This window comes from Prosthecobacter sp. SYSU 5D2, from assembly GCF_039655865.1.
Taxonomy (GTDB): Bacteria; Verrucomicrobiota; Verrucomicrobiia; order Verrucomicrobiales; family Verrucomicrobiaceae; genus Prosthecobacter.
Genome location: NZ_JBBYXL010000005.1, coordinates 1 through 57,671, shown reverse-complemented (window position 1 = coordinate 57,671; position 57,671 = coordinate 1). Strand labels below are relative to the sequence as shown.

At 60.2% G+C, this 57,671-nt stretch carries 43 protein-coding genes and 1 pseudogene (1 of these 44 running past the window's edge); 22 read left to right on the top strand and 22 right to left on the bottom strand.

Annotated elements, in window-relative coordinates:
* Positions 1-1,028, top strand: partial view of a Gfo/Idh/MocA family oxidoreductase gene (locus tag WJU23_RS09555; RefSeq protein WP_346332332.1) — the 3' portion only. Its footprint begins 130 nt before the window's first position; only the last 1,028 of its 1,158 coding nucleotides appear in the window; its start codon lies beyond the left edge, outside the window; the stop codon is at positions 1,026-1,028.
* 118 nt (positions 1,029-1,146) lie between these two features.
* Here the strand turns inward: WJU23_RS09555 and WJU23_RS09550 are convergent, their stop codons facing one another.
* A complete protein-coding gene (locus WJU23_RS09550; protein WP_346332331.1) occupies positions 1,147-1,425 on the bottom strand; it encodes a DUF2442 domain-containing protein in 279 nt (92 codons plus the stop codon).
* An 87-nt stretch (positions 1,426-1,512) separates the two neighbouring features.
* The gene (locus WJU23_RS09545) at positions 1,513-2,013 is read right to left on the bottom strand and encodes a DUF3592 domain-containing protein (RefSeq protein ID WP_346332330.1); all 501 of its coding nucleotides are present in this window, start codon (positions 2,011-2,013) and stop codon (positions 1,513-1,515) included.
* A gap of 65 nt (positions 2,014-2,078) precedes the next feature.
* Here WJU23_RS09545 and recJ point away from each other — a divergent pair, with 65 nt between their 5' ends.
* Both recJ and WJU23_RS09535 read left to right on the top strand, forming a co-directional pair.
* Entirely contained in the window at positions 2,079-3,806 is a 1,728-nt protein-coding gene (gene recJ / locus WJU23_RS09540; protein ID WP_346332329.1) for a single-stranded-DNA-specific exonuclease RecJ, read from the top strand.
* Positions 3,807-3,963: 157 nt separating this feature from the next.
* On the top strand, positions 3,964-6,924 hold the full coding sequence (locus WJU23_RS09535) for an ABC transporter substrate-binding protein (RefSeq protein ID WP_346332328.1): 2,961 nt from the start codon (positions 3,964-3,966) through the stop codon (positions 6,922-6,924).
* Between the two features lie 74 nt (positions 6,925-6,998).
* On the opposite strand, the gene WJU23_RS09530 is transcribed toward WJU23_RS09535, so the two are convergent.
* From WJU23_RS09530 to WJU23_RS09495, 8 genes are all read right to left on the bottom strand, one after another.
* Entirely contained in the window at positions 6,999-7,928 is a 930-nt protein-coding gene (locus tag WJU23_RS09530; protein WP_346332327.1) for an aldolase/citrate lyase family protein, read from the bottom strand.
* A gap of 12 nt (positions 7,929-7,940) precedes the next feature.
* Positions 7,941-9,956: a cytochrome c gene (locus WJU23_RS09525; RefSeq protein ID WP_346332326.1), complete on the bottom strand. Its 2,016-nt coding sequence runs from the start codon at positions 9,954-9,956 to the stop codon at positions 7,941-7,943.
* Entirely contained in the window at positions 9,953-10,594 is a 642-nt protein-coding gene (locus WJU23_RS09520) for a hypothetical protein (RefSeq protein WP_346332325.1), read from the bottom strand. Before WJU23_RS09520 ends, WJU23_RS09525 begins: the two co-directional genes overlap by 4 nt.
* 285 nt (positions 10,595-10,879) lie before the next feature.
* Positions 10,880-11,656 carry a hypothetical protein gene (locus tag WJU23_RS09515; protein ID WP_346332324.1) on the bottom strand — a complete coding sequence of 259 codons (777 nt, stop codon included), beginning with the start codon at positions 11,654-11,656 and terminating at the stop codon, positions 10,880-10,882.
* Positions 11,653-12,870, bottom strand: a complete 1,218-nt coding sequence (locus WJU23_RS09510) for an amidase (RefSeq protein WP_346332323.1) — start codon at positions 12,868-12,870, stop codon at positions 11,653-11,655. The genes WJU23_RS09515 and WJU23_RS09510 overlap by 4 nt, the downstream gene beginning before the upstream one ends.
* A 157-nt stretch (positions 12,871-13,027) precedes the next feature.
* Entirely contained in the window at positions 13,028-15,442 is a 2,415-nt protein-coding gene (locus WJU23_RS09505) for a protein kinase (RefSeq protein ID WP_346332322.1), read from the bottom strand.
* A gap of 43 nt (positions 15,443-15,485) precedes the next feature.
* Positions 15,486-16,253 carry a sigma-70 family RNA polymerase sigma factor gene (locus WJU23_RS09500; RefSeq protein WP_346332321.1) on the bottom strand — a complete coding sequence of 256 codons (768 nt, stop codon included), beginning with the start codon at positions 16,251-16,253 and terminating at the stop codon, positions 15,486-15,488.
* Between the two features lie 82 nt (positions 16,254-16,335).
* The gene (locus WJU23_RS09495) at positions 16,336-18,222 is read right to left on the bottom strand and encodes a DNA topoisomerase IV subunit B (RefSeq protein ID WP_346332320.1); all 1,887 of its coding nucleotides are present in this window, start codon (positions 18,220-18,222) and stop codon (positions 16,336-16,338) included.
* Between the two features lie 275 nt (positions 18,223-18,497).
* Here WJU23_RS09495 and WJU23_RS09490 point away from each other — a divergent pair, with 275 nt between their 5' ends.
* Together WJU23_RS09490 and WJU23_RS09485 are read left to right on the top strand one after the other, a co-directional pair.
* Positions 18,498-19,262, top strand: coding sequence for a hypothetical protein (locus tag WJU23_RS09490; RefSeq protein ID WP_346332319.1), 765 nt, complete (start codon positions 18,498-18,500; stop codon positions 19,260-19,262).
* Positions 19,259-21,238, top strand: a complete 1,980-nt coding sequence (locus WJU23_RS09485) for an ATP-binding protein (protein ID WP_346332318.1) — start codon at positions 19,259-19,261, stop codon at positions 21,236-21,238. The genes WJU23_RS09490 and WJU23_RS09485 overlap by 4 nt, the downstream gene beginning before the upstream one ends.
* 197 nt (positions 21,239-21,435) lie before the next feature.
* On the opposite strand, the gene WJU23_RS09480 is transcribed toward WJU23_RS09485, so the two are convergent.
* The 4 genes from WJU23_RS09480 to WJU23_RS09465 all read right to left on the bottom strand — a co-directional run bounded on the left by WJU23_RS09480 (position 21,436) and on the right by WJU23_RS09465 (position 28,966).
* A complete protein-coding gene (locus tag WJU23_RS09480) occupies positions 21,436-23,505 on the bottom strand; it encodes a TonB-dependent receptor plug domain-containing protein (protein WP_346332317.1) in 2,070 nt (689 codons plus the stop codon).
* Between the two features lie 140 nt (positions 23,506-23,645).
* Positions 23,646-24,056 carry a hypothetical protein gene (locus tag WJU23_RS09475; protein WP_346332316.1) on the bottom strand — a complete coding sequence of 137 codons (411 nt, stop codon included), beginning with the start codon at positions 24,054-24,056 and terminating at the stop codon, positions 23,646-23,648.
* A gap of 65 nt (positions 24,057-24,121) precedes the next feature.
* Positions 24,122-27,730 carry an immunoglobulin domain-containing protein gene (locus tag WJU23_RS09470; protein ID WP_346332315.1) on the bottom strand — a complete coding sequence of 1,203 codons (3,609 nt, stop codon included), beginning with the start codon at positions 27,728-27,730 and terminating at the stop codon, positions 24,122-24,124.
* 117 nt (positions 27,731-27,847) lie between these two features.
* Positions 27,848-28,966 carry a GTP-binding protein gene (locus WJU23_RS09465; protein ID WP_346332314.1) on the bottom strand — a complete coding sequence of 373 codons (1,119 nt, stop codon included), beginning with the start codon at positions 28,964-28,966 and terminating at the stop codon, positions 27,848-27,850.
* Between the two features lie 235 nt (positions 28,967-29,201).
* Here WJU23_RS09465 and WJU23_RS09460 point away from each other — a divergent pair, with 235 nt between their 5' ends.
* Positions 29,202-31,415, top strand: a complete 2,214-nt coding sequence (locus tag WJU23_RS09460) for a PSD1 and planctomycete cytochrome C domain-containing protein (protein ID WP_346332313.1) — start codon at positions 29,202-29,204, stop codon at positions 31,413-31,415.
* A gap of 67 nt (positions 31,416-31,482) precedes the next feature.
* Here WJU23_RS09460 and WJU23_RS09455 read toward each other — a convergent pair whose 3' ends face one another.
* Genes WJU23_RS09455 through WJU23_RS09445 form a run of 3 tightly spaced genes read right to left on the bottom strand, consistent with a single transcriptional unit; the run spans position 31,483 to position 36,800 of the window.
* A complete protein-coding gene (locus WJU23_RS09455; RefSeq protein WP_346332312.1) occupies positions 31,483-33,927 on the bottom strand; it encodes a DUF2357 domain-containing protein in 2,445 nt (814 codons plus the stop codon).
* Positions 33,928-33,954: 27 nt separating this feature from the next.
* The gene (locus tag WJU23_RS09450) at positions 33,955-36,546 is read right to left on the bottom strand and encodes a hypothetical protein (protein ID WP_346332311.1); all 2,592 of its coding nucleotides are present in this window, start codon (positions 36,544-36,546) and stop codon (positions 33,955-33,957) included.
* Positions 36,534-36,800, bottom strand: coding sequence for a hypothetical protein (locus WJU23_RS09445; protein ID WP_346332310.1), 267 nt, complete (start codon positions 36,798-36,800; stop codon positions 36,534-36,536). The genes WJU23_RS09450 and WJU23_RS09445 overlap by 13 nt, the downstream gene beginning before the upstream one ends.
* 545 nt (positions 36,801-37,345) lie before the next feature.
* Between WJU23_RS09445 and WJU23_RS09440 the strand changes: the two genes are divergently transcribed.
* Positions 37,346-38,821: a DUF1501 domain-containing protein gene (locus WJU23_RS09440; protein WP_346332309.1), complete on the top strand. Its 1,476-nt coding sequence runs from the start codon at positions 37,346-37,348 to the stop codon at positions 38,819-38,821.
* A gap of 13 nt (positions 38,822-38,834) precedes the next feature.
* Here WJU23_RS09440 and WJU23_RS09435 read toward each other — a convergent pair whose 3' ends face one another.
* From WJU23_RS09435 to WJU23_RS09425, 3 genes are read right to left on the bottom strand one after another with little or no spacing between them, the layout of a single operon-like run.
* Positions 38,835-39,158, bottom strand: a complete 324-nt coding sequence (locus WJU23_RS09435; protein WP_346332308.1) for a metalloregulator ArsR/SmtB family transcription factor — start codon at positions 39,156-39,158, stop codon at positions 38,835-38,837.
* Between the two features lie 44 nt (positions 39,159-39,202).
* Positions 39,203-39,787 (bottom strand): DUF2062 domain-containing protein, encoded by a 585-nt coding sequence (locus WJU23_RS09430; protein ID WP_346332307.1) that lies wholly within the window; start codon positions 39,785-39,787, stop codon positions 39,203-39,205.
* A 14-nt stretch (positions 39,788-39,801) separates the two neighbouring features.
* Complete coding sequence (locus tag WJU23_RS09425; RefSeq protein WP_346332306.1) at positions 39,802-40,602, bottom strand: undecaprenyl-diphosphate phosphatase; 801 nt, start codon at positions 40,600-40,602, stop codon at positions 39,802-39,804.
* 194 nt (positions 40,603-40,796) lie between these two features.
* On the opposite strand from WJU23_RS09425, the gene WJU23_RS09420 reads away from it, so the two are divergent.
* From WJU23_RS09420 to WJU23_RS09390, 7 genes are all read left to right on the top strand, one after another.
* Positions 40,797-41,153, top strand: coding sequence for a hypothetical protein (locus WJU23_RS09420; protein WP_346332305.1), 357 nt, complete (start codon positions 40,797-40,799; stop codon positions 41,151-41,153).
* Positions 41,154-41,189: 36 nt separating this feature from the next.
* A complete protein-coding gene (locus WJU23_RS09415) occupies positions 41,190-41,672 on the top strand; it encodes a hypothetical protein (protein WP_346332304.1) in 483 nt (160 codons plus the stop codon).
* Between the two features lie 89 nt (positions 41,673-41,761).
* Positions 41,762-42,901: a lactonase family protein gene (locus WJU23_RS09410; RefSeq protein WP_346332303.1), complete on the top strand. Its 1,140-nt coding sequence runs from the start codon at positions 41,762-41,764 to the stop codon at positions 42,899-42,901.
* Between the two features lie 6 nt (positions 42,902-42,907).
* Entirely contained in the window at positions 42,908-43,294 is a 387-nt protein-coding gene (locus tag WJU23_RS09405) for a hypothetical protein (RefSeq protein ID WP_346332302.1), read from the top strand.
* Positions 43,295-43,405: 111 nt separating this feature from the next.
* Positions 43,406-44,296, top strand: coding sequence for an AraC family transcriptional regulator (locus WJU23_RS09400; RefSeq protein ID WP_346332301.1), 891 nt, complete (start codon positions 43,406-43,408; stop codon positions 44,294-44,296).
* Between the two features lie 63 nt (positions 44,297-44,359).
* A complete protein-coding gene (locus WJU23_RS09395; RefSeq protein WP_346332300.1) occupies positions 44,360-44,521 on the top strand; it encodes a hypothetical protein in 162 nt (53 codons plus the stop codon).
* Positions 44,522-44,655: 134 nt separating this feature from the next.
* Positions 44,656-45,435: a hypothetical protein gene (locus WJU23_RS09390; protein WP_346332299.1), complete on the top strand. Its 780-nt coding sequence runs from the start codon at positions 44,656-44,658 to the stop codon at positions 45,433-45,435.
* A 32-nt stretch (positions 45,436-45,467) separates the two neighbouring features.
* Here WJU23_RS09390 and WJU23_RS09385 read toward each other — a convergent pair whose 3' ends face one another.
* Together WJU23_RS09385 and WJU23_RS09380 are read right to left on the bottom strand one after the other, a co-directional pair.
* Entirely contained in the window at positions 45,468-46,958 is a 1,491-nt protein-coding gene (locus WJU23_RS09385) for a M81 family metallopeptidase (RefSeq protein WP_346332298.1), read from the bottom strand.
* Positions 46,959-47,192: 234 nt separating this feature from the next.
* Positions 47,193-48,530, bottom strand: a complete 1,338-nt coding sequence (locus tag WJU23_RS09380) for an aspartate aminotransferase family protein (protein WP_346332297.1) — start codon at positions 48,528-48,530, stop codon at positions 47,193-47,195.
* Between the two features lie 179 nt (positions 48,531-48,709).
* Here WJU23_RS09380 and WJU23_RS09375 point away from each other — a divergent pair, with 179 nt between their 5' ends.
* From WJU23_RS09375 to WJU23_RS09340, 8 genes and pseudogenes are all read left to right on the top strand, one after another.
* Positions 48,710-49,606, top strand: coding sequence for an AAA family ATPase (locus WJU23_RS09375; RefSeq protein ID WP_346332607.1), 897 nt, complete (start codon positions 48,710-48,712; stop codon positions 49,604-49,606).
* 5 nt (positions 49,607-49,611) lie between these two features.
* Positions 49,612-52,584 (top strand): transglutaminaseTgpA domain-containing protein, encoded by a 2,973-nt coding sequence (locus WJU23_RS09370; RefSeq protein ID WP_346332606.1) that lies wholly within the window; start codon positions 49,612-49,614, stop codon positions 52,582-52,584.
* A 450-nt stretch (positions 52,585-53,034) separates the two neighbouring features.
* Complete coding sequence (locus WJU23_RS09365; protein ID WP_346332296.1) at positions 53,035-53,709, top strand: response regulator transcription factor; 675 nt, start codon at positions 53,035-53,037, stop codon at positions 53,707-53,709.
* Positions 53,687-55,078, top strand: a complete 1,392-nt coding sequence (locus tag WJU23_RS09360; RefSeq protein WP_346332295.1) for a HAMP domain-containing sensor histidine kinase — start codon at positions 53,687-53,689, stop codon at positions 55,076-55,078. The genes WJU23_RS09365 and WJU23_RS09360 overlap by 23 nt, the downstream gene beginning before the upstream one ends.
* A 52-nt stretch (positions 55,079-55,130) precedes the next feature.
* The gene (locus WJU23_RS09355) at positions 55,131-55,658 is read left to right on the top strand and encodes an RNA polymerase sigma factor (protein ID WP_346332294.1); all 528 of its coding nucleotides are present in this window, start codon (positions 55,131-55,133) and stop codon (positions 55,656-55,658) included.
* Entirely contained in the window at positions 55,648-55,998 is a 351-nt protein-coding gene (locus tag WJU23_RS09350; protein ID WP_346332293.1) for a hypothetical protein, read from the top strand. The genes WJU23_RS09355 and WJU23_RS09350 overlap by 11 nt, the downstream gene beginning before the upstream one ends.
* Positions 55,995-56,828: a Spy/CpxP family protein refolding chaperone gene (locus WJU23_RS09345; RefSeq protein WP_346332292.1), complete on the top strand. Its 834-nt coding sequence runs from the start codon at positions 55,995-55,997 to the stop codon at positions 56,826-56,828. The genes WJU23_RS09350 and WJU23_RS09345 overlap by 4 nt, the downstream gene beginning before the upstream one ends.
* Positions 56,829-57,340: 512 nt before the next feature.
* Positions 57,341-57,671 (top strand): annotated as a pseudogene (locus WJU23_RS09340) (hypothetical protein); the annotation flags it as partial.

Here is a 57,671-nt window from a genome sequence, read left to right as displayed (position 1 = left end):
CTCAGCTGGAGGGCGAGCAGCCTTTCACAGATGTCAGCGCGATGATCAAATCCGGCCACATTGACGCGATCCTGATCTGCACCCCGCACTTCAGCCACACGACCATCGGCATTGAGGCGCTGCAAAACGGCCTTCACGTCCTCGTGGAAAAGCCGATCTCCGTTCATAAGGCCGACTGCGAGCGTCTGATCGCCGCCCACACGGACAAGAGCAAAATTTTTGCCGCCATGTTCAACATGCGCACGAATGCCTGCTTCAAGAAGGTCAAGGACCTCATTGACAGTGGCGAGCTGGGCGAGATCCGCCGCGTGCATTGGGAGGTGACGAACTGGTTCCGCACCAATTACTACTATGCCACCGGCGGCTGGCGCGGCACCTGGAAGGGCGAAGGCGGCGGCGTGCTGATGAACCAGTGCCCGCACAACCTGGACCTTTTCCAGTGGATGTTCGGCGTGCCAAAAACCGTGCGCGGTTTTTGCCAGTTCGGCAGGTTCCATGAGATTGAGGTCGAGGACAACGTGACCGCCGTTTTGCAGTATGAAAACGGCACCACCGCCACTTTCATCACCTCCACCGGCGAAGCTCCTGGCATCAACCGGCTGGAAATCTCCGCCGAGATGGGCCGCCTGACCGTGACCGACGGCAGCAAGATCCACTTCCAGCGCAATCGGGTGCCGATGAGCAAATTCTGCATGGAGGCCGAAGCCGCCTTTGCAATGCCGGAAAGCTGGCACATGGAGATCCCGGTGGCCGACAGCGGCGGCCAGCATGTGGAGATCCTGCAAAACTTCGCCAACGCCATCCTGAAAGGGGAAAAACTGCTCAGCCCCGCCGAGCAGGGCATCCACAGCGTGGAGCTGGCCAATGCCATCCTCCTCAGCACCTGGCAGGACAAGGCCATCGAGCTGCCCATGAGCGCTGCCGACTATGAGCGCATCCTCATTGAAAAGGGTGAAAAGAGCACCTTCGAGAAGACTAAGGTGGTGGCCAAAGCCAGCGCCGACGACTTCGCGAAAAGCTTCCGTTAACGCAGCGCGGACGCCCCCGTCCGCTTTCAGGAAGGTTTCAAAATCCTTCACTTCAAATCTCAGAGCGGTGCCCGCAACGGCACCGCTCTTTTTTATCTGTCAGGCTTTTGGCGGCTCGTCAGTCCATGCCGTGTTCGGCCCAATGGCGGATGCTGAACGGGTCAATGTCATAACCGTTCGGCCAGGTTAACACACCGCGTTGAATGCTGACATCGGCAAAGAAGGCGGGGGATTTGAGTGGTTCAATCATGGAACCGTGTTGGCGGGAAATCCATTCTCCCATGTGCAATTCGGCAATGAGAGCATCCTGAAATTTCACGGCAAGCCGGTGGTCGCCTGTGACGCGGACCTGGCTTACGAAGCAGTTCTTGAGGCTGGGGAGGGCAAGCGTGCTCATAAATGAAATTTAAGGGACTGGAGCGATTTTGGAAGACTGAAGGCCCGTGCGCGAATTAAACGTTGGCTAAAGCTCACCTGAGCATCTTTATACCCCAGTCCGCCTCCGCATCGCATTCCACGCCATCCCCAGACCCCCAAGCACAAACAGCAGGGGAAACCAGATGGAATACAAGGCCGCGCGGCTGTCATGCTTCAGTACGGCCTGGGCTGGCTGGGCGGGGTTCACGTAGCAGGTGGTTTCCTGGCCGATGGGGAATTCCTCAAGCTTCTTGCGGGCCACTTCTTCGTGCTGGCTGGCAGAGTCCACCCGTTTGATCTGGGTGCCGGTCAGCGCCTGGTTTTCAAAGGTGTAAGCATACCGCACGCTGGCCTTGTGAGCCGGGTTGGAGTGCGGGGTGGGCCGCTCGCTGAGGACTTGGGCAGAAATAATCCGGCACGGTGTCGCCGTCCAGCGGCGGGTCTCCTCCGCACGTTGCCAGGAGGTCCACAGCACCCAGGTAAACAGCATGCCGGCCAGGGCTAAAAACAGGCCCATGCCGGCCAGCCAGAGGCGGCCAGGGAGTGAAGAAACAGACGCAGATGACATGAATGGGGGAGGGATGCTTTGACTAGCTTACGCGCGTGCTGCATACAAGGAGGTTGCACATCTAAATGGCTCTTGCGTCTGAAATCCCCCTTCCGAACACCCTGCCCCCGCGCTGGCTGCTAAAGCCAGTGCCCGAGGGCGCGGCGGAACTGGCTGCGGACACAGGCCTCCCTTTGCTGCTGACCAAACTGCTGACCCAGCGCGGGTTTGAGACGGCGGAGCAGGTGCAGGATTTCCTGGTGCCCAAACTGGCCTCCCTGGGGGATCCCACCGTGCTGCCGGAGATGGGCATCGCCGTGGCGCGCATCCTCAAAGCGGTGGATGAAAAACAGCGCGTGGCCCTCTATGGAGACTACGATGTGGACGGTGTCACCTCCATGGCGCTCATGCATCTGACGCTGAAGGCGTACGGGCTGGAGACGCATTTGTTTCTGCCCTCCCGCATGGAGGAAGGCTATGGCCTCAGCATGGACGGCTTTGCCCGGCTGTTTGAGGAATTTGGCAAGCCGGACCTGCTGCTGGCGCTGGACTGCGGCACCACCTCCATCAAGGAGCTGACCTGGCTGCAGGAGCAGGGCGTGGACTGTGTCATCGTGGACCACCATGAGCTTTCCCCTTTTGGCCGCCCGCCGTGTGTGGCGCTGGTGAATCCCAAGCTGGGCACCGAGTATCATTATTTCTGCACCGCTGGTCTTGTGTTCAAGGTGGCCCATGCCCTGCTGAAAACACGCCGCGTGGAGTTTGACCTCAAAGAAGCCCTGGACCTGGTGGCGCTCGGCACGGTGGCTGACCTGGTGCCGCTGGTGGATGAAAACCGCCTGTTGGTGCGCCGTGGTCTCGAGGCCCTGGCGCAGACCCAGCGCACCGGCCTGCGGGCGCTGAAGGAGATCGCCGGGGTGGACGGTTTCATCCAGACCCATCACGTCGGTTTCCGCCTCGGGCCGCGGCTCAATGCCGCCGGCCGGCTGGATACGGCCTCCACCGCCCTGCAGCTTTTGCTAGCTGAGGATCCGCTCGTCGCTGCTGATTACGCCACCCTCCTGGAAAACCACAACCGCGACCGCCAGGCGGTGGAGCTGGAGGTGTTCAACGAAGCTGAGCAGCAGCTTCTGGCCATGGGAGACTTGGAGCACATTCCGGCCATCGTTCTTGGCTCGCGCAAGTGGCACCCTGGAGTTGTCGGCATCGTCGCCTCCCGGCTTTCCCGGCTGGTGCACCGTCCCACCATCCTTTTTTCCTTTGATGAAAACGGCATGGGCAAAGGCAGCGGGCGCAGCATTCCCGGATTCTCCCTGGTGGAGGCCATCGAATTCTGCCGCGAGCACATCACCCGGGGGGGCGGTCATGCCATGGCAGCGGGCGTCTCTGTGCATGAGGATAAGCTGGAGGTCTTCCGCGAGCGCTTTTCAGAAGCCGCCCGCCGGGCGCTCAGCGAGGAAGCCCTGACCCCGGTCCTGGAGCTGGATGTGGAGGTGCGCCTGCGGGATCTGTCCCTGGATTTCCTCCGCAATTTCCGTCTCATGGAGCCCTTCGGCCAGCGCAATCATGAACCTGTCTTCCTCTGCCGCCGGGTCACCCCGCGTCTGCCGGGCCGGCTGATGAAGGAAAAGCATCTCCGCGTCATGCTCAGCCAGGACGGGGCTTCCATGGAAGCACGCTGGTTCAATGCCCCTTTAAAAAACCTGCCGAAACCGCCGTGGGATGTTGCCATGCGTGTGCAGCGTAATTTCTGGCGCGGTGAAGAACAATGGCAGCTTACGCTGGACGCAGTGCGTACTGCTGAGGCGGACTGACACGACTTACCCACAAGATCGCTCCATGGATTCACCGACTTCATTGCCCTGTTACCAGGTCAATTCATCGTTGTCCCAAAGGAAGCGCCTGGCTGCGCCCAGATGGCAGAAGCTGCCCCGCCAGCTGCTCCTCTTATTGTTCTTGGGTGTTCCCTCCTTGGGTGTTGCCGCAGATTCCCCGGAAGGACGGCTGAAGAAAGTGCGCATCCAGCTCAAATGGCATCACCAGTTCCAGTTTGCAGGATATTATGCCGCCCAGGCCCAGGGTTATTATCGTGCAGCCGGCCTGGATGTGGAGCTGAAGGAGGGTTCCCCCAGCCGCAGATCCCTGGAGGTGGTGCAGTCTGGAGACGCAGACTTTGGCGTCACGGATTGTGATGTCCTGCTGGCCCGTATGCAGGGGAAGCCTGTGGTGGTCTGCGCCGCCGTCTTTCAGCACTCACCGTACATCATGCTCAGCCTGGCCAGAAATGGCATCACCAAGCCGTCAGACCTCGTCGGCAAGCGTGTCATGGTCGCCACGGATCAGGGGGAGGCCGAGGTGCGGGCCATGATCATCCGCGAAGGGCTGCCGGCTGACCGCATCCAGTTTCTTCCGCATACCTGGAACAACCAGGACCTCCTGGCCGGGCGGGTGGATGCCATCTCCGCTTACAGCACTGTGGAGCCTACTCAACTCCGCCTCCTAGGGGAGGAGCCGGCCTTGATCCGGTTCAGCGATTACGGAGTGGATTTTTACGGTGACACGCTCTTCACCACCGAGTCCTTCATCAACAAGGACCGCGCGGTGGTGCGCGCCTTTGTGGAGGCCTCCCTCAAAGGCTGGAATTACGCCATGCATCACCCGGAGGAGATGATTGAGCGCATCCTCCTCATGCCGGGCGTGAAGGAGCGCGGCATCCGCCGGGAGAACCTGGAGGTGGAGGCCCGTGAAATGGTGGAGCTCATCCAGGCCGACTTGGTGGAGGTCGGTCATATGAATGCGGGCCGCTGGGAGCGCATCGCCCGGACTTTTGTCGAGACAGGCGTCGTCCCGGTCACGTCCAACCTCAAAGGCTTCATCTTCGAGCCGGATACCAAGCCCAATTTGAATCCTCTTCTCTGGAGCCTGGCCATCCTGGGCATCCTGGGGGGGCTGGGCGTTCTCTGGACGATGCAGCTTCGCCGCCAGGTGGAACTCCGCACCCGCGAGGTGAAGGAAGGGCAGCAGAAGCTTTCCGCCATCCTGGACAATACCTTTCAGCTCCAGGGCCTGCTGGATCCGGAAGGGCGGCTGATGGAAGTCAACAGCACTGCCCGCGCTTTTGCCGGGGTGGAGCTGCCCGAAGTCGAAGGAAAATGGTTTTGGGAAACGGTTTGGTGGACGCATTCTCCGGCCGAGCAGGACAAGCTGCGCCAGGCCATCCAGCAGATCCGCCACGGCCAGGAGAGCGTGCGCTTTGAGACTGTCCTGCCGGACCGGACCGGCACGCCCCATGTCATGGACTTTTCTGTCCGTGCCGTGCGGGATGAAGACGGGCAGATCCGCTACTTGATGGTGGAGGGCTATGACATCACAGACCGCAAGCTTGCCGAAAACGCCCGTCGTGTCTCCGAGGCCAACCTCCTGGCGCTGCTGGAAAACAGCTCCGGTGCCATCTGGTCCCTGGACCGTGACCTGCGGTACCTGACCTTTAACTCACGCTACCAGGACCATATCCTGTCCCTGGGCGGTCACAAGGCGCAGATCGGGCAGCGGGTGGATGAGGTGGAATCCGCCGCTCATTTCGCCATCTGGCATCCCCACTACGAGCGCGCTCTGAAAGGGGAGCGGTTCAAGGCCTCCTTTGACCAGGAAGTGCGCGGCAAGGCACGGGTCTTCCAGGCTTCTTTCAACCCCATCCGGAATGCCGGGGAGGTCACTGGGGTGTCCATTTTCAGCGATGATGTGACGGAGCAGAAGCACCTGGAAAACCAGTTGCGCCAGTCGCAAAAGATGGACGCCATCGGCCAGCTCGCCGGGGGGGTGGCGCATGATTTCAACAACCTGCTCACCGTCATCCAGGCCAATGCCTCGCTGGCCCGGATCATGAAGCTCTCCCCGGAGATGACCACCCGCGCCTTCAGTGAAATCCTGGATGCCGCCAGCCGCGCGGGAGCCCTCACCCGCCAGCTTCTGACCTTCAGCCGCCAGCAGCCAGTTAACAAAACCACGCTGAACCTCAACCAGGTGGTCGCTGAAATGAACCGCATGCTGCAGCGCCTCATCGGGGAGCACATCCAGGTCCATCTTCGGCTGACCCCGGCTCCTGCGCTCATCCATGCGGACGCCAGCATGATGGAGCAGATCATCCTGAACCTGACCGTCAATGCCAGGGATGCCATGCCCCAAGGCGGCATGCTGACCCTCACCACCCGTCTGCTGCCATTGAAGCAGCTCCCGCCACAGGCCCCGGCCGAATCTGTCCCTGGGGAATATGTGTGCCTGGAGGTCCGGGATACGGGCACGGGCATCGCGGCAGAGCATCTCAATCGTATTTTTGAGCCCTTTTTTACCACCAAGGCTGTCGGTCAGGGCACGGGAATCGGTCTGGCCACGGTTTTCGGCATTGCCCAGCAGCATGGAGGCTGGGTCACGGTGGATAGCCAGCCTGGTGCCGGCGCCACTTTTTCCGTTTATCTGCCAGTGCAAACCCATCCCGTGGCAGCCCCCGTCGAGGAGGAGGCATCCGTTGCCCTCATGGGGGCCTCAGGCAGTGCGACCATCCTCATTGTCGAGGATGAGACGACAGTCCGTACCATCGTCAAACACGTGCTTGCCTCCCACGGCTACAAAGTTCATGAAGCCGCCAGCGGCAAGGACGCGCTGGAAGTGTGGGATCAGATCTCGGAAGAGGTGGACCTGGTGCTCACGGACATGGTCATGCCCGGTGGCGTGACCGGCCATCAGTTGGGAAAAGAGCTCCTTGCCCGCAAGCCCAGTCTCAAGATCATCTATTCCAGCGGTTATTCAGCGGAGACCTACCGCCGGGACTCCGTCCTGCCGGACGATGCCGTTCTGCTGCGCAAGCCCTATACGGCGGCACAACTCCTGAAGGAAGTCCAGAAGATGCTTCCGGAAGAGCCTGCCGGGGAATAAGCCTGGCTGAACCTTCACACGCCGCGTGGAAACGCAGCGTCCTGGATCAGAGTCCATGCTGCCACAGTGCGGCATTACTTGCTGCGATAGGCGCGCCCGGTTTTCACGGCCTCCTGCACGCTGCCAGAGGGCCCTCCATCGCTGCCGACGGCGAGGAAGCGGAAGCCCTGGGACAGGCGGCGCTCCACGTCTTTAGCCCCGCAGAGGGTGCCCAGGGGAACGCCGGTTTCTTTAGCAATGGCGGCCACTTTTTCAATGGCTTCTTCCACCGCCGGATCCCCCAGCGGGACGCCGAGGGAGAAGGCGAGGTCGGAGGGGCCGATGAAGAGGCCGCCGATGCCGGGGGTGGTGGCGATGGCGCGGATGTTCTCGATGGCGGCGGCGCTCTCAATCATGACCCAGAGTACAAGGCCGCCCTGCGGGTCCAGCGGCCAGAGGTCGGCCCGGCGGGCGTATTCATCGCCGCTGAGGCCCCAGTATCTCGCGGCCCAGCCGTAGCCGATGCCGCGCTGGCCTTCGGGGCTGAAATCGGGTGCCCCTTTGAGCTGGGGGAAACGGCTGGCCTGGACCATGGCGCGGGCATCTTCCGCCGTATCCACATGCGGCACCACCAGGCCCATAGGACCGAGGTCCAGCACCTGCTTGATGATGAACTGGAGCTGCTCACGCCCGGCGGCGGGCACGCGGACAAAGGGTACGGTGCGCGGTTGCAGGCCGTTTTTCAGCAGCTCGCGCTTGTTCACCATGCCCAGCAGGTAGCCCTCCAGCCGGGTGACGTCATAGGGGGAATGCTCCAGGTCAATGATGACAAAATCCAAACCGCTGTCTGCCATGCTGGCACCGGTGCGCACGGAGACATTGGAGGAAAAGACGCCAAAGGCGGGCTTGCCGGTCTCCATGAGCTCGGCAAAGCGGTTGAGGTGGGTTTTGGCTGGAGGCTCCTGGGCCAGGGCGGGCAGGGTGAAGGTACAGAGGGAAAGCAAGGCGGGGATGAAAGGGCGCATGGGGTGATCAGGTCAGGGGTTGGGGGAGGTTGAAGAGGCGGCGGTTTTTTCGCCAAAAGCTGCGCGAAGATAGGCCAGGACATCGTGGATCTGCTGTGGCTGAAGGACTCCGCCAAAGGGGGGCATGGGTTTGCCCTGGGCACCGTGGGTGATGATGTGGAGGAGCTGGTCGTCGGTTTTGGCCAGGGGTGCCTCCGGGCCGCGCTGACGGAAATTCGCCGCTGCGAGCTGGGGCGCGCCGGGGAGGCCGCCACCGCTGCCGTCCGCCTGGTGGCAGGTGACGCAAAAGGTGGCATAGACCTGGCGGCCGGCTTCGGCATTGGGGCCGGTGGTTTTTCTCTCTGCGGCGGCCAGCAGCGGGCTGGACAGAGGGCCGGTGAAGACCTTCCCGTCCAGCAGGCGGGTGAGGGTGTAGAAGGCGAGCGGATTTTCCAACGCGGCACCATTGGCGGAGTGGAGTTTTTCCGGCTCGATCTCGTAAATGTAGCCGGGGTCCAGATCTGCCAGTCGCAGTTCCACAGAGCGGGCGTCTGCGGCGGGACGGATGGTGGTGACCTGGCAGGTGGCTTCATCCGTGCGCGGGGAGCCGGTGGGGAGGTAGAGGTAACGGAAGCGGCGGACGCGCCAGGTCTGCGGGGAAGCGAGTTCCTCTGCATCCATGGCGGTGGTGAAGGTGAGGCGGAAGCCGGCTGGCGTGAGCTGGATTTTTTCAATTTCCACGGGTGTCTTGCCGCTCCAGACGATGCGCTGCAGGCCGTCCCCCTGACCCCAGCCCCGGGTGGTTTGACCCAGGTAAAGGCTGCCATCCGGAGCGAAGGCCATGCGCATGTTTCCCGCGCGCAGCGGTGTGCCGGAGCGCGGGGGGACATCGCGGAAGTGCTTCAGGCCGTCCTTGCCGGCGGGGATGGTGAGGTTGTCGGCACCGCTGTTGGCCAGGATGGCCTCCAGCCCCACGGCATCGCGGATGAAGGGGAAGGCCGCGCCCTGGAATTCGCCGGCCACTTTTTCCAGAAACACCCGGCTGATGAGCTTGGTGAAATCGCCGATGAAAATCTGGCCTTCAAAGGGGCCGAATCTTCCTGCAGTGGTGTCCCACACGGGCTCCCCTGGGCTGCCGCCCAAGGCGCCATGGGGCAGGGCCACGGCCTCCGGGCTGCGCATGGCGGCCAGCGTGTCCAGGTCCTGGATGGGGCCGCGATAATCCTGCCGCCATTTCAGCGAGGCCGGGTGCCCATAAAACCTGCCGGGCTGTACGTGGACCAGTGTGCTGGTGGCGATGTAATCCCCCTGCTGATCGGTGACAAAGACATCCCCCTGCGGGCTGAGGCCGAGGCCGGCGGCGGCACGGAATCCGCAGGCCAGCGGTGTCATCGCGCCATCCGGGGCCACGCGCAGCACCCAACCCTCATACTGGCCGGGGGAGGGCTTGGCCTCACGGTGAACTTTTTCCAGGCTCAGAGGTACGCGGGGATAACGGGTGCTGATGGGACCCGCCACATCCGGCAGCCCCGTGGCGAGGAGAAAATGCCCCTGGGCATCCTGCCGCAGGCCAAAGGTGAACTCGTGCCAGTTATCCGTGACGCACCAGTCATCGTTGACGGTTTCATAATGATCCGCCACGCCGTCCCCGACGGTATCCCGCAGGCGGGTGAGCTCTGGCCGCTGAGTGACCAGGATCTCGCTCTCCGACAGGGCCAGCACGCCCAGCGGCTCATGCAGGCCAAAGGCAAACCTTCGCCAGGGGCCGGTGGCCGGCTGCGCGGTCACCCACACCTCCCCGTGCCGGTTCGCCACGACCAGGCTGCCGCCCGGGGTGAAGGCCACGGCGGAGATCTCCGGCACCATGGCCTCCGGTAGCGGTATCTCCTGGATCTCATAGGTATTGGCGGCGGCCAGGGCGGCCAGGCCGACGATGCCCCAAGCCAGGCTGCGCAGGCAGCGGCCGGGGAGGGGATTAACAAAAAGGGTGTTCACGCGATTGCTGGCGTTGAATCTTCCGGCCGTGAAAAAGAAGCGGGAGGGTGTCATTTCGTGAGGATGTCAGAGGCGGGACTGATTCGGACGGTGAAGAGGCTGCCCTCCGCAAATCGCCACTTCCCCGGTGTGACTTCCGTCCCTCCCTCCAGAGTGACCGTGGCATTCTCCTGCGGTTCCACGGTCAGAAAGGCCGGGCCGCCGCCCGCAGGCAGCGTAAAGGTGCGCACCACCCCGTGTCCATCCTGGCTCAGCCGCAGGCTTTCCGTCACCGGTAGCCCATGCAGGGTGAACTCAAAGACGACCATGTTCTTCTCATAACGGTAGCCTTTGAAGCGGTGCCCCGGGTCCGCCGCCGCCTCTCCCAGGCGCAGCGGATGCAGCAGATGCTCGGTATAAAAGGGCCGGCCTGGCGGTTTGGCAGGCTTGTTGATCTTGGCCTGAAAAGTGGGGGACAGGTCCACGCCACCGGCCCAGATCTGATTGATGCCCCCGCGCAAGGGGTCATAACAAAGGGAAACCCCCGGAGATAGCTCCACCGCAAAAGCGGATGGTCCGGCCTCCGGCATGAAGGTGCGGTAAACACGCGGGCTCAGTGCTTCCGCCCCGTCCCCGGCATGACAGGTGGCTGCCAACAGCAGGGACAGTGACATTGGCAGCAGGGCGCAGAGAGCAGGGTGGGGGCAGTTCATCCTTCTGAAAAGATACACGCGCGCGGGCGGTTCTTTCTCATAGTTTCTGACACCTTGGCCAACTGCATCCCAATGGCCGCGATGCGTGCGTCCCCCCCGGAAAGACCCCTTGCTAAGTCACGGGCATCGGCTGAATCCTGGAATCCGCGCTTATACCGCTTTCCCTAAGGTTGTCCAGGACTCGGGACTTTCCAGTGACTGCGGCCATGGCCGAGCTGATGAAACAGCCACGTGGCTGTTGTTCGCCTTGTCATTCTGCCAGATTGCATCACCCCGCCGGGGTGCTCACAATGAGGCCAGCAGCGTCCGCCCGGTCGCCTTTGCTTCCGCGTCATCCTTTTCCACCGCAGGCATTTTCAATCCTTTGGCCAGATATTTGCGGGCATCGTCTTTATTGCCCGCCTGCGCATGGGCGCGGCCTAACTCAATGTAGTGCATCAGCCGGTTGGGATTGATGGCCACGGCCCGCTCGAGGCTGGCGATGGCTGCTTCGTTGGTCGCCTCCGGAAGCTTTTCATAGATCAGGGACGCCAGCGCCTTTTTGATGCCGCTGATGTCTGCCACATTCCGGTGCCAGCGGCCGATGATGTGCCAGGCCAGGTCATTGCGCGGATTCAGCTTGATGGCCCGCTCCGCACCTTCCTTGATCAGCTTGGAGCAGGCCACCTGCTCTTTGGAGCTTTGGTAAGGCAGCATCTTGCCGTAGCTGATGGCCGTGGAAAGCTGCGCATCTGAATTCCTTGGTGCGATCTTGGCCGCCCGCTGGCCATATTGCAGGGCGATGCCGCCCAGCCGTAGTTTCTCATTTGTGGAGGAGGTGTCGGCCATCAGGTGGCGATATTGGCGGGCGATGTACACCAGGAGGTCCGCATTGTCCGGCTGCAGTTTTTCCGCTGCCAGATAATAGGTGAGCGCCTGTTTTGCATCCAGTTTGAGGTCATAAACCTGTCCTGCCTGGATGAGTTCCTCCGCCGTCTGGGCGTGCAGGGAAGGGGGGCTGACAAAGAGGGTGGCCGAACAGATCAGGGCGCTAATACCGGCCCGCAGCATGGTGACATTCATTTCAGCTTGGAACTCACAATACGCCCGGCGTTCAAAAGTTGAGCTTCGCTCAGGCGGGGACCCACCAGTTGCAGGCTGGTCGTTTTCACCAATTCACCCTCCATTGGAATCGGAATGGCGATGGCAGGATTTCCTGAATAATTGAAGCCTACCGTATTTTGCAATGTGAAGTTATACGCCTCGAAAATGGCTGATCCGCCAAAGCTCGGAATGCGCGGGGGAAGCGTCTTCAGGGTCGGCAGGGCGATCATGTCCACCTGCCGGAAGACCTGCGCGAGGGCCCGCTGCCATTCGATGCGGCGTTTCAGGGCGGCATCGTAGCCGCCAGTCAGGTGCTCAATCTGGCCTAACAAAATGGCTGCCTTCGTTACGCCGGATACGCCGCGCTTGTTCCGGTACTGCTCATCATTTGTCCAGGCATCGCCCACGGCCACAGTCAGGCCGTCTTTCTGTGCCCGCTCAAATGCGGCTTTGAAGCGGTCATTGAGATTGATAATTCGGAAGCCAGCTTTTCGGAGTGCCTCGTCCACGGCCTTGTCCACCTCAGGGGCAGTACCGTCCACATACAGGCGGCCCACATCAAAGTTGCGTCCCACGGGTTTGTCCGCCACTGCCTCCTGGTATTCCCCATCAAACCCCTCCTTCAGCAAGGCCATGCCACGTGCCAGATTGGGAATGTTTTTGGCCAGCGGTCCGACGGTATCCAGATTGTCCGGTGACATCGGAAATACTCCTTTTAGCGAGACCAGGCCATAGGTCGTCTTCAGCCCATAAACCCCGCAGCAGGCCGCCGGGATCCGCACAGACCCGCCCGTATCCGTCCCAAAGGCCACATCCGCCATCCCGGTGGCCACTGCCACTGCCGATCCGCTGGAGGAGCCGCCGGAGATCAGCCGGTTCTTCCGGTCCACCGTCAGCGGGCTGCGAGGTGTGCCGAAATGCGGATTCACTCCGGAAGCGGTCACACCAAATTCGCTGGCATTTGTCTTGCCCACAATATGAACCCCCTGCTGACGGGTTAGTCTCAGGCTGGCCGCATCCTGAGTGGCTGGCGGGCTGGTCCGGGCAAGGTAGGCGGACCCCGCCGTCGTCACCTCCCCTTTGATATCAATGAAGTCTTTCACCGCCAGCCGCACCCCCTCATAGCCCTCAGGTGCCGGCCAGTGTTTCACAAACACATGTTCTGTCGGCGTGCGCGCCGGTTTGGTGGTCACACAACCGGTTAGGCCCGGAAATAAAAAAACAGCGGTTAACAGCGGCGAGGGGCGGAAGATGCACATGCAGATGCACCCACCAGAATGCATGGAGATGACGGACGCAATGTAAAAGCCACCACCGGGCAGAATGCCTGCCCCCACCGCGATGATGCCTTTATTGGGGCTGATTTCTTTTGAGGGCCAATGCCTTCGCTACCTCTTGCTGGATGGTTTCGCCACGCAGCTGGGTCGCCAGGATGATCCCCGTATCCCCATCAACCAGATAGGCTGCAGGAATGCCGCTGACTTTGTAGAGCCGGCATAACGAGGAGCTAAAACTCCGCCCTTCACAAATCTGCGGCCAGGTCATCTGGTGATCCGTGATAAAAGGCAGGAGCTTGAGCAGAGATTCGTTTTCATCCAGGCTGATGCTGATGATCTCCAGCCCCTCCTGATGGTGTTTTTGATAGGTCGCCTTCAGATAGGGTATTTCCTTCAGGCACGGTCCGCACCACGTGGACCAAAAATCCAGCAGAACCACTTTCCCTTTGTATGCAAAGGGGAATCTGATGGGCCGCCGGTCCACTGCAAGGGCGTCAAAGGCGGGAGCCTCCATTCCCGCAGCCAGCAGGCCGGGACCAGGGGTCGCTTTTGCCTGAACCAGGCTGAGCTCGAAGGGAGGGGTGATGACTTTCGCTTCAGGCTCCGCCAGAATCGGTGCACTGGATTTGATCCAGGTGAAGCTTTCCCCGGTGGGAGACAGGTTCCTGATCTCGTATTGGCTGCCCAAAATCTGGATTGCATCCAGTGCCCTGAACACACCTTTGCGCGCCGAATATCCGCTTCCGTCGCCCAGGTCCGCATACAGCATCGGATCCGTGGTGAAGTCGCCGTCGCTGTTGGCGTCTTTGAGCAGCACTTTCACCGCCCGTCCATCGGCCAGCCTCACTTCCCCCTCACTGAAGCAGTCCAGATGATAGACCAGCATGGGTGCCGCTTTGGGACGTGGCGGGTAGGACGGCTGACGGACCATCGTACGCATGTTCAGCCTTACTCCTTGGGTCATGGGGCCATAGGGCAGGTCCACCCATCCATGTCCGCTGAAAGTCAGAGTGCCGGTCGGGGAGGTATTGTTATTCTGGGCGGGCGGATCATCAGTCAGATCGCCATTGGCATTGGTATCCACAAAGATTCGCGGGCTTTTCTCCGGGATGTCGTCAATCAGCACGGTGATCGCCGTGCGGGATTGGGTCGGTCCCATTTTAAGCTGGCCGTAATAAGCCTCCGTCAGCCCCTCAGGAAGCCGCGTCACGTTCGCAGGTTTATCCGGCAGCGTGCGCAATGTGTTAGGCCGGTACGAGCGTGTTTTATCATAACCTCCTTCTTTAAAATAAGTCAGCTTCACTTCCTGAGGGCCGGTCGGGAGGGGCGGGGAATCTGTCTTCGCCGTCATCTGTGACGCGGCCGCCACCCGCGGAAGCGGCCGTGAGGGCAGCAACAGCTTGCGGGCGGCTAACAAAATGAAGACCAAAGCCGCCGCTGAAGCGGCGCCCCACAAAACAGACGCAAGCCGCCTGGATTTCCTGTTCTGAACAGGAATGGATGCAGATGCAGCACCATCGCCCGCCAGCCTCACCTCCGCCAGCTGCGTCCGCATTTCGCCCGCCGTTTGGTAGCGCATCTCAGGCCTCACCTCCAGCGCTCGCAGGACGATCTCGTCCAGCTTCACATCCACCTGGATCCGCTTCGAAAGCGGCTGCAGCGTCGCTCCTGGCAGTTCTCCGGTCAGCAGCTCATAGAGCACCACCCCCAAGGAATAGATGTCTGAGCGGTGGTCGGTCTTCGCATCCGCCTGCCGTTGCTCCGGGGCCATGTATTGCGGTGTGCCGGCACTGACCGTGTCGCCAGTGGCTCCACCTGGGGCAAAGCGGCTGTCATCATCCGCAGCCGGGTGGGCGATGATTTTGGCAATTCCGAAGTCGGCGATTTTCACCCGCCCCTGTTTGTTCATCAGCAGGTTCTCCGGCTTGATGTCGCGGTGTACAATGCCGTGCTCATGTGCATATTGCAGCGCCTCGCAGACTGGCGGCACGATGGCCAGCGCCTGCTCCGGCGTGAACTTTTCCGCACGCATGGCCTGGCGCAGATTCACCCCGTCCACATATTCCATCAGCAGATAAAAGAAACCCCCGCTCTCGCCGAAGTCATACACCGTCACAATGTTCGGATGGTCCATCTTGGCCAGCGCCTGGGCCTCCTTGGCAAAACGCCCGGCAAAGCTGCCGTCCTTTTTCGAGTCCGGAGCCAGCAGTTTCAGCGCAACGTAGCGGTTCAGGCTTTTCTGCTTCGCCTTATAGACTACCCCCATGCCACCTCGGCCAATCAGCTCCAGCACCTCCAGTTGCGGGAAGTGGGGAGCCAGTTCTTCCGGCGTCAGGACTTTCAGCGGTGGTGCCACCGGCTGGGTTTGCGCCGTCCAGTTCATGGCCAGGCTCATCAGGCACACCGGGCACAGGCCAGTCGCCGATTCTTCGGTCATCAGCTCGCCGCATTTAGGACAGGGTTTGGAGGAAGAGAAAGATTCGCTCATACCGGATGCCTGAAGGATTCGCCGGAAACAGTTTCAAAAAATCTTAACGGCTTCGCAAGGCATTGAAAAGAACACGGATTTCCGCCTCCACATCCGCCCCGTCCTCCAGCGTCGCGCCCACCTCTTCCCGCACCAGTATGCGGAAGCGCTGCTTCAGCCGGTGAACCAGGGTTTTCAGCGAGTTCAGGTTCATCCCCACTTCCTCGGCCAGCGCCTTTTGGTCACCATGCCCGGACTCTCCGGTCAGCCACGGCTGTAGTTTCTCAAAAACCTCCTGCCTCCCCTCATTCTCCCACTCTTGTGCCAGGGTCCGCAGCGCCCGCTCCAGCACCGTCAGCGCCCACTGGCGGTCAAAGGCCATGTCCGGGGAAAGCTGACTTTCATCCACCAGCGGTACCGCCAGCTGCGTCTCCACCTCCGGCCCGGCGATGGGGATCATCTCTATTCCCCCACCCCGCCGCAGGCTGCGCGCCGCCTCCTGCTGGCGCGAGAGGAAATGCTTCACCGCCCCCAGCAGATAAGACCGGAACCGGCCCTTGATCTGGTCCGCCGTGCGGATGGCCTCGCCTTTCAGCATGTAAGCGAAGAACTCATGCGCCACCTCCCTCGCCGCCTCCGCATCCCGGCCCTGCCAGCGTATAAAGGCCAGCACCGGCGCATAATAAGCCCCGCACAGCTCCCTCAGCGCATCCTGCCCTTCATGAGAAGCCTCCTTCGCCCGTGCCACCCGCGTCCACCGCGTCGTATGAAAATGCCCCGCCCCCTGGCCACCCGGCGGCAGCTTTCCAGGAACATCAAAAGGCGTCTTCATCGGCATCAGTATAACCTGTGCATGACGCCGCCCGCTGCAAAAGTTGCAATGAAATCCGCCGAGTGCGCAAAAACAGAAAACGTTACGCCGCCTCCGGCAGCGCTCCGTCCTCACCCTTGAAGTCCAGTTCCTTCTCAATGCGCAGGTTGTCCACGATGTACATCTGGCGGTCGGGGGTGTTTTTGCCCATGTAGAAGGTCAGCAGTTCCTTGATGCTTTTATGCTCCGGCATCATCACCGGTTCCAGGCGGATCTTGGGGCCGATGAAGTGCTTGAACTCATCGGGGGATATTTCTCCGAGGCCTTTGAAGCGGGTGATCTCGGCATTTTTGCCGCACTTGTGGATGGCGCGCTGGCGCTCCTCATCGCTGTAGCAATAGAAGGTCTCCTTCTTGTTGCGCACACGGAACAGGGGCGTCTGCAAAATGTACAAGTGGCCGGCGCGTACGATCTCCGGGAAGAACTGCAAAAAGAAGGTGATCATCAGCAGCCGGATGTGCATGCCGTCCACATCGGCATCGGTGGCCAGGATGATTTTGTTATACCGCAGGTCCTCGATGTTCTCGTCAATCTGCAGCGCATTGGCCAGCAGGTAGAACTCCTCGTTTTCATAGACGATCTTGCGGCTCAGCCCGTAGCAGTTCAGCGGCTTGCCGCGCAGGGAGAACACGCCTTGCGTATTCACATCGCGGCTTTTGGTGATGGAGCCGGAGGCGCTGTCACCCTCGGTGATGAAGAGGGTGCTTTCTTCACGCTGCTTGTCCTTGGTATCAAAGTGGATGCGGCAGTCGCGCAGCTTTTTGTTATGCACCTTGGCCTTGCGGGCGGATTCGCGCGCCGCTTTCTGGATGCCGGAGATCTCCTTCCGCTCCTTCTCATTGGAGAGGATCTTTTCTTGAAGCGCCTTGGCGATGTCCGGCTTCTTATGCAGGAAGTTGTCCAGTTCCTTCACCACCGTGTTGATGATGTGGCTGCGCAGGTTGCGCCCCTTCGGCTCCATGTGGGTGGAGCCAAGTTTGGTTTTCGTCTGGCTCTCAAAGATGGGCTCCTGCACTTTCACCGAAACGGCGGCGATGATCCCTGTGCGCACATCTCCCGGCTCGAACTGCTTTTTATAAAACTCCCGGCATTCCTGGACGATGGCTTCGCGAAAAGCCGCCATGTGCGTGCCACCTTGCGTGGTGTGCTGGCCGTTGACGAAGGTGTAAAATTCCTCCCCATAACCGGCCCCGTGGGTGAAGGCCACCTCCACGTCCGTCCCGTCCAGATGGATCACCGGATACTGCGGCTCCTCCGTCAGCTTCGCTGCGATGAGGTCGCGCAGGCCGTCTTTGGATTTAAAGGTTTCTCCATTCAGCTTCAGCGTCAGCCCCGGGTTCAGCCAGGAATAAAAGCGCAGCATCTCGCGCACGTAATCCAGCTTGAAGTGTACGTGCGGCGTGAAGTTCTCCGGATCGGGCCGGAAAGAAATGCGCGTGCCGTCCGCCTCCTCCGTCGCCTGGGGAGACTTCATGTTCTTTTGCACGATGCCCTGGCTGAATTCCATGGCCCGCGTCTGCTTGTCACGATAGGCCTGGATTTTGAACTCAATGCTCAGCGCATTCACCGCCTTGATCCCCACGCCGTTGAGGCCCACGGACCGCTTGAAGACCTCGCTGTCATACTTGGCCCCGGTATTGATCTGCGCACAGCACTCCATCAGTTTCCCTAGCGGGATGCCCCGCCCGTAGTCGCGGATGGTCACGCGGTGATTCTCGGTAATGTCCACCTCGATGAGCTTTCCGAAGCCCATCACATGCTCGTCAATGCAGTTATCAATCACCTCTTTCAGCAGCACATAGATGCCGTCTTCCGGCTGGGACCCGTCCCCCAGCTTGCCAATGTACATCCCAGGTCGCAGGCGGATGTGCTCCCGCCAGTCGAGGGACTTGATGCTGTCTTCAGTGTAGTTATGGGCTGGGGTGGACATGGGGAAAATCGGATGAGCTGAATGACTGACCGAATGGTTCACACTCTTGGTAAGGCGGAATGAGGTTGCGTCAAGGTGGGGTAAACAGGGGGATCCGCAGTACAAGATCCCCAGATAAACTTTTTTCGAATTATCCGCCCTCTGAATGGCCTCCATGCCAGGCATTCGTGCACTCTGCGTCTCTCCTCAGTGACACAGATATTCAAAAAAAGTTGAATTTCTTGTGGATTTTCTTGATATTTTATATAAATTTACATAACAGTTACAAATATCATATGCCCTTCCCGTTTTCATTCTTTGGCGATGCCAGCCCCGACGAGTCATTTCTCGGGCCTGTGGCAGCGCCATCTGATGTTGAGGGTATCAACAAAGCCGATCCACTGCCCTGGATGGAGCATGAGCAGATCCAGATGCATCAAGCCAGCCAGGCCCAGGCATCCATGACCGGTGGACTTGCCGCGCTGGCCGTGCAGCAGAGCACCTCTGCTCCTCTGGCCCCACCCTCCAGGCGGCTGGCAGATTATATGGCACCAGGCTCCGCCATTGCGGCCAGTCTGGCTCTGGCCGCCCAAGGCCCCGGAAGCATGCCTGCACCGATGGAAATTCCCCCTTCAAGCCCACCACCGGCCAGCCATTTCAATGCTGTGCAGAGTCTGCAAAGCCGCGATCTGGCCCAGCTGCGAATGGATCTGGAACGTGAGATTGAGCAAGTGCGCCAGGATCTCTTCGGCGCTGCCATGGGCGTCAGTGCTCTCAAGGACCGACTGGATGATCTGGAGACAACGGCAGTGAAACCTCCTGCGCCTGCCGCTGCTTTTTCACCTGCAGAAGCAGAGATGCTTATCCGCAGCTGGCTGGACAGCCACCTGCCATCCTACTTGCAGCAGGCGGTCCAGCACAGTCTGGACCGGGCGCTGCAGCACACTGTTTCCACGCTCAGCAGCACTGAATTTTTTCGCATGCCCGTGCATACTTCGGGCCTGAACGCCGAACGCATCCTCTCCCAGGCCCCGCAGATTCTCTCATCCTCCCTCTCATGAACTCGCTCCGACTTAGATTCCTGCTGCCGTTCGTCCTGTTTGGCTTTCTGCCGGCCATCGGTACAGTCCGTCTCATGGGCCATTCTCTGGAGTGGTTTTTTGGACTGGAGGGCGTGCTGCTGGGCGGCGGTGTTGTTCTTACCGGTTATCTCCTCAGCGGCTGGGTGCTTAAGCCGGTCGCCTCGGTCATGAATGCCACCGCCTCCGTGCTGCGCGGCGTACCGCCCACCAAAGACATCGCCCAATGGCTGCCTACTGATTTCTGGAAGCTGCGTTGTGACATCAACATGCTTTTTGCCAAGCACCGCCAGTCGCTCAATGCAGCCGAAACCCACGCCTGCCAGACCGCCCAGCGGCTGATGAATGCGGAGCGCCTTCTGCGCGAGGCCTTCACCGCCCTGCAAGGCATCTTTGCCGCCAGTGATGAGGGTGTCGCCGTGGTGGATTCCCAGGGCAGCATCATTGCCTCCAACGCGAAGCTGGATGAATTTCTGGGCAAACCGCTCGAAGAGCTCGGCGGGCGCGATGTCACCACCCTCGTTAAAGCCATCGCCAGCCGCTTTGTAGAAGCCGATAAAATGACCCTCTGGCTGGAGCAGGCCCGACTGGATCCCCAGTTCCAGGACATCGTCGAAGCTGACTTGGCGGATAAAAATGCCGGTACTTTCAGCATTCGCACCACTCCCATGCAGACCGATACGGGCGAAGTCATCGGCCGCCTCTGGATGGTGCGGGATTGCAGCCAGATGCGGGGCCTTCAGCGCCAGCTTCGCGAGTCACAAAAACTCGGCAACCTCGGCCAGCTCGCCGGCGGCATCGCCCATGATTTTAACAACATGCTCACCGCCATCCGTGGCAATCTGACCCTTGCCGAGCTCCAGCCCGCTTCCAACCAGAGCGAGGTCCGGGAAAAGCTGCAGTGTGCCAATCAGGCCACCCAGCGCGCGGCAGATCTCGTCAAAAGCCTCCTCGGTTACTCCCGCCGCAGCACCGGCCAGAGCCTGCGCAAGGTCACCAATGTCAAAAAGCTTCTGGCCGAAGTCCAGACCCTGCTCAAGCACAGCGTGGATCCCCGCGTGGACATCCGCATCCGCGCCGGCATGGACGCCTCCTTTGTGGTCTCGGATGCCACCCAGCTTGAGCAGGTCATCCTGAACCTCTGCCTCAATGCCCGCGATGCCCTTCCTGAGGACAAAGGCGTGATCGAAATCGCCATCGAAAACGTCACCCATCGCAGCCCTACCGGCGACATGGGCCCCGCCGAGTTTGCCATGATTGTCGTCCGCGACAACGGCCATGGCATTCCCGAAGACGCACGCGGCCGTGTCTTCGAGCCATTCTTCACCACCAAGAACAATGGCAAAGGTACCGGCCTCGGCCTCAGCATGGCCCAGGACATCATCCGCGAGCACGGCGGCTGGATCGAGTTCGACAGCGTGGAAGGTCAGGGCTCTGAATTCCGCATTTATCTCCCCCGCACCGCCGACCCGGAAAATGTCGAGGAAGAAGTCACGCCGGATTCTTCCAGTCTTGCCTCCCCCGCAGGCTCACGCGGCAACATCCTCGTCGTGGATGATGAAGCACCGGTCCGCTCCATCGCCGTCAACATGCTCACCTTCCTTGGTTATCGTGTGCTGGAAGCTGCGGACGGCCAGCAAGCGCTCGATATCGTTCTGGGTGGCCAGGAGCGCGTGGACGTCATGCTCCTGGACATCTACATGCCCAAGCTCAGCGGTCGCGACACCTTCAAGCAGCTCCGCGCCGCCGGCAATGACATTCCCGTCGTCGTCTGCAGCGGCTTCGTTATTGATCCAGATGAATTCGTCATCCTGGGTGAAGGCCGCAATCCTCCCGTGGACATCATGCTCAAGCCCTACTCATTGGACGGCCTCAGCAAATCCATGGCCAAAGCCATCAAGACCGCCCAGCCGCCGGAGGAATTCGCCCGCGAAATGCAGCCTGTCATGTCCGCGTGATCTTGTAGAAGCCCTATCGTCGTCTCTACCTACGCCAGCAGGTGGCGGGGGCATTGGGGCAGCTTTCACCCATTCCGCATGTTCTGGCCAGAGCGCTTCCCCAGGCCAAGAAAAACCCAGGGACAGGATTGAAATCCATAGCCCTGGGTTTCATGCCCTCTGGCATCTTCGAAAGCACTCAGAGGATGAGAGAATCATTAAAACCGGTAGGTCACCCGGAGGCGGAACATCCTCGGCTCCACCGGATGGATGTGCGTGCCATTGATGGGTGCTGCTTCATTGCGGAGCTGGCTTTCATAGGCGTACTCAATGTCGTTGTCATTGCGGTTCAGGAGGTTCAGGCAGTCCACGGCGGCTTCCCAGTTTTTGCGCCGGTAGCCCACCGTCGCATTCACCATGATGCTTTCGCGGCCACGGATATTGCCCGTTTCATCCAGCGGCCGGCCGGTGAAAGCGCGCACCCGCATGCCGGAGAACCAGCCGTCCGCATTGCCCTGGGCACCCAGGTTGATGCCACCGCTGAACATGACAGGCACGCTGTTTGGGATGCGGTCTGCGTTTCCGCTGTCCTTGAGCCGCGCATAGGTCAGGGCCACTTCCGCATCGGCGCTGAACCAGTGGTTAGGTCGCCAGTAGGTGGCCAGCTCCACGCCATAGCGCTCTGAGCCGGGGCCGGGTTCATTGGTGCCGGCATCGCCCACATACAGCAGTTCGCTGTCGCTCTGCAGCCAGAAGAGCGCCAACGTCGTCGTGGTCGTCGGGATGGCCTGCGTGCGCAGGCCGATCTCCGCTCCCATCGTCCGCACCAGAGCATCCGCTGCATTTGTGCGCGCCGTCACACCGCGCGAGTCATTGCTGTGAAAACCGGTGCCAAAGTTCAGGTAAAGCTCCGTCTCATGCCAGGGGCCGAAGATGGCGCTGAACTTCGGGCTCACGATGCCCGCCCACTCCGTGTCCTCGCCGGATACCGTGCTTTCCAGGGAGTCAAAGTAGTACAGGTCCCCGCGTAGCCCCAGCACTGTACGGAACCAGGGGGTCCAGCGGTTCACCATTTCGCCATAGACTCCCGCGCTGCCTTCCCAGATGTCATCCTGCCGCGTCCTGGCCAGGCGGTTGCGGTTGCGCGTGTCATACAGGCCGATGCCGTCAATCAGATCATGCCGCGTCTGGAATCCAAATGTAAGGTCAGATTCAATGCCAAACAGATTGCGGTCCTCCCAGGTGCGCGACACCTGGCCACCAAACACCCAGCGCTGCTCCGACTGCTCAAACTGGTCGCCAAGCGCTCCCTTGGTGAAATAGGTGAAGTTGGAAAACAGCTCCAGCGAGTAATAGATGCCATACACATTCGCCCGGGTCACCACATCATCATCGCGGTGTTCATAGGCCACGTTCAGGCTGTAGCGCTGGCTCTCACCGCCCGCCGTCGGGTCCAGCGTGTCATACCGGTCCAGCAGCCCGCTGCGTATCGCCCGGTTGGAGATCTGGTCCGTGCTCGTCCAGGTTCCGGAATAACCCATGAAGGTCACTGAAAACTTGTTGTCCTCGTCCCCGGCGAAGTAGCGCAGGATGCCGTTCCAGCGGCTGAACTCTTCGGGCTGCTGCCACGGGCCGTCATAGTAATTGTATTCCAAGCCATACGTCAGGCCCTGCTGCACCGCCTGTCCTTCCGCCGCCGCGACGGGTAGCGATCCGGCGATCAGCGCCCGGTAATAGTTGTATTCTCCAAACTCCAGTCTAACCATGTTTTGCGGCATCAGGTCCCAGAGCAAAAAGTTCGCGCTGCCTGCGGTGGAAAGGTCACCGTCCGCTGCTATGTAGGTGCCTTTGGCATAGTCAATCGCCTGGATCATCTCCGGGATGATCGGATTCAGGTCAGTATATCCCTGGCCGTGCGCGTGGGTGCGCATGTTCAGCGGCATGCCGTCCAGGCTGATGGCAAAATCAGTTCCATGGTCCAGGTTGAAGCCGCGCAGGAAATACTGGTTGGCCTTTCCGCCCCCCGCATGCTGGGTGATGATGACCCCGGGGATGGTCTCCAGGATCTCCCCGCGCCGCATCAGCGGGCGGGAGAGGAAGTCTTCCTGCGTGGCACGTCCTTTGGACGCACCATCGGTGCTGCCCAGCAGATTGCTGGCTTTGCCTTCCACCACCACTTCAGGCAGGGTGGTGGTTTCTGTGTCTGTCGGGGCCGCTTCCTGGCCGGAGGCCTGGCCGGCCACAGCCAGCACCAGGAAACTTTGAAAAATCAATCGGGAGAGATGCATAAAAAATCGGGAGTGAGATACGTATAATTGAAAACATCGCAGAACGGTGTACACACCGTTGCAAGGGGGGGAATGGCCGACCTGGAATCAGGCCACGGGGGTGCGCGTGAAAAGGGCCTCGCCTCAGTTCACCCTTGTTTTCAGACCGCTCGTGGTGGCGGCAGCGGCGGCGCATTGGCCAGCTTTCGCGGCACCGGATCATGCCAGGCCATCGCCGTCACTTTCAGCGGCTCTATTTTTGCCCACACCACCTTGCCCAGATCATTCACTGCCCACAGCTTGTCCTTGGAATCTTTCGCCTTACGGGGCTTCGGTTCTGGTTTTGCAGGCGGTAAAGAATCATCTTCGTTCCAGTCACGGATGGCATCGGCTTCCGCCTCAAAATGCGCCATTCGTTCCAGCGTATGCGCCACGCTCTGAGAGAGCGTCATCTCCTTCTCCGCCGTCAGCTTCATCACCATCATCAGCCCGCCCAAGACAATCGGCCCGCCCAGCAGTTGAAACAGGGCGAGCAGGTAAAGAAGCCGGGCATGTCGGTTCAGGACGGCCATGAAGGTCGCATACTGGGAGGTTCACACCTCAAGCGCAAGCCTCAGATGCAGACCTTTCCAAAATCTCAGTCCGGCACGTCCGCTTTCTTTTCTAAAGTCATTCTTCCTGACCAGATGGGTGTGATCTTGGGGAAGGCCTGGGAGGGCAGTTCAGGCACCAGCAGGTAGCCAGCGCCCAGATAATCTTCTCCTTCGCGGATCAGCATCCCCAGCAGCGGCACCTTGCGCTTTGGCGTATCCAACAGCATGAAACTGCCCGTGATGGCCCCCGTCTTCACATTCGCCGCCAGCTTGAAAGCCGAAGGGCTTTCCGCAGGTGTCACGGGCGTGATCTTGCTCTTCGCAGCAATGTTCAATGCCACGATGGCCGTCTCCAGCCCGCCTTCTTCAAACTTCACTTCCGCATTATCCTCACCAGGGGCCAGATTTAAGACCACCTTGTCTGCCGCTGGCGGGAAAAAGCTTCCTCCCACCGCCTCCAGCTCAACTGGCGTTGCCACCGGCGCAGCCAGCCCGAATCCCGCCGCATAAACCCGCGCCTTGGTCCCCGCCGTCGCAGGTCGCGTCCAGGACACTCCGCCGCTCATCGTGTTATCCGCAGTGTCCGTTTCATTCCCCTTCAGGATTTGCAGTGTTCCCAGCAAGCTGCCTTTCACTGGCGTCTTATAGAGAGGCTGATAAACCAGCACCTCGCCCTCCGGCCCGATGAAGGAGGCTGAAGTAAACGCCTCCCCGTCCGCCGTCCGGCCCGCCAGCTTGATCTTTCCGTCAGCGGCCGGCTTCAGTGAGCCGAAGCCCCACCCCTGTGGCACAGCCTCATCGCCGGCCACCGTCAGCCGCAAGCCAAAGGTATGCAGTCCCAGATAAGCCGTCGCCGCTTCCCCTTTCGCTCTCCACTTCTGCCGCCAGCCGGTGATTCCCAGCTTTGTTTCTCCCTGGGTGATGCGGCTCTTTTCCTCATTAAGCAGATGTTTTGCCGTATCCACATAAAAGGCCAGTTCCATGGGCAGGCCCGGATGTTTGGCTGTGGCCGGGATTTCCACGATGCCATGGGGTAGCTCACTTCCATCCGCCGTGATGTTCAGCCCCCCTTTGACCGGCACTTTTCGCGTTCCCATCATCAGGCTGCCGCTGAAGGTCCCGAGTGAGGTCACCTTCAGGTCCAGTCGTCCGCCCATCTGCTGGTTCATGCCGTCATGCCGGCCAAGCAGGCCTGCATAGCTTCCTGCCAGATTGGCGGGAAATTCATGCACCACAAGGTTCAGTGTGGTCACGCTGGAGCCAAAACTGTTTTTGGCCGTCACTGTAATGGTGGCGTTCACGGGTTTGGTAGGACGGCCATAAATTTCCCCCGTCTTCGAATTGATCTTCATACCAGAGGGCAGGTTCTTGGCTGAGAAGGTGGCTGGGGCGAGGCCGGGCGTTTCATCGAACCGGACCCAATAGCTGTAGGCACCACCCACAATCGAATCTTCCAGCTCCTGCCCTGGCAGGAGTGCCGGTGCCTGATCAAAGACGCCCAGATGCGTGGTGCCGCCCGCCGTGGGTTCACTTCCTCCCGTTTTCACTTCGCAGGTATAAGTGCCGCTTTGCCCGCTCTGCAATCCTTTGAGCTGCAGGGTCTTGGTCAGCCTCCCGGTGATCTGGTCGCTGTCCTCCAGCGGTTCCCCGTTGCGTTTCCATTCATAGCTCAGTCCGGGTCCCGCAGCTTTGGCCGTCAGCTTCACTGACTTGCCTTCTGCCAGTGCCACGGTTTTCTCCACATCTTCCACCACTCCAAGAAGAAAGGGCAGGCTGGTGCTTGTCAGGCCGTTTTTTGTGGCCTCCGCCGTATAGGTGCCTGCCGCCTGGAGCCCCGCAGGATAGAGGGTCAGCGTCGTTTCCGTGGCCCCTTTGATCACCTTGCCATTCTTCAGCCACCGGCAGGAGTCGGCCTCCATGGTGGTCATGATTTGGAACTCCGCCTTGCCTCCGGCTTTAACGACCTGGGCCGGGGCGATGGCAAGGATGGAGAAGGTGCCCGTATCTGCTGACGCCACTGCCAGCGGCGGACTGAAGGCCCAGTCCCGGCCGGAGATTTTGGGTCGCACGGCCAGCAGATACTGGCCTGCTTCCGCCGGGGTAAATTCAAACTCCGTCTCTCCTTCTGCCACGGCTGTATTCACCACATGGGAAGCATCCAAAAGACCGCTGAAGTTCACCTCATCCACATACCACCCCAGCGCATCCCCGGTCCCTGGGAAAAGCGATCCGCCCAGGAATTCGTATAAAAATCTCAGCCGGATCTGCCGTCCGGCATAAGGTTGGAGAGAAATCTCCCGCAACTGAAAACTGCCTTCTCCAGGCAGGCCATTCTCTTCCGCCGGTGTCGCCCCTGGCTGCGCATACACATCCTCCCAGCTGCTGCCGTTATTGGTGGATACCTGCACTTTCGCCACCTGATCTTCGGAAGCAGTGCGCAGACGGCTGCGGAAGGAAAGGCCCGCCCCTTCCTGAACATAAAATGTTTCCTGATAGATCACACTCTCTGAGCTGATCGCCACGGCAGGGTGGGTGAGCCGGTAGGCACCGGTGCCGGAATGCTTTACTGTTGTGGACAGGGCACTGTAGGTCCCGGTCGTCTGGGGCGTCACCCTCGTCAGATCATTGGCTCCGTCATTGGCCAGCGGCACCGCTTTCATGGCCTGCCAGTCATATCCCGTCGCACCGCCCACGGCATTAAACGTATAAGTGGTGGGGCTGCCTGTGTCCGCCACCACCGGTCCTGCAGGGGTGGGCGGTGAGTAATCGAGTTTATAGTCTGTCTTGACGTTCTGGCCGTCGGTGATCACTGCCACAAATTCCCCGTTCAGACCCAGCCCGGTAAAAGTCACCTCGCGCGTCGCATTCACCGTTGGCACCGGCACCGCATACCCTCCGGAGGTGCTGGTCACCGCATGAAACAGCGATCCTTCCACATTCACAGTTAGGCCGCGGATGCCTTCCCCCAGGTCATAAAAACCATTGCCGTTCACATCATAAAAAGCCACCCCTGTCACATAGGCGGAGCTCCCCACCTGGCTGCCAAAATTCTGCGTCACCAGTTGCGGCCCTACCGTGGTTTCTCCCACCGTGTTCATGCCCAGCTTCACCCCCAGGCCGATTTCACGATAATTTCCTTGGATGTTCACCCGGTGCCCGCGACCGGCTTGCATTCCGTCCTCGTCGGGCTCCTCCCCCGGGACTGTCCCCCAGTCCACCTGGAAGCCTGCATGGCCATGATAGACGGAGTTCGCAAAGGAAAACACATTCTCCCCCAGGCTGAAAAACGCATAGCCCACATCCGCCACCCGGTCCGCCAGCACATCGCCATTGAAGCTTGTATGCCCTTGAAATGCATGGTCAAACATGTCCTGCGTATGGGCCCGCGCCATTTGCATAAGCTTCGCATTCATCGCCAGCGGCGGCCTCACCGGCAGCGCGGCAAATTCCTGCTTCATCAGCTCCAGGTCCACCCCATGTACTTCAAACGCATGCAGCACATCTGCGTTTGTGCTCGCCGCAAGCCTCAGCCCTTCCTCGGTTGGATTCGCCCGCGCCCGGTTGATCATCTCCAGGTAGAGCTGCTCTTCATCCGTCGGCTGCCCGATGGAATAGAGCGTCGTGCCCTGGCTCCACACACACGTTGCGGTCATCAACAGGACCCCTAGCAAAACTCCGGCGTTCATCACGAATCCTCGCCGATTATCTCCAGCGGGCAACCCCCGAAATGTCAGAAATCAGTGCGGCAAAAGCCCGCATTTTGCACGTCCTTACTCCGCTCCATCACGATGCGTCGGCTCCGGTTTCCCTGGGCGAAAATGCTCCTCGTGCTCCAGCGTCGCCGTCAGCGTCGGGAAGGTGGCCGTCGTATCTCCCAGGCCCGTCTTCACGGCCTCCATCAGCGCCGCCGGGTCCGCTTCCGCGCGCAGATTCACGATGAGCTGCCCGCCCTCGCTTGGCTCATCCAGCTCCATGCCCAGCTCCGGGATATAGTCGCTCCGCACCAGATTGATGGAGGCCAGCTCCCCGGCGATCCCGTCATCCGGGCTGTACGTCATTTTAAAATGGGCGATCTCCGTCCCTGCCTTCTGCAGCCTCTCCTGTACATTTGCCGCCAGCGCGCGCAGAAACTCATTCGCCTCGAACTCCTCCGCCGCCTTCAGCGTCACCGTGGCATTCAGCCAGCCTAGCAGCGCTTCCCCGTCCGCATACACCTCATAGTCCACTGCCATCGGGTTCCGTCGCGCCTGCTCATCCGTCATCAGTTGGGAAAAAAGCTCCACCAGCCCCGTCTCCTCACGCGGAGAGGCCGTCACAATCCGCGCCACCGGAAACTCCTTCTGCAAAACCGCCCGAAGCTCCTCGCGCGCCTCTTCGCCGATGATGTCGCTCTTGCTGATTACGATGATGTCCGCCTCCTCGAGCTGCTTTTTGAAAATATACGCCACCTTGCTGGAGAAGCTGCCCCCCGCATCCAGGCCGAAGACCCGCCGCGCCCGCACCGGGTCCACCAGTACGCTCAGCGGCGCCACCGTAAAGGCGTCTCCATACATCCGCCGCAGCGGATACGTCACCGTCGCCACCAAGTCCGTGCAGCTCCCCACAGGCTCCGCAATGAAGACATCCGGCTTCGCCTGGTCAGACAGTTTGTTAGCCGCCTCCACCAGGGTATTGAACCGGCAGCAGAAGCACCCCCCCGCGATCTCCTCCGTCGCATAACCCTGGCCGCGCAGCAGCTTCGTATCCACCAGCCCGCCCGCCTGGTCATTCGTGATCAGCCCCACCCGCAGCCCCTGGTCCGTCAGGTACTTCGCCAGACGCCCCACCGTCGTGGTCTTTCCGGCTCCGAGGAAACCGCCGATCATGATGTAACGTGCTTTGGTTGGCATGGCTTCTTTTGAATCATCTGCCCTCCTTTCGCAAGCAAGTAGCTCAGTTGGGCCCCAACTGATTCTACTCCCAGTCCCCAGTCCTCAGTCCTCCCAGCTCCATGCCCAATAAAAAAATCTTTCTACCCCAAATCTTTTTACCCACCTCTTAACCCCCTCCCCAAAATGACCTCTTTCACACCGATTGTGCCCTTCCGGCAAGCTCCTTGCTGCATCCGCCGTAGTAGTTAATCGCATGTTATCCGGTCCGTTCATTTCGTCACGTCTCCAAACCCTGACGCTCACCGCCCTGTCAGCCTCCGCTGGCCTGGGCCTGTCTGCCCCTGCTGAAAAACCGGACTTCAACCGCGACATCCGCCCCATCCTCTCCTCCAAATGCTACGCCTGCCACGGCCCGGATGAGGACAGCCGCGAGGCCGGCCTGCGCCTGGACGTCCGCGAGGACGCCGTGAAGGAAGCCATCGTCCCCGGCTCCCCGGACAAGAGCGAGTTCTGGCACCGCGTCACCACCACCGACAAGGACGACGTCATGCCGCCGCCGTCCTCCCCCAAACAGCTCACCGACAAGGAGCGCGACCTCCTCAACCGCTGGATCCAAACCGGCGCCGAATACCAGCAGCACTGGTCCTTCCTCCCCATCCAGAATCCCCCGCCGCCCGCCGTCCAAAACACCGCCGGCATCCGCAACCCCATTGACCTCTTCATCCGCGCCGAGCTGGAAAAACACCGCTTCCCGCCCTCCGCCGAGGCCGACCCCGTCACCCTCATCCGCCGCGTCTCCCTGGACATCACCGGCCTGCCGCCCACCCCGGAGGAAGTGAATGCCTTCACCGCCGAATACCAGGCCTCCCCCCGCGCCTATGACCAGCTCGTGGACCGCCTCCTCGCCTCCCCGCACTATGGCGAGCGCTGGGGCCGCCACTGGCTCGATCTCGCCCGGTATGCCGACAGCGAAGGTTTCCTCGGCGACAAAGTCCGCGAAAACGCCTACCACTTCCGCGACTGGACCATCGAGGCCATCAACAACGACCTCCCGTTCGACCAGTTCACCATCCAGCAGATCGCCGGCGATCTCCTCCCGGACGCCGGCGTTTCCCAGCTCAAGGCCGCCGGTTTCCATCGCAATGCCGCCCTGAATACCGAGGCCGGTGTGGACAAGGAAGAAGCCCGTTTCCAAAACCTCGCCGACCGCGTCAATACCACCTCCCGCGTCTGGATGGGCCTCACCCTCGGCTGCGCCCAGTGCCACACCCACAAGTACGATCCCATCACCATCCGGGATTACTACAGCTTCTACGCCTACTTCAATAACACCCAGGACAAGCCCGAGCCCACCACCCAGGCGCAAACCCTGGCTGAGGTCACCACCGGCCGCCGCCAGGCCTATGTCCACCTCGCGGGGGATTACGCCCGTCGCGGCCCGGATGTCGTCCCCGCCACCCTCTCCGCCCTGCCCAAGCTCGAAAAACCCGCCACCGCCAATGCCAGCGGCAATGCCGAAACCGGCACCGAGCAGACCCGGCTGGATCTTGCCCAGTGGCTCGTCTCCCGTCAAAATCCCCTCACCAGCCGCGTCGCCGTGAACCAGGTCTGGAGCAAGCTCTTCGGCACCGGCATCGTCAGCACCCCGGATGACTTCGGCACCAGCGGCGAGTCCCCCTCCCATCCCGCGCTGCTCGACTGGCTCGCCACCCGCTTCATGGACACCGGCTGGAGCCGCAAGGAGCTCATCCGCCTCATCGTCACCTCCGCCACCTACCGCCAGTCCTCCTTACACCGTGCCGACATCCTGGAGACCGACCCCCTGAACCGCCTCCTCTCCCGCCAGAACCGCCTCCGGCTCGAGGCCGAAATCCTCCGCGATGCCTTCCTCACCGCCAGCGGCCTCCTCTCCCGCAACATCGGCGGCCCCAGCATCAAGCCCCCTCTCCCTGGCGATGTCTTCGATGTCGGCCGCTCCGTCAAATGGGAGCTCAGCGAGGGCAGCGACCGCTACCGCCGCGGCCTCTACATCCTCACCATGCGCAGCATCCTGTATCCGATGCTCACCACCTTCGATGCCCCCGATGCCAGCGAGGCCTGCGTCAAGCGCGACCGCTCCAACACCCCCCTCCAGGCCCTCACCCTGATGAACGACCCCGTATTTGTCGAGGCCGCCCAGTCCCTCGCCCTCCGCGTCATCCAGGAAAGCCCTCCCGACACCCCCGCCCGTCTCGAAAACCTCTTCCACCGCTGCCTCTCCCGCCAACCGCGTCCCGAGGAAACCCAGCGCCTCCTCGCCTTCCACGCCGAGCAAAAAGCCCGCGTCGCCGCCGGCGGCCCCGCCTCCCTCCAAGTACTCAGCTTCATCCAGCCCCAAGTCCCCGCCAGCGAAGCCCAAGAAACCGCCGTCCTCGTCGCCCTCGCCCGCGTCCTCCTCAACCTCGATGAGTTCATCAATAGGGAGTAGTCCCGATTTACAAACTCAGGCTGCAACTTGATCGGCGCATGGTTTTCAGATCACCCCCTAGCACCTGTCAATCGCTAGTGGTGTTTGCTAGATTCTGACGGCAGACTTCAGAAAACGTGGATTCAAACGTCCTAAATTTACCCCCTTCGCCGTCCATGTTCGCAGCGAATACCAAGTTGGTAATCTCTCTCGGGGGAAAATTGGAAACATCGGCCAGCTTGAAAAGAAGGTAGTGAACCGCTCCACTGGACGGTTCTAGACTTGTCTCTTGGATGACGATTTCCCTGCTCACCAGCCGACAGGAGATCACTCGCGCCATCCAGCCGACTGTGACGAAGGGGCCGGTGAGCGGACCAGACCAACCAATGAGAATAACCCCTTGAGTGGTAGAAAGATCGAGCGATAATGGTCGACCATTTTCGTCGGTAGCTCGGCAGTAAAAGAATTTGTCGGCTGCAAATGTGTGAACATCGCCCTTCCTCATGTACCCAAGAATTGCAGTGGCACCAGGTAGCGAAACAATTTCTTCAATTGAGTCTGTTCGTATGTATTTTAACGGCTCTTCGCGAATGATGTCCTCGGTAAAAGTGTTGATCCGATAGCTCTGCGTGAATCGATCGAGTTGATGCGCCAGAATCTCACTGATAAATTCACAGACGCTATCAAGACCAGCGGGTGTCTCCCCTCGCTTTGCTGGGCGCAAGGCAAACGCACCAATACCCGGCATGACCTCATGATAACGTTCGTACCGCGGAGCTTCACCACTTTGGGGAGGTAGGCCAGGATAAAGCACGTATGAGCCGACCGTGCGTCTAATTGCCTCGTTGTAAGTGTGCATCTTGTAGAGATCGACCCGCTTCACCGTTCCTGTTGCCCGGGAGGGGCGGTCTTCAGGTTCATCTTCCTCTTTTTCAGCGTCCCCAAAAAGACCTGGTAGATTCTCGCCGCGATATTTTGCATCGAAATGTAGATAGGCTATTCGACCGGCTTTTTCGGCAGCACGTTCTGCTGCGCTCCAGTCCGGTTGATCGAATTCCTCGGGAATGATCACGAGAGTGTAGTCAGGGCGAAACGTTTTGCTGTAGCTGCCGCGCTCACCAATCCCTCTTCGACCAAACGAGCGGTTATAGAAAAAATGCACTCGAAGTGCACGACCATCATTCTCCCAACGAAACCGCGAAAACGACGCCTCACTTTGGCGGAGATTGATTACCAAGCGCCCGTCTCCTGCTCGGCAACAAAACGGCAAAGCACCGTCAACTTTTGCGAGCGGGTCTTGTTCGGAAACCATTCCGAGTCTGTCGCGAAATGCGCGAACCATCAGGAAGTAAAGCCAGAATTCATATAGTGTGGCGACATCACGCGTAGTGCCGTCATAGGCATCCTCACGACCTGGCCAATCCAAATGGGCTGCAGCATCGAGCATCAGCCAGGCAAGCAATATCTCGCGGTAACCTTTGCTGCGCTGAAGAGTCGTGCTCTCAAACGGAATTCTTCGCAACTCGCCGACATCATCGAACAGCGGCCGCGCCAGCAGTGCCTCAAGGGAACGTAGCATGGAAGTCGCCTCAAGGGAGACGGAGTCGTCTGGCGCGAAGGCTTGTTTACCGTTCCGCTTGGCCTGCAATACTGAATTGCAGAGTTCACGGAACTGCAGAAGCGCAAACTTCACGAACCGATTTGGCGGGGTGTCGGCGGATTCGAATTTGCGTTCGGTTTGCATCTTAGCAGGGACAACTCGGCCATCGAAGTGTTGCCAATCGCGACCTCGACGGAGTGGGTCGGCAGCCAGAAATGCAGGGTCAGCCGTGCCGGAATGTTTCCATTCAAGTTCCCGCTCCAATCGCGAATGCGAATGGCGGATGATGGTTTCGAGATATAGATCGAGCTTATCCGGCCCTAGCACGTGACGGAGGAAAAGGAATTGTTCGAGCAGAGTCTGAGTCCGTTTTTCTGGATCAACAGCTAGATTTAATGATGCCGGAGTACCCCATTCCAAAAGTAATTGCTGACACTCCTCGCCGATTGTTTCAATCATTGAACGATATTCTTTCTCGTAATCAAGCTTCGGTGAAGCAACCTCGAAAGAGATGCGAACCGGCGGGAGCCCGGCCACCGTCGCTTCGACCCAGGCAGAGCCAAGGTAATTGACAAATCGGAACCGGCCGTGACTGACCTGAGGAAGCCACAAAGCATGATCAACCGAGTGCTCTAAACTCGATGTTACCTCGGCAACGGTGTGATACCCGTTCTGGCCACCACGCAGTTCCCAGTAGTAATCGCGCAATTCAAATATGCGTAGATTGTGAAGGCCTCGCTCGGTGGCAACAGGATCGTAAAGAACAGGCGGACGGCCTGCGGGTGTCAAAGCGTCGAGTCGACGACTACTGGGGATGGCTTGCCAGCCTTCAGGTAAACCGGGAATCAACCGAAACTCCCCATCCCGTGCAGATTGGGGCGATGCCTCCTCCTTGATGAGCAGCGATAGCCCTCCGCCGAGCGGAATCAGCATCGATTCACAGAATAACGAGTCCACGGTTTATTGGATAAAGCTCACGAATTGATCACGTCTGACAGCTTCCATCATTTCGCACAACTTACTGTAGCTCCCCATAAACGCTGGGGATTTCTCCCGCCTGTCTTCTGCCGCGAGGTAAGCTTCGGCCTTGGTTTCGTCTATCATCAAGGCATCTGCGTCCGTGAGGATACCATGCTCACAGTATTTGGCGAGGGCCGCTAGCAATGAACCAATTTTTCGTTTGGATCCGTGAAGCTTGGGCAAAACTTTCTGAAGAATCTGTGCATCCATTGCACTCCTCCAATTCCAGGCAACATCGGCGGGCTTGAGTTCGTAATTTACTGCCAGGAAACGAAGGATTTCAGCTATGGTTCTGAAGGCAAACTCCAGGTGTCGCCTCTGCATCAGGAAAAAAAGGTCAGTGATCGTGGTGTGGCATTTTTCAATGCCTTCTTTCGCGTCTGCCGGTGGCCTATCTGGATGGGCGACAAGAGCCAGTGCCAGACCTTTTTCGCTTCGTGCACGGAGGGACAATTCGAGAAAGCCCGCATCGTATCCTGCCGAGGCAGGGACAATGCTGCCGATTCCTCGGCCACCCGATTCCAGAAATCTCACCGGCACACCTGCCTCCACTCGAAATTCGATGACGTTAGCACGGTCCAAGACCTTTGGGCTGAACATGTAAGTCGTTTCGTCAACATTCACAGTACCAATGACGAAGACATTTCGCGGTAGTGCCAATGACTCAGGCACATCACATTGCCCCCCCTGTCTGCGTGGAAGCAATCGCCCCTCGCCGTGAAGCAGTAATCGCCCTTCCTTCGACTCCATGGTGCTCAGAAAATCTGCAAAGTATCGCTCCACGTGGGAGAGGTTCATTTCGTCCAGAATCAAGAAGAATGGCTTTCCCTCGTTTTCCTTTCGGCCGGCATCTAGAAGCAGGTCGAGAATCTTGGTCGTCTGATAGACTGGCACGGGAATGTCGGTTCCTGCCTCCTTCAGGATTGTTGTGCGCAAGTGATTCACAAAACCGAGGACGTTTCGATTATCAGTCCAATCAGCACCTACGGGGACGATCGCAAACTGCCCCGAACGATTGCCGCTCAGCCACTGAACAAAAAGTTCTGTCAACTTGGTTTTTCCTGTTCCGGAATTGCCGGTGAGAATTAAAAAAGGCTTGGCAGCTAAGGAGGCGATAAACCGACCAAGGAATCCTTCTTCAACACGAAAGTTGGTGGCTCCGATGGCAATTACTGCCTCACTGAATGCGGCAGCATCGAACGCGAGAATTGGCGGCCTAGGTAGGCTTGGCTCTTCTGGGGCTGAAACATCTTCATCCTCGATGATTATGAAATTTGACGCGGACAAAACATAACCTCTACCGTTTGCGCTTCCAGACTTGCGAAGAGACTCGGAAAGTTCAGGCGTGAGGATGGTCTCATCATTCAATGCAATATTGGAAAGTGTTCTCACGCTCTTCGGATCGAATTTTATTCGCCAAAGGTATCGATCCCGTTCGTCAAGACTTTGCTCATCGGGCCACTCAACCTCGCCGCTTTGGTACGGTCTCCCAATAATGCGTGCGTATTTAACCTGCGATAGCTTCTGTTGTTTCCACACCTCAAAAGTGGTGCGTGGACTTCCTCCTGAATATCCTGAACCCAAAATGATGATGTCCCCAGCTTTTAGCTGCTCTAAGTCTTCGGGTTTTGCAGAATCTTTAAACCCCCATATTCCGTTCCCTAGTCCGTGGTTCAGGTTTGTTTGACTCGCTTGACCGACAAATACTGCTAGTAAGCGAGTTTGAGAATCGCCTTGGAATTTCCATTTTTCTCGAAGCGGGTCTTCATAAAAGTCCAGTATTTCTCCCGGATTCTCCCCCTCCAGTTTTTGACGCAGTGTCAACAATGCATCGTCAAGCTGACGATCACCCCAATTTTTTGTTTGTTTTTCCGGTGCAACCCCGAAGCCTGCAAGCACTGCCCAGCGCTCTCCGTTTGAGCACATACGCTCAACACGGTCTGGAAAGCAAAAAAACCTCAGCATATGCCTAAACTGCCGATACCCTTCTTGCGGTACCTGGGCGATCCAATCAAGGAACACATCATAATCTAACATTAGCTTCTCTCGCTCAGCCATAGTTCGTGCTTTCAAGTCACCGACTAGCGAGATTAGAAAAACCATTTCCCGCCAGCGATGGTTATTGAAGCCGGTACCACCAGAGCCAATACCCGCGAGGACATTGTCACTGAGTAGCAACTGACTTTCGCTCAATGATTCGCCAGACATTGACCACATTTCGCCAATCTGCTGACGCTTAGTTGAAGTCTTGATATTTGAAGGAAAAAGCAGAAGCGCCCACATCATCTCTGCCATCAGTTGTTTTGCTGGAGGAGAAGTGGGGGCCATTTGTCCCTTCAACTTGGTTGAGAAGTCGTCCTTCCCGCGGTCTAAATTGCCGACAAATGCGCGGCGAACTTCCTCCACATTCTCCGGCGTCCAAAGTGACCGCTTTGAGAAAACCGAGTTGTCGGCGATAAGACAGTTTCGGACCCACTCTTGGGCAGCAGTGATGACTGGTTCAAGACTTCGTTCTTTGGTTAGTCGTGCCATAAGTTAATTGTGCCAAGGTTTTGGGTGGGCAGCGCGTCGGAGGTCGCTTTGGCTGGACGGGTTGGAGGACATGTTACATTCGCAAGGACGAAACCGGCAATACCGTGAGACACGAAGTGGTGGACGTGCTCGTGCTTGGCAGCGTCCATGTTATTCCTCAGCTTGTAGGCAGTAAGCCAGAGCTTGGCCTCGAAACCGCTGTTGGCAGTGGAGGATTCCTTGGATGCGGACTTGGCTTTGGCGACGCGAGGCATTCGGGAGAGGGGAATAACGATGGATGATTTCACCTATAAAAGCTGCCCTTGAACACCCTGGCAAGAAAGATACAGGCAAAATGCCAGATTGCCGAACCCACCCTGTTTCCCAAGTTGTCTCCCCTTCTATAGTGAGCGATATTTACCGATGTTTGCAGGCCCGCCGTACAGTACTCCTCACTCCCTGTCCCGCGACTGCGGCGATCCGAGTGAGGTTTCCGAGGTCCTCCATCGCCCTCAATCCCCCTCCTCGCCGCAGACCCGCAGCGTCACCTCATCCCCACTCTCAAACCTGCGAAAATCCCCAGCCAAACCCCGTTTTCCCCAACAAAACCCCATCCCAATCCCTTCAACCTCAACCCCTTACACCTCAATTTTCCCCACCGGTTCCCTGGGGTGGGGTTGGAGAGCCAAAAATCCCCATCCTAACGCCTTCATCCACAACCAACTGCAACCATTCCATCCCCAAGCGCGATCATTTTATTTTCGCCCCCGGTTCACTCCCTCCGCAATACCCCTGATCCCCGCTGCGTAGTCTTCTCACCATGTCCCCCCAAGATTATTTCACCCAGACCCGGCGCGATTTCCTGGCCACGAGTTCTTGTGGGCTGGGGACGGCGGCGCTGGCTTCGTTGCTGGGGCAGGACGGGTTGATGGGGGCGGAGGGGATGCCGGCGAATCCGCTGGCTTCGCGGAAGCCGCATTTTGCGCCGAAGGCGGAGCGGTGCATCTTCATTTTCCTGGAGGGGGGGCCGAGCCAGATGGACCTCTTTGATCCGAAGCCGCTGCTGAACAAGTATGACGGCCAGGCGCTGCCGGACTCGATTGTGGGCGATGCGAAGTTTGCCTTCCTGCAAAAGGAAACGGCGCGGGTGATGGGCACGAAGCGGGTCTTTAAAAAGCATGGCAAGTGCGGCATGGAGCTGTCGGACCTGCTGCCACACATCGCCACCTGCGCGGATGACATCGCGCTGATCCGGTCCATGCACACGACGCAGTTTAACCACCTGCCGGGGCAGCTCATGCTGAACTGCGGCGCGCCTTTGCTGGGCCGCCCGAGCGTGGGGTCCTGGGTGACGTATGGCCTGGGGAATGCCTCCCAGGAACTGCCGTCTTATGTGGTGATGGTGTCGAAGGGACGCGGGCTGCCGGGCGGGAGCTCCACCTGGGCGAGCGGCTTTTTGCCTTCTTCCTATGGCGGGGTGATGTTCCGCAATGGGGCCTCGCCGGTGCTGAATCTGGCGAACCCGGACGGCATCACGCGGGACATGCAGCAGTCCAGCCTGGGGGCGCTGAATGACCTGAACCGCCTGCGCCACCGCCACATCGGCGACCCGGAGATCGCCAGCCGGATCAACAGCTACGAGCTGGCCTTTAAGATGCAAAGCGCGGCCCCGGAGCTGGTGGACATCACCGGGGAATCCCAGTCCACCCTGGATGCCTATGGCATCAACCGCATCGAGCCGCCGATCAAGAGCAACCTGGGCGGCATCGGCAATTACCAGATCTTTTCCCGCCAGTGCCTGCAGGCCCGCCGCATGGTGGAGCGCGGGGTGCGGTATGTGAACATCATCCATGCTTCCTGGGATCATCACAGCAAGCTGGATCCGCAACTGGAGCACAACTGCGGCATGGTGGACCAGCCCATTGCGGCGCTTTTAAAAGACCTGAAGCTGCGCGGTCTGCTGGATACGACACTGGTGGTCTGGGGCAGTGAATTTGGACGCACGGCGCTGGGCGAGAATCGCCCGGGAGCCAAGACGATCACGGGCCGGGATCATCATCCGGGCGCGTTTTCCCTGTGGATGGCGGGTGGCGGCATCAAAGGCGGCCAGGTGTATGGCGAGAGTGACGACTTCGCCTGGAACGTGGCCAAGGACCCGGTCTCCATCCATGACTTCCATGCGACCATCCTGCACCTCTTTGGCATGGACCACACCAAGCTGACCTACCGATTCCAAGGCCGCGAGTTCCGCCTCACGGATGTGCATGGCGAGGTGGTGAAGGGGCTGCTGGCCTAACCAAGAGTGTTTTCTATTCCTCGTCAAACTGGTCCAGGTGAAACTGGCAGCAGCCGAGGTCCAGGGTCTGGGTGCCGGGTTTCATGCGGGAGCGGAAGGCCTCGGCCAGGGAATAGAGGCGCTGCTGGCTGTGCTTTTCCACCTCGATGAGGCCGGCCTCGCGCAGGACGCGGAGGTGCTTGGAGGCATTGTAGGGCGTGGCAGTCAGCTCCTCGCAGAGGTCATTGACACAGCGGGGTCCGCCTAACAAAGCCCGCACCAAAGCGAAGCGCGTCGGCTCGCCGAGCGCACGCATGGCGGTGAGGCAGTCAAAGTGGACGCGACGGCTGCGGGGCATGGGGGATGCTTACGCAACGGAGGACTATACGCAAGACCGGCCTGTCACTCGCCGGCTGCCTTTTCCAGAGGCAGGGCGGGCTGCTTGCGGTACTTGTTCCACCGGTCAATGCTGCCCCAGATGACGTAGCTGAGGATGTAGGAGATGGGAGACAGCAAGGCCCCCAAGATGACGCCGCCAAAAAGCATGACCGGCGTATGCTCCTTCAGCGCCAGCCACATTGCGGCCATGTCATCGGGGAACTTGGTGGGGAAGGGGGTGGAAGGTACCTCCGTGAGGAAGGCCAGGGCCCATTTGCCCACCTGGTATTCCAACGGCACCAGCGCGGCCAGGGTCACCGGATTGCTTACCCAGCACATGATGATGGCAATGGGTATATTCACCCGGAAGACGGCGGCCAGGATGGCGGCGGAAGGCATCTGGATGGGCAGAAGCTGGAGCGTGATGAAGCTGCCGATGGCCATCCCGCCTGCAAAGGTGTGCTGCGTGGGCCGCCAGACCCGCTTGTCCAGGAAATGCCGGGCGAACCAGCGCATGACCGGCCGTGTCTTCAGCTTCCGGGGATGCTTGAAGAAGCGGTACGTCTTGAAGACGGAGCGACGAAAATAGCCTTTGGCGAAATCGACCATGGGTGGAGGGATCTCTATCTCATCGCACTGGCTGCATAGATGAGCAAGCCGCTGCCCAGAATGATTCGGTAAATGGCAAAGCCGTTGAATGTATGGCTCTGGACAAAGCGGATGAGCCATTTCACCACGACAAAGGCGGACAGGGCGCTGACCAGTGTTCCGAGGGCGATCATGCCCCAGTCTTCCCCAGCCGCGCCGTTTTCACTGACTTCGGAATAGATCTGCAACGCCCCCGCCGCCATGAGGGTGGGGATGCCCAGGAGGAAGGAGAACTCCGTGGCGGCCGGGCGGGCGATGCCAAAGGCCATGGCCATCATGATGCTGGAGCCTGAGCGTGAGAGACCGGGAAAAATGGCCGCGAGCAACTGCGCCACGGCCACGGCCACCACGACAGCCCAGGTGATCTCCACCGCACCGTTTTTGCCCCGGTAAAGCCGCTCCAGGATGAGGATGATGAAGCCGCCAATCAGGGTGGCCAGGGCCACCGGGGTGACGGTTTCAGGCAGCTTGATGTCCAGGAGCTTGATGACAAGGCCTCCGGCCCCGGTGATGGCAAAGGCGGCGGCCAGCTTGCCCAGGTAGTCGCGGGTTTCCGGGCTGTGGAGGGTCCGCGCCATGTGGCCGACCCGCTGGCTGAAGACGGCAAGCACCGCCAGCACCGCACCGCTCTGGATGACCACATTGAAGAGGTCGCTCTTGGTGGGCAGCCAGCCCAGCGTCTGCGGGATCAGAAGATGACCTGTGGAGGAGATGGGAAGAAACTCGGTGACACCTTCGATGATGCCTAGCAAGATAACGGAGAGCCAGTCTGGCATGGGGAATTGTTCAAGGGGAAGAAGAGGAAAGCCGCACTTACGGGCCGTTGAGGATGATTGCAAGCCCAGGGGGCTGGCCAAATGCAATCTGGTGACAACTTCGCGCCAGTCGTGGCGCTCCTGGCGGACTTGGGGGATTGACAGTTTTTTGGCGTCCTGATAGCCTTGTCGGAAATTGGGCTCACCTAAAGCTTATGAAACCGTTGTCTCCTCTCATCCGCGCCCTTTTGCCTGTCCTCTGCCTCAGTCTGGCTGGCTGTGATAAAGTGAAGACTGAGCTGGCGGAGAGAGACCGGAACATTCTGAAACTGAATGCCCTGATCGCTGAAAACAAGGAGCTGGATGAAAACATGGCGGCCCTGAAAAAAGCGGTGCCACCGGATGTGCCGAACGGTCAGGTCGCCGCCACGCGGGTGGAGCAAATGCTGCAGCAGATGCAGTCCCTGGAGCAGCAACTGGTGAAGGAAAATCAGAATCTTGAAAAGACCGCTGAACAGGTGAAAGCCGCCGAGAAAGAGAACGAAAGCCTGCGCAAGAGAGCAGGAGCCTGAGGCTGCGTCCTCCCACCCCAGATTCCCACCATCCGCATGAAAAACTTCATCGCCCTACTCATCTTTGCCGCCGGTGGAACCGCCTGGTATTTCTATCACCAATACAGCGAAGCGAAGGCGCTGAACGCGGATTACGCGAAAAACCTGGCCGTTCAGGAGCAGGGGGTAGCAGCCAGACGGGCTGAAATTCAAGCCTATGCCCAGCTTCTGGATCTGCAAAACAAGGTCCAGGCCAAGAAAGCAGAGGTGAACGAAGTCGTGGCGAGTGATAAGAAACTGCAGGAGGAACTCAACCGCCTAAGGAAAGAAAAGGTGGCCATCATCCTGGCTGCCCGGCAGTCCTACATGGGGCAGACGTTACCTGAACTTGTCCTGGCGGACGGACGGAAACTTCAGACCGTAAGGGTCCTGAAAGTGGATGACAGCGGCCTGTCCGTCATCGTGCCTTCCGGCGTGCAAAAAATCTCCCCAGAGGAACTGCCCGAGGAACTGCGGCATAGGCTGCATTATTCCCAGTGACGGAGGAGTAGCGGATATTTTTGCCAATGCGATATCATGCGAGGGCTTGACGGAAAGGAACGTTTTCATCAGGGTCCATGTTTACCTTTATGAACCGCGCTTCCCTTTCCTTTCTCTTTGCCGCCCTGACGACCACTGCCATCGCAGGGGACAATTACCTGGTGTATTTTGGCTGCCAGACCACGCCGAAGACAGGCAGCAAGGGGATCTATGTCTCCAGTTTTAACTCGGCAACCGGCGAGCTGAGCGAGCCGACGCTGGCGGTGGAGACAGGTAACCCGGGGTTTCTGGCCATCCATCCGGGCAAGAAGTATCTGTATGCCATCGGGGAACTGCCGGGTGGAGACAAGACTAAAGGCGGGGTGAGCGCGTTTCAAATTCACCTGCCGGATGGCAAACTGAGCCTGATCAACCAAGTTTCATCCATGGGCGCAGGGCCCTGTCATGTGGGCTTGGACAAGACAGGTAAAATGGCGATGATCGCCAACTACAGTGGCGGCAGCGTGGCGAGCTATGCGATTGGCGACGATGGGGCGCTGAGCGAGGCGGTGACTTTTGTCCAGCATGAGGGCAGCAGTGTGAATGAGCGCCGCCAGGCGGGGCCACATGCGCACAGCATCAATGCCAGCCCGGACAACCGCTATGCCTTTGCCTGTGACCTGGGTCTGGACAAGGTGCTGATTTATAAGATCAACCCGGACACGGGCGAGATGACAGACCATGGCTATGCTAAGACGCCTGCAGGCGGGGGGCCACGTCATCTGGCCTTTCATCCCAATGGCAAGTTTGTCTTTGTGAACAACGAGCTGTCCATGACGGAGACGACCTTTGCCTATGATGCGGAGAAGGGGACTCTGACGGAGGTCGAGACCGTCTCCACGCTGCCGGAGGCGGACCGTGGCAAGGAGGGCTTCAGCACGGCGGAGACGGTGGTTCACCCTAACGGGAAGTTTGTCTATGTCTCCAACCGCACGCACGATACGATCGCTGTTTTCGCCTGTGATGAAGCGACAGGGAAGCTGAAGCTGATCCAGAATGCGGCGGCGGAGGGGCAGATCCCGCGCAATTTCAACCTGGACCCAACGGGCAAGTGGATGATCGTGGCCCACCAGAACAGCGGCACGGCAGCGCTCTTTAAGGTGGATCAGGAAACCGGCAAGGTGGCCTTCACTGGGAAAAAGGTAAATGTAGGAGGCTCCATTTGCGTTCGTTTCCTTGCGTTGGAATAGTGCGCCATGAGCGGTGCCTTTCTTACTCCAGACCATCGGACTGACGCGCGGGAGCGCGAGCGGGAACGGAATATTGCTGACTATCATGAGGGTATCGCCCAGTCCAGCTACCGCTGGGCGACTGCCTTCCTGGTGATCGGCATGGCCGCTCTGGCCACGCCTTTCGTGGGCACGGCGGAATGGAAGTGGTATCTGGTGGGCGGGGTCGCTCTGATCATGACCGTTTTTTCTATCCGGATGATGATTCATGGCCGGATTGTCAATGGGCTGATCTGCCTGTTCTGCGCCCTGGCAGTATTGCCAGGCTGGGTCTTCATCGCGCAGGATGTGGTGAAGGTGGGGTATGAGCTATATGAGATCATCGCCAAACAGTGGCGGGATAAGTTTAGCTGATGATGCTATTGAAACGCAGTCGCAAATATGGGTTGCCAGACAGGGGTTTGCTGGCTAGCAATGGGTCGTCGTGCGTCCGCGAAGGGACGCTTCACTTCCATTTGCCTGCCTGTGTACCTGCTTTATCCTGCTTTTGAAAGCCGCTGGCTGGGTGCAGATGCCCAGCACGGGGGCAGGCATTGGCTGCAAGCGCTGCGGCCCAGAGCCATCATGGCGCTGCTGCTGCTGGATGGTGGCATCCGGGTGGACTGGACCATGCACCGCCACCGGGAGATCGCGGGAAACAGCCTGGTCTGGATGAACACTGGGGCAGCGCTGCCTGAAGGAGTGCGGCTGCTCGGCGGTGGCGGAAATGAGGCCCTGGTGCTGCATTTCCCGCTGGAGTGGGTGCATGGCAGCCTGACCAGCCTGCGGCAGGAAATGTCCGCCGATTTCCGCAGCCTGCTGCTGGGGCCGCACCCGGTCACACCGCTGATCACCCGGCCATTGGAGGCTGAGGACCGGGCCTGGAGCCGGTCCCTGATGGCACCAACACTTTGCTCCGCCGCCCGGCAGCTGCTGGAAGGCAGCCGGATGAGCGAGTTTTTCTTCCGCAAGGTATTGACGGAATCAAAGGGCGAGGAGCTGTTCTGCACACGGACGCGACGGGTGGCGCTGGAGCGCGTTGGCAAGGTGCGGCAGGCGCTGCTGGCCAATCTGGAAGATCCGCCACCACTGGAGGAGCTGGCACGGCTTTGCGGGTGCAATCCGCAATACCTTTCCCGCACCTTTTCTGAGGCGGCTGGCACGACCATCAGCCTGTATTTGCGCCGTCTGCGCATTGAAAAAGCGGCGGAGATGCTGGCCGCCGGACAGGCCAATGCGAGCGAGGCCGCTTTGGAGGTGGGATACCGCAGCCTGAGCCATTTCAGCCAGGCTTTCCGGGCGGAAAAAGGCATTTCTCCCAGTGCCTGGGTGCGCGGTCCGGCCCCGCTTGCAAATGCCCGACAACTCTCCGCATGAGGCCGACAGCATCTTAAAGCGAACAAATGAAGCTACCCCACGTCTAACCTTAAACCCTCTGCAATGAACTACACCAACCTCGACAGCCGACTGAAACTCCACAGCCTGAGCCCCAGCTTCCTGCGCCGCCTGAAAAAAATCCGTGCCAACAGCCTCAAAGCACGCTCAGGCACCGCCAAAAAGACACCTCCGTCCAGTGCGGAGGCAGGTGTGGCGGCGGGGTGAAAATGGAAGACAGCACCTTTTGCCAGGTGCGCCGCGGCGGCCGACGTCGAACTTCAAGTTAGCCGTAAGGCTGGTTGACGGCACTGGAGCAAGAAGGCTTGTTCGATTTTCAGAGAGTGCGTTGATGGATTTCCATGACTCTCCTCGTAGAGGGTTTCATGACGCAGTCGCATGACGTGACGAAGAAAGCCCTGGGGATTGCCCGGGGTGTTCTCATTGCCGGTTTATTCAGTGCTGTTACCTTGCCGGGCGTGGAAAGCGCTGATCCGGCGCAGACCTCATCCGCCGATGACGGGGCGATCCCGCAACCCATGAACGGGGAGGCTTTTGAGGCCCTAACAAAAAGTTCTCCTTTCACCCGGTCCTTGGGTATTTCTGACAACCTCATCCTCACAGGTGTCGCCCAAGTGGAGGAGGATGTCTTCGCGACTCTCCTGGACACTCAGACCATGCAATCGCAGGTGGTCTCACGCACCGCCAATTTCCAGGGGTGGCAGCTGGTAGGCCTCGGCGGAGATCCCGCACGGAGCCAGACCTGGACCGCGCAGGTCCAGATTGAGGGAGGTGAGGTCGTCTCCATCCGTTATCAAAAACCTCCCGCCAAATCAGCCCGGTCCAGCACGGGCGGCAGCAGTTCCAGAAGCAGCTCAGGCGGCAGTCTCCCGCCGTTAAGCTCCTCCCAGATGGCGGAGGCAAAAAAAGCCGCCGTGGACTATCGCGAAGGTTTTTCTGGAGACGGCTACCCCAGGAAACCGCCGGCAGAAGTGGTGGAAAAACTTTCCCGCCTGAGCGTCAGCCAGCGTGAGGACATTAACCGCCAGATGCTCGGCCTCCGTAACAAAGGACTCGGCCTGGATGAGCGTCGAAAAATTTATGACGAAACGCTCAACCGGGCGGTGCAAAGCAGGCGTTGAGCCGCAATCCTGGGCAACGTAAAGTTGCGTGGTCACGCATTGTCAAAATCCACATCCAGTGGGTAGATGGGACGGCGGATTTTTTCATACGGGAGAGCGGAGAGCTGGCTGCTGCAGGGGCCGGGGGTGTTGACCCAGATCATCTGCGCGGCGATGGGGTCATAAGCGCGGCGGTGGGCGACGGCGGCTTTCACTCCGATGACGGAGAAGCTGGTGGGCTCCAGGCCCTGGCTGCGCCACTGGCCGAGGTCAAAAGGCGGGGTCTTGACGCTGGTGAGGAGGATGGTCAGCTCCTTGTGCCGGACGACGGCGCAGGGGCCCATGTCAAAGCTGCCGCCGCTCATGGAGGCGAGGTGGCTTTGGGCGTCTTCGAGGTCAAACTGGCCATCGCTGTGGGAGATGACTTCGACCTCGATCTCGACAGGTCCGGCATCCAGCCGGCTGCCTTTGCCGCCGATGGAGACCATGGTGCGGTCACCCACGCGGAACTGGCGGGCTTTGGCGACGGCCTCGGCATCCACCATGCAGACGGCGCAGTTTGGGATGCGCCAGTGGATGAGGGAGCGCATGAGGCCGGTGCAGTCACCTGGGGCACCGCCGCCGATGTTGTCCGCCGGTTCCACCAGGACAGTGAGGCCGGGCGGCGGGGTGGCGAGGTCGCCGATGATCTGGGAGACGGGCTGCTCGATGACGTTGCCCTGCTCGCGCATGGCCCAGGCGGTGTCGCTGAGCTTTTGCAGGTGGGCACTGGCATCCGTGGTGGCGGCGATGACGAAGCTGACGCCGGTATCCGGCGTATCGGCAAAGGAGAAGCCCGCGACGACGCTGACGGACCAGATACCGGGTTCCTTTTCTATCTCGCGGGCCATGGCCTCCAGCGTCTTCATGGGCTCGCTGTCCGTGCCGGTGCCGGTGGGCGGCCACATGAGGGGCGGGTGAATGTATTGTTGGTTAGGCATTTCACCGCTGGTCAGGCAGCGCTGGAGCAGGCGGGCGGCATCGCAGGCGGCTTCGCGGGCATCGGTGTGGGGATTTTCACGATAGGCGACGAGGCCGTTGGAAAGGGCCGCCATACGCGGGGTGAAGCTGGCATGAAGGTCAAAGACGCCAAAGATAGGCACCTGGGCCGCAGCGGGCAGGGCGCGCAGGCGCTCCAAAATCTCGCCCTCCACATCGTCTAAAGACTGCGAGACCATGGCCCCGTGAAGGACGAGGTAAATGGCATCAATACCTGCTTCCAGGTGCGGGGTGGCGTGGTCCAGGAAGTCGGCCCAGAAGGCTTCGACGACGAGATCCTCCACCATGGCGCTGGGCTGGGTGCGGTAGTCCACGGTGGGCAGCATTTCCCAGCCGAATTCATCTGCCAGCTCCAGCACCCCGCCGAAGGGGGAGGCATCGCCCTTTTGCGCCAGCAGGTCATCGCCACGCTGGATGGCGAAGTCGGCCAGGACGGTGAGGCCATCCAGAAACGTGTGTGTTTCATGGAAAAGTCCGGCGAAGAGGATGCGGGGGGGCTGGCTCATATCAGGGGTCGGTCACTGAGACCAAAGACAACCACGGAATACACGAAACACACGGAAAAGAAGATCTAAATTCCGTGCATCCGCTGGTTTCAAGAGGGACGATGAGGGGAGCGAGGATTCGGGGAAGGGAATTTTTAAACCACTAATGCCCAGCAATAGTCACTAATGTTTTGTCTTTTTTATTAGTGCTCATTGCTGGGCATTAGTGGTTTTTTATCTCCTGCCAATGTCGGATCACGCCTTCCATTCCACCGCATGGCGCGCAAAGGCGGCGGAGGCACGTTTGAGGCCTTCATCCACGTCGGCCTCTGTATGGGCGAGGCTGAGGAACCACAAGCCACGCTCGATGGCACGGAGGCCGTTTTCTAACAAACAGCGTCGCAAATGCGCCCAGCGGGGGGCATCGTGGCGCTGCACGTAATCGCGATAGCTGGTGACGTGGCCTTCGGCAGCGCCCGGCTTGAGCATAACGGTGTGGAAGACGAGGCCGGGGCCTTGCGGACGCAGCGGAATGCTGTGTTCATCCGCCAGGGTGCGGAGGCCGGCCATGAGCTTTTTGCCGAGGCCGATGATCTGGTGCGGGTGGGAATCTCCCAGATTGATGACCTGGTCCAGGCACCACTTGGCGGCGGCCAGGCAGAGCGGGTTGGCATTGAGGGTGCCAGCGTGCACGGCCTCGCCGCTGAGGAATTTGGCAAAGGAGGCTTCCTTTCCAACCAGGGCGGCGAAGGGGACTCCGCCACCGATGGCCTTGCCCAGGATGGTCAGGTCCGGCACGACGCCGTAATGCGTCTGCGCGCAGCCTGCGCCGAAACGGAAACCGGTGATGGTTTCATCGGCGATCATCATCATGCCGTCGCGGTCGCACAGCTCGCGGATGGTCTGGAGCAGACCCGTGGCAGGCTCCATGCAGCAGGTGTTGCAAAGTACCGGCTCAAAAACGATGGCGGCGATCTGGCCGCGATACTGGTCCACCCGGCGGCGGAGGTGCTCCAAATCATTCCAGCGGACGACGACAAACTGGTCCAGCACCTCCGGGATCACGCCCTGGCTGGGGTGCAGATTGGTGGGCTCGTCCTCGCTGCCCCACTTGTCCGGCGGTGGACAAAAACCGACGAGGCCCTCATCCGCCCAACCGTGGTAGTGGCCTTCAAACTTGAGGATGAGCTTGCGCCCCGTGTGGGCGCGGGCCAGGCGGAAGGCGGCCAGCACCACCTCCGTCGCGGAGTTGTTAAAGCGCACGCGCTCTGCCCCGGGGATCATCTTTTGCAGGCGCTCGGCCACCTCAATTTCCAGCTCGCATTGGGCGGCCCAGTGGGTGCCCTTTTTGGCCTGTGCGGCGATGGCATCCGCCATGCCGGCTGGAGCGTGGCCATAGAGGAGGGCACCCTGACCGGTCTGGAAGTCCACGTATTCATTGCCATCCACGTCCCAAAGGCGGCTGCCCTGCCCGTGGTCGAAGTAAAGGGGCACGGGCACTTCCATTTTGCGGATGCCGCTGTTAATGCCGCCAGCAATGCTTTTTTGGGCGCGGGCGAAGAGTTCGGTGGAGCGAGGAAAGGTATAGGACATGGGGAAGGAGGACAATACGGTATGGCCAGGCGGGAACTAACGGACGTAAAAACAATGTGAATCGTGGAACAGGCTTGCCATCGGGGCGGTCAAAAAGCGACACTCCAAATATCACCAATCCCCCCACTTTTGTGTCTGCCCGCCCCATTTCCCTCGCTGATGCCACGTTGCCTGAATCCGTGGCGCTCCAATGCCATGACCGTCTGAAACGCCTGATCGAGGGAGTCTCTCAGATCATTGTGGGAAAGGAAGGTGTGATCCGGCTGGCAGTGACCTGCCTGCTGGCGCGTGGACATCTGCTGTTTGAAGACCAGCCGGGGGTGGGCAAGACGCTGCTTTCGCAGGCGCTGGCGCAGGCGCTGGGATTACAGTTCCGGCGGGTGCAGTTCACCAGTGACCTGCTGCCGGCGGATATTTTAGGAGCGTCCATCTTTGACCGGGAAGCGGGGACGTTTGTCTTCCACCAGGGGCCGGTTTTCACCCAGGTGCTCCTGGCGGATGAGATCAACCGGGCGACTCCGAAGACGCAGTCGGCCCTGCTGGAGGCGATGGAGGAAGGAAAGGTAACGTCGGACGGCATCACCCATGCTTTGCCGCAGCCGTTTTTTGTGATCGCCACGCAGAATCCGTCCTCGCAGATCGGGACGTTCATGCTGCCGGAGTCGCAATTGGACCGCTTTCTGATGCGGCTGGCGCTGGGGGTGCCTGACCGGGTGGCGGAGAGGTCCATTTTACAAGGACAGGACCGTCGAGAAATGCTGCGGGCGATGCCGGAGATTTTGTCCTGGGCGGAGATGCAGGAGATGCAGGGGAATGTGCGGAAGGTGCATGTCTCCGCTGCGCTGCTGGACTATGTGCAGGATCTTTTAGAGGCCAGCCGGGCGCAGGGGCGCGGGCTTTCACCCCGTGGCGGACTGGCGTTGCTGAATGCGGCCCGTGCCTGGGCGTTGCTGCAGGGGCGGACGATGGTGCTGCCGGAGGATGTGCAGGATGTCGGTGCGCCGGTGATGGCTCACCGCCTGGACGGGGATGGGGAGACGGCACTGCGCCTGCTGGAGGAAACTGCGATTCCGTGAGCGCCATGACCCATGAAGGCCACCTGAATGCACCGCCCACCATGATGGGCAGGGCGTGGGCGTGGGGGATGTCTTTTTTCAGACCAAAGCGGGTCTCGGAACTGCCCTCCACCACCCGGGTGAAGTGGAATCTCCACACGTTTTCCTGGTTCGGGCTGTGCTGTACGATGGGGTATGCGGGGTCTGTGCAGTCCAACGGCGCTGCTTATCTGCTGGCTTTCATGACCGGGGCGCTGGGCGTGATGAGCTATGTGTATGCCAGGGCGAATCTGCGCGGTCTGGAGGTGCGCGTGGGGGAGCAACCCCTGTTTCATACCGGACAGGGCGAGCTGCTGCCCGTGGAACTGCGGGCGGCCTCCGGACATACGCCCTGCGGGATCGAGGTGCTGCTGGCCGGTGCTTCGAAGGCGGCGTTTGTGGACCAGGTGCCAGCAGGGCAGACGGTACGGTTGCAATTGCGCCTGCCTCCGGCAGGGCAGCCGGTGCGGCTGATGCTGCGAAGCGCGTATCCGCTGGGGCTTCTGCAGGCGCAGCGGGTGGTGAATGTGGAGATGACACGCCATGCTGTGCCACCGGCTGCGGGAAACCTGCCGCTGCCATCCTCCACCGTGGAGGCTGCGGGCGTGGATGGCCGCAGCCGGACCAGCTCCCCACCTGGACGGGAGGGGGATGACTTTGCCGGGGTGCGGGAATGGCATCCGGGGGATTCCCCCAAGCATGTGGACTGGCGCGCGGTGGCGCGTGGCAGGCCGATGATGGTGAAAATGTGGTCACGCGGTGCCAGTGAGGCGGTCATGATGGACTGGGCTGCCATACCGCTGCCGGAAGGAGAGCGGGTGGGGCAGCTGGTGCGCTGGATCCAGATGAGCGAGCAGCAGGGACTGAGCTATGGCATCCGCCTGCCGGGGCAGGAGATCCTTGCGGGGCAGGGGGAGGCCCATGCGCGGCGCTGCCTGGCGGCGTTGGCGGAGGTTCATGCCGGGGGGCTGGCCGGCACGGAGACGGGGAAACCGGTGCGGATCGCCCCCAGTCATGAACACCGTGCGGGGGTGCCGCGCGGACCCTTGGTGCTGCTGAGTGCGGTCTTATTTTTGACGGTGCTCCCGCTGCATGAAGTGGTGGCAGCCCCGGTGCTGATTTTTCTTTTCCTGTGCCTGGCCTACCGCAGCCTGATGAAGGGGCCGGTGAAGCAGCGCTGGTTGCCGCTGACAATGACCGCTGTGGGGGTAGTGGGGGTGTATTTGAGCCAGGGAGACTTGTTGGCGATGGAAGCTGGCATGGCCCTGCTGATTGTGCTTGCCGGGGGTAAGCTGCTGGAATCCCGGAGTCCGCATGATTTCCAGGTTATCGCCATGATAGGTTGGTTTCTATGCCTCTGCGGACTGCTGGCGGACCAAAGCATCCTGAGCGCGGTCATGATGTTCTCCGCGTATGTGCTCATCGCCGGGTGCATGGTGCGTTTCCGGCGTGGCGTGCCAGGGGCGAAGACTCCGGCGTGGCTGACGGGGCGGCTCATTTTGCAGGCCCTGCCGCTGGTGCTGCTGCTGTTTATTCTCTTCCCGCGCATGAATCTGGACCCCTTTCGCATGGGAGCGCGAAGAACGGCGATGACAGGGGTGCCTTCGTCCCTGGACCCTGGCAATGTGCTGGAGGTGGCGAAGAGCAATGAAAAGGCATTTCGGGTGGAGTTTCCCGACGGCGAGATCCCGAGAAATGACCAGCGGTACTGGCGCTGTGTGGTGCTGTGGAACTGCCAGGGGCTAAGTTGGAGTCGGGGGCTACGCACGACATATGCTCCAGGCCTGCGCGAGCGCCAGGAAGGTGACATCCGCCAGATCATCACCCTGGAGCCTCATGGCCAGATCTGGCTGCCAGCCCTGGATTTTCCACTGCGGGGCAGCGATGGCAAGTCCGTCTATCCTCTGTTCGCGGAGCGGGTGCTGAATGCCCACGATACTGTGCGGAAGCTGCGCCGGTTTGACGCAGTGTCCCGCCCCCAAATGGACTGGGAGCCGATAACGTATGCGCAGCGTGAGGCAGCGCTGCAACTCCCCGGCGGCCTGGGGGAGGATCTGCAAAAGCTGGCTGCGCAATGGCGTGCCACATCCCCTACAGACCGGGATGTGGTGGAGGCGGGGCTGACCCACCTGCGTACGCAGGGATACAGTTACACCCTGGAGCCAGGTACTTATCTGGGGCGGAGGGCCCTGGAGGAGTTCTTTCTGCGGCGACGGCAGGGTTTTTGTGAGCATTTCGCCGCCGCCTTTGCCACCATGATGCGGGCGGCCGGGGTGCCATCGCGGGTGGTGATGGGCTATCAGGGCGGTGAGGTGCCCTACATGGGGACGCACTTGATCGTCCGCCAATCGGATGCGCATTCCTGGACGGAAGTCTGGCTGGAGGGAAGCGGCTGGACACGGGTGGACCCCACGGCGGCGCTGGCCCCCGGGCGGGTCAACCGGGGGCTGCAAAGCTTCATGCTGGGCGGGGATGAAGAGCTGGAGCGGCAGCGCAACAGCTGGTGGTGGCAGGCACGGGAGCGTGCCCAGGTGGTGATGGACCAGGTCAATGACCAATGGTACAACTGGGTGGTCAGCTTTGATGAAGAGACCCAGTTTGGCTGGTGGAGCCGGCTGGGTGTGATTTTCCTGGGAGGGGACGGGGCGAAGAACATCTACTTGTTCCTGGTCAGTTTTTTCCTGGTGGTTCTGGGGCTGGGTTTGCTGAATGCCTGGCTGCGACGTCCTGCGCGTGATGGCGATCCCTGGCGGCGGGCGTGGGTGCGGCTTTGCCAGCGGCTGGAAAGCCTGGGCCTGCCGGTGCGGCGGCCCAATGAGGGCCCGCTGGCCTATGGCAGGCGTATCAGTGCGGTGCGGCCTGGCATTGAGGAACTCGCTGCCCAGTATGCGGCGGCGCGATACGGCACGGCTGCGGTTTCTTTGAAGACCTTTAACAAGGCGGTGCGCATGCTGCGCTAGTCAGGCTGAAAGTCGCTAACAATCTCGGCGGCACCAGGAATCAGATGTTTCCTGGTACCGCCGAGAGTTGCGACTGGTGTCCACCAACCCCCCCCGGAGCGGTGGATCTCCCAGAATTGTTTCCATCAAGCAAGCTTTGGGCCTTTTGCACGGTCCATCCATTCAAAGCAGCCGAAACTGCACCCGCGAGGGTGAGGACGACGATGGAGAATGCCAGGTAGCGATGCATGACGGAGGGAAAGAATAAGCAATTCAATGCTCGCGTTTGTATCAGAGGGGGGGATTTAGAGAGAGTGTTCGTGGGATACCCGAACATCCATATCATACCTGCCTTTCCCCCATGAAGTCACCTTACCGTTTGGTAATGATGATGAATAATTGGCCAAAGTTTTCAGAATCGAGAATTGTCATGGTGACCCGCCCTCCCTTTAGTGATTCTCCAACTCTCCTATGAATCTCCTCCTCGTCGAAGATGACCCTGAACTCGGCCGCCAGGTGATGGCCTGGATGCAGGATGTGGGGCATGGACTGGAGTGGGTAAAGACGGCGGCCACCGCGCTGGAAGCCATCCGTAAAGGTGAGTGTGATGTGGTCATCCTGGATGTGGGCCTGCCGGACATGAACGGCTTCAGCCTGGTGGAAAAGCTGCGCCGGGAGGGCGTGCGCATGCCGGTGCTGTTCCTGACAGCGCGGGCGGAAGTCTCTGACCGGGTGCGCGGCTTTTCCGCCGGGGGGGATGATTATCTGACCAAGCCGTTTGCTTTTGAGGAGCTGCTGGCCCGGCTGGAGGCCCTGCACCGCCGGGCCACCAACCACGTGCCCACCCACCGCACACTCGGAAAATGCCGGCTGGACCTGATGAAACGGCGGGTCAGCTGTGGCGGGGAAAGCGTGGAACTGCAGCCGCGTGAGTGGACCCTGCTGGAGGTGCTGATGAGCCACGAGGGCCGGGTCCTGCCGAAGAAATTTTTGCTGGAGCAGGTCTGGGACATTCACTTTGATCCCGGCACCAATGTGGTGGATGCCATGGTCTGCCGCCTCCGCCGCAAGCTGGAGATGCCAGATTGCAACGTTCAGATCGAGACCATCCGGGGAAAAGGATATGTTTTTAAAACTCTGGCCTGACAAGGTGCCCTCTCCCTGGCGGCTGGGTTTTCTCATGCTGCTGGTCGTCATCGTCATCATCCTGATGATCCTCATTTTTGTGCGCATCGCGGTCATTCAGGAAGTGCGGACGGTGAACCGCAGCCGGATCGCCGATGACCTGCTGCAACATGCCGCCTGGTATGATGAAGGCGGCCTGGGGGGATTAAAAAAAGTGTTTCAGATCAGCCAGCCGCTGGACCGCAACGGCCTGCGGGTGACTACGGGAGCAGGGCAGGTGCTGCATGAGGACATCCCCGGCGCGATGAAGGCCTATCCCTGGCCGCAGCAGCCCCGCAGAACCCTGCTGGGAAAAGGGGACATGGACTTGATGGAGCTGACCGTGGAAGAGATGCCCTACCGGCTGCAAACGGGAGCCATCCGCCTGTGGGATGGGAACATCCTGTGGCTTGGCCGCACGGATGCGCAGTCGCGGCGCTACCTTTCCAACATTGAGCAGCACATCTGGTTTGCCGGGCTGACCGCCGCCCTGATTGCCTTTCTGCCGGTGATGTGGTTTCTGAATGACGTTTTGCGCCCCATCCTTTCCTTCACCCTGAGTGCGGAGCGCATGCGGGTACCTGGCAGCCGCATGCGCCTGCGCGCGCCCAAGGCCATCCCGGAGCTAAAGGCCCTGGCTTCCGTGGTCAATGCCGGGCTGGATCAGATTCAGACGCTGACGCGTGAGCTGCAGTCCACCAATGACTTCCTCGCTCATGAGTTGCGCACCCCGCTGGCACGCATTCGCGGAAATCTGGAGCATCTGCACGATGAAACGGACAATGACACCGCCCGTGAATCCGCCGCCCGTGGCCTGGAGGAAATTGACCGGGCGACACAGCTCGTACAAACGCTGCTGACCATCCGCGCGGGTGACCATGCTGCGCTGAGGCTGCACCGGCAGGTTACCTCCCTGGACCAGATGCTCACCAATCTCGTCGAGCTCTTCATTCCCGCTGCGGAGGACCGCAAGCTGAGCCTGAAACTCGTCCCCGGATTAAGCCTCACACTGAACATGGACCGCGAGCTCCTCACCCAGGCGGTTTCCAATCTCCTGGACAATGCCCTTGCCTACACCCGTGCAGGAGGGCGCATCACCGTGCGCTGGCAGGGGGAGGGCACAGGGGCCATCATTTATGTGGAGGATACCGGGCCGGGCATCCTGCCGGAGGAAATAGACATCATCTGGGACCGCTACACCCGTGGCTCCGCCGCGCGGCCCAAGACATCCGGCATGGGCCTGGGGCTCAGCCTGGTGCGCTCCATCGCCATGGCGCATGGCGGCAATGCGGGCGGGCAGAACCGCGAGGGTGGCGGCGCGGTTTTCTGGATCCATATTCCAGGTGCATAGACGGGTGGCTGTCATACAAACCGGCAGCCTGGGACACTCAGCGGACAAATGAATGGAGCGCGAACTCGCCGACAACCTCGAAGCCCTGCATGCCGACGCCTTTGGCTGGGCGCTGCACTGCTGCGGCGGGGATGTCTGCCGGGCGGAGGAGGTTCTGCAAAACGCCTATCTGAAAATGGCGCAGGGGCGGCTGCAAAACACCGGTGCCTCCAGCTTCAAGACCTGGTGGTTCGGCGTCATCCGCTTCACCGCGCACGAGGAGTTCCGCCGCCTGCGCTATCGCGAATCGCTTTTGGGCAGGCTCTGGCTGCAGCTCAGCGGAGACTCCGCCGATCCACGCCCGTCACCCTCCCGCCAGGCGGAGCTGGACGAACAAACTTTGCAATTGCGCACCGCCCTGGCCCAGCTTCCCGCCCGGCAGGCGGAGGTGCTGCATCTGGTCTTTTATCAGGACCTTTCCCTGAGCGAGGCGGCGGGGGTGATGAAAGTCAGCCTGGGCTCCGTGCGCCAGCATTACGAACGTGGCAAAGCCCGCCTGCGCAGCCTGCTGCAACCATCATCTGAAACTCATGAATCCTGACAACGTTAACGATCCCGATCTGCAACAACGCTTCCAGGCGCAGCGCCGATGTGAGCGCGCAGAAGCTCCTGCCTGGGATCCGCGTCTTTTGACCTCCCCGGCATCCGTGCGCAATGGCCCGTCATGGCGGCTGTGGCTGCCTGTCACCGCAGCGGCGGCGCTGGCACTGGGCATCTTCATCCCCCAGCCTCCGGACGTCCCGCCTCCCCGGCTTTCGGAGGCACTGCCACCCTTGCTGGACGCCCCCGCGCACTCCCTCTTCGCCAGCCTGAACGCCGCCCCGGCCAGCGCCCCGAGTGATTTTCTCCTGCCCGCCTACCTGACTCTTCAAATGCCATGAAACACTTTTTGTTATCCTTGCTGATCACCACCGGCTGCCTCGCCGCCGGGCCGGAGGCCTTGTTGCAAAGCGGGCTGCTGTCGGCAGACATCATCACCGTCATCAAGCCGGAGCTGGACCTGACGGAAGAACAGGAAAGCCGCATGACCGGCATCGTCACCGCCGCCCGCGCCGAGTCGGAACCCTTGGAGATGCAGGTGAAAGAACAGCAAAAAGCCTTCAACCAGATCCTCCGCCAGCCAGATTCCACCCCCGAGGTGGCGAGCGCTGCCCTGGCCCGTCTCATGGAGGCCGAAGCCGCTGTGAAACAGCTGCAACTCCGCACCCTCCTCGGCCTGCGGGATGTCCTGACTCTGGAACAGCAAAAAAAAGCCGTCGCCCTGGCCCAGCCCCGGCAGGTGAAGCGTGCCGATCTGGAAACCCGTGTGCGCGAAAAAGCCGCCCGCCTCCGGCTCGCCGTCCAGTCCCTCGGCGTCCCCGCCACCACCAGCATGGTCCAGCGCGGCAGCGAGGTGGAAGCCCTCGTCAAAGAAGGCGATCTCGCCGCCGCCGATGCCGCCCTGGATCGCCTCGTGGTCGAAAGCCAGGTGGATGCCCCCGAATCTCCTGCCTCCCTGGATTTCTCAACCTACGACCCCGGCGAGACCGATGTGGAAACGCTGAAGCAGCGCTACCAGGCCGTCGAAACCGCCGCCCAGTCCGTCCTCTCCCTCCCCCTCCTCCGCCAGCTCATCCAAGCCCGCCAAGCCCTCGAAGAAGCCAAAGCCCTCGAAGACGCCGAAACCGTTGGCCGCATCCTCACCTGGGCAGAGAAGATACTGGGGCTGTAGTTGACTAGACTGATCACATTTTTCCAAGGGGCGGGTGCGGTTCATGGAGACAGGACATCTTGCAGCCAGTCGCATCCCTCACTGAAGTCGTGGCCCATTCTCCTCACCGCATCCACATGCCGCAGGGGAAAGGCCGGTTGACCAGGACATCGCTCCGGGGCGGGCAAGGCGTTGGGATGTTGAGTCAGACGTAGGCGAACTTGGCCCTTTCCAATCCATGCGATTTTGCCCCTTCTTCATCCCTCTTCACGTGGCTCCGGCACGGGGGATGAAGATCGGGCAGGATCCTTGAACACACGGGGTTTTCATAGCCGAGAAGCTCGCTGCACTTCAACTTTTCGAATAGCTTGGCATGGTCAAGGCTATTGGTTGGCGCGTACGTACATTCTTCTGCTGTGGCCGTTGTGCTGTTGTCTCCGGGGAAAACGGGGTCAGGCGACATGAAGCCTGATAAATCAAGGGTTCCAGCGGTATTTCCTGGGTAAAATGGCGTTTGTTATAGTGGCGGTGTCATGAGCACTCCAATCCAAACATCGCCACCCTCCATCAGCACTGAAGTAGCCACCTTCATCGGCATTGACTACCACAAAAAATACAGCGTCTGGCACGCCATTGATGCGGCCGGAACCGACCTCGGCAAAGGCCGCATCGAACACCATTCACCTCACGACTTCGCCACCCTGGTGAAGCGCTGGCCCAATCCCCGCGTCGTCTTTGAAGCCTCCATGAACTGGCACTGGCTCCACGAGGTGCTGGAGCAGTCCATGCCATCGCAACACCTCACCCTGGCCAATCCCTTCAAGACCCGCATCATCGCCGAGGCGCAGGTGAAGACCGACAAGA

Coding starts and splice junctions, on each gene's coding strand:
- WJU23_RS09550 (WP_346332331.1), bottom strand. CDS start 1,425: ATGAGCACGCTTGCCCTCCCCAGCCTCAAGAACTGCTTCGTAAGCCAG.
- WJU23_RS09545 (WP_346332330.1), bottom strand. CDS start 2,013: ATGTCATCTGCGTCTGTTTCTTCACTCCCTGGCCGCCTCTGGCTGGCC.
- recJ (WP_346332329.1), top strand. CDS start 2,079: ATGGCTCTTGCGTCTGAAATCCCCCTTCCGAACACCCTGCCCCCGCGC.
- WJU23_RS09530 (WP_346332327.1), bottom strand. CDS start 7,928: ATGCGCCCTTTCATCCCCGCCTTGCTTTCCCTCTGTACCTTCACCCTG.
- WJU23_RS09525 (WP_346332326.1), bottom strand. CDS start 9,956: ATGACACCCTCCCGCTTCTTTTTCACGGCCGGAAGATTCAACGCCAGC.
- WJU23_RS09520 (WP_346332325.1), bottom strand. CDS start 10,594: ATGAACTGCCCCCACCCTGCTCTCTGCGCCCTGCTGCCAATGTCACTG.
- WJU23_RS09515 (WP_346332324.1), bottom strand. CDS start 11,656: ATGAATGTCACCATGCTGCGGGCCGGTATTAGCGCCCTGATCTGTTCG.
- WJU23_RS09505 (WP_346332322.1), bottom strand. CDS start 15,442: ATGAGCGAATCTTTCTCTTCCTCCAAACCCTGTCCTAAATGCGGCGAG.
- WJU23_RS09500 (WP_346332321.1), bottom strand. CDS start 16,253: ATGAAGACGCCTTTTGATGTTCCTGGAAAGCTGCCGCCGGGTGGCCAG.
- WJU23_RS09495 (WP_346332320.1), bottom strand. CDS start 18,222: ATGTCCACCCCAGCCCATAACTACACTGAAGACAGCATCAAGTCCCTC.
- WJU23_RS09490 (WP_346332319.1), top strand. CDS start 18,498: ATGCCCTTCCCGTTTTCATTCTTTGGCGATGCCAGCCCCGACGAGTCA.
- WJU23_RS09485 (WP_346332318.1), top strand. CDS start 19,259: ATGAACTCGCTCCGACTTAGATTCCTGCTGCCGTTCGTCCTGTTTGGC.
- WJU23_RS09480 (WP_346332317.1), bottom strand. CDS start 23,505: ATGCATCTCTCCCGATTGATTTTTCAAAGTTTCCTGGTGCTGGCTGTG.
- WJU23_RS09475 (WP_346332316.1), bottom strand. CDS start 24,056: ATGGCCGTCCTGAACCGACATGCCCGGCTTCTTTACCTGCTCGCCCTG.
- WJU23_RS09470 (WP_346332315.1), bottom strand. CDS start 27,730: ATGACCGCAACGTGTGTGTGGAGCCAGGGCACGACGCTCTATTCCATC.
- WJU23_RS09465 (WP_346332314.1), bottom strand. CDS start 28,966: ATGCCAACCAAAGCACGTTACATCATGATCGGCGGTTTCCTCGGAGCC.
- WJU23_RS09460 (WP_346332313.1), top strand. CDS start 29,202: ATGTTATCCGGTCCGTTCATTTCGTCACGTCTCCAAACCCTGACGCTC.
- WJU23_RS09455 (WP_346332312.1), bottom strand. CDS start 33,927: ATGCTGATTCCGCTCGGCGGAGGGCTATCGCTGCTCATCAAGGAGGAG.
- WJU23_RS09450 (WP_346332311.1), bottom strand. CDS start 36,546: ATGGCACGACTAACCAAAGAACGAAGTCTTGAACCAGTCATCACTGCT.
- WJU23_RS09445 (WP_346332310.1), bottom strand. CDS start 36,800: ATGCCTCGCGTCGCCAAAGCCAAGTCCGCATCCAAGGAATCCTCCACT.
- WJU23_RS09440 (WP_346332309.1), top strand. CDS start 37,346: ATGTCCCCCCAAGATTATTTCACCCAGACCCGGCGCGATTTCCTGGCC.
- WJU23_RS09435 (WP_346332308.1), bottom strand. CDS start 39,158: ATGCCCCGCAGCCGTCGCGTCCACTTTGACTGCCTCACCGCCATGCGT.
- WJU23_RS09430 (WP_346332307.1), bottom strand. CDS start 39,787: ATGGTCGATTTCGCCAAAGGCTATTTTCGTCGCTCCGTCTTCAAGACG.
- WJU23_RS09425 (WP_346332306.1), bottom strand. CDS start 40,602: ATGCCAGACTGGCTCTCCGTTATCTTGCTAGGCATCATCGAAGGTGTC.
- WJU23_RS09420 (WP_346332305.1), top strand. CDS start 40,797: ATGAAACCGTTGTCTCCTCTCATCCGCGCCCTTTTGCCTGTCCTCTGC.
- WJU23_RS09415 (WP_346332304.1), top strand. CDS start 41,190: ATGAAAAACTTCATCGCCCTACTCATCTTTGCCGCCGGTGGAACCGCC.
- WJU23_RS09410 (WP_346332303.1), top strand. CDS start 41,762: ATGAACCGCGCTTCCCTTTCCTTTCTCTTTGCCGCCCTGACGACCACT.
- WJU23_RS09405 (WP_346332302.1), top strand. CDS start 42,908: ATGAGCGGTGCCTTTCTTACTCCAGACCATCGGACTGACGCGCGGGAG.
- WJU23_RS09395 (WP_346332300.1), top strand. CDS start 44,360: ATGAACTACACCAACCTCGACAGCCGACTGAAACTCCACAGCCTGAGC.
- WJU23_RS09390 (WP_346332299.1), top strand. CDS start 44,656: ATGACTCTCCTCGTAGAGGGTTTCATGACGCAGTCGCATGACGTGACG.
- WJU23_RS09385 (WP_346332298.1), bottom strand. CDS start 46,958: ATGAGCCAGCCCCCCCGCATCCTCTTCGCCGGACTTTTCCATGAAACA.
- WJU23_RS09380 (WP_346332297.1), bottom strand. CDS start 48,530: ATGTCCTATACCTTTCCTCGCTCCACCGAACTCTTCGCCCGCGCCCAA.
- WJU23_RS09370 (WP_346332606.1), top strand. CDS start 49,612: ATGACCCATGAAGGCCACCTGAATGCACCGCCCACCATGATGGGCAGG.
- WJU23_RS09365 (WP_346332296.1), top strand. CDS start 53,035: ATGAATCTCCTCCTCGTCGAAGATGACCCTGAACTCGGCCGCCAGGTG.
- WJU23_RS09360 (WP_346332295.1), top strand. CDS start 53,687: ATGTTTTTAAAACTCTGGCCTGACAAGGTGCCCTCTCCCTGGCGGCTG.
- WJU23_RS09355 (WP_346332294.1), top strand. CDS start 55,131: ATGGAGCGCGAACTCGCCGACAACCTCGAAGCCCTGCATGCCGACGCC.
- WJU23_RS09350 (WP_346332293.1), top strand. CDS start 55,648: ATGAATCCTGACAACGTTAACGATCCCGATCTGCAACAACGCTTCCAG.
- WJU23_RS09345 (WP_346332292.1), top strand. CDS start 55,995: ATGAAACACTTTTTGTTATCCTTGCTGATCACCACCGGCTGCCTCGCC.